The organism is Lysinibacillus louembei, from assembly GCF_033880585.1.
In the GTDB taxonomy this organism is placed as follows: domain Bacteria; phylum Bacillota; class Bacilli; order Bacillales_A; family Planococcaceae; genus Metasolibacillus; species Metasolibacillus louembei.
Window position 1 is genome coordinate 2,382,844 of record NZ_CP137624.1, and the last position, 57,671, is coordinate 2,440,514.

Annotated in this window: 60 protein-coding genes and 2 pseudogenes; 51 read left to right on the forward strand and 11 right to left on the reverse strand. The window is 38.8% G+C overall.

Translation table 11 applies throughout. The features are described from left to right. Positions 1 to 6 precede the first annotated feature (6 nt). Positions 7 to 1,278 carry a tyrosine--tRNA ligase gene (tyrS, locus tag R6U77_RS11885; RefSeq protein WP_319835795.1) on the forward strand — a complete coding sequence of 424 codons (1,272 nt, stop codon included), beginning with the start codon at positions 7 to 9 and terminating at the stop codon, positions 1,276 to 1,278. A 67-nt stretch (positions 1,279 to 1,345) separates the two neighbouring features. Here tyrS and R6U77_RS11890 read toward each other — a convergent pair whose 3' ends face one another. Beyond that, positions 1,346 to 1,489: an SAM-dependent methyltransferase gene (locus R6U77_RS11890; protein ID WP_319835796.1), complete on the reverse strand. Its 144-nt coding sequence runs from the start codon at positions 1,487 to 1,489 to the stop codon at positions 1,346 to 1,348. Positions 1,490 to 1,604: 115 nt separating this feature from the next. On the opposite strand from R6U77_RS11890, the gene R6U77_RS11895 reads away from it, so the two are divergent. Next, the gene (locus R6U77_RS11895) at positions 1,605 to 2,759 is read left to right on the forward strand and encodes a PstS family phosphate ABC transporter substrate-binding protein (RefSeq protein WP_319835797.1); all 1,155 of its coding nucleotides are present in this window, start codon (positions 1,605 to 1,607) and stop codon (positions 2,757 to 2,759) included. A gap of 61 nt (positions 2,760 to 2,820) precedes the next feature. On the opposite strand, the gene R6U77_RS11900 is transcribed toward R6U77_RS11895, so the two are convergent. Further along, positions 2,821 to 3,309 (reverse strand): ImmA/IrrE family metallo-endopeptidase, encoded by a 489-nt coding sequence (locus R6U77_RS11900; protein ID WP_319835798.1) that lies wholly within the window; start codon positions 3,307 to 3,309, stop codon positions 2,821 to 2,823. Between the two features lie 133 nt (positions 3,310 to 3,442). Beyond that, on the reverse strand, positions 3,443 to 3,808 hold the full coding sequence (locus R6U77_RS11905) for a helix-turn-helix domain-containing protein (protein WP_319835799.1): 366 nt from the start codon (positions 3,806 to 3,808) through the stop codon (positions 3,443 to 3,445). 180 nt (positions 3,809 to 3,988) lie between these two features. On the opposite strand from R6U77_RS11905, the gene R6U77_RS11910 reads away from it, so the two are divergent. From R6U77_RS11910 to R6U77_RS12030, 25 genes and pseudogenes are all read left to right on the forward strand, one after another. Further along, entirely contained in the window at positions 3,989 to 4,165 is a 177-nt protein-coding gene (locus R6U77_RS11910; RefSeq protein ID WP_293929042.1) for a DUF3954 domain-containing protein, read from the forward strand. Positions 4,166 to 4,301: 136 nt separating this feature from the next. After that, entirely contained in the window at positions 4,302 to 4,817 is a 516-nt protein-coding gene (locus R6U77_RS11915) for a sigma factor-like helix-turn-helix DNA-binding protein (protein WP_319835800.1), read from the forward strand. 169 nt (positions 4,818 to 4,986) lie between these two features. After that, positions 4,987 to 5,412 carry a phage tail terminator family protein gene (locus tag R6U77_RS11920; protein ID WP_319835801.1) on the forward strand — a complete coding sequence of 142 codons (426 nt, stop codon included), beginning with the start codon at positions 4,987 to 4,989 and terminating at the stop codon, positions 5,410 to 5,412. Further along, entirely contained in the window at positions 5,409 to 5,594 is a 186-nt protein-coding gene (locus tag R6U77_RS11925) for a hypothetical protein (protein WP_319835802.1), read from the forward strand. Before R6U77_RS11920 ends, R6U77_RS11925 begins: the two co-directional genes overlap by 4 nt. Position 5,595: 1 nt before the next feature. Then, the gene (locus tag R6U77_RS11930) at positions 5,596 to 6,912 is read left to right on the forward strand and encodes a phage tail sheath family protein (RefSeq protein WP_319835803.1); all 1,317 of its coding nucleotides are present in this window, start codon (positions 5,596 to 5,598) and stop codon (positions 6,910 to 6,912) included. 13 nt (positions 6,913 to 6,925) lie between these two features. Continuing rightward, positions 6,926 to 7,441 (forward strand): phage tail tube protein, encoded by a 516-nt coding sequence (locus tag R6U77_RS11935; protein ID WP_319835804.1) that lies wholly within the window; start codon positions 6,926 to 6,928, stop codon positions 7,439 to 7,441. Positions 7,442 to 7,478: 37 nt separating this feature from the next. Beyond that, positions 7,479 to 7,913: a phage tail assembly chaperone gene (locus R6U77_RS11940; RefSeq protein WP_319835805.1), complete on the forward strand. Its 435-nt coding sequence runs from the start codon at positions 7,479 to 7,481 to the stop codon at positions 7,911 to 7,913. A gap of 29 nt (positions 7,914 to 7,942) precedes the next feature. Beyond that, complete coding sequence (locus tag R6U77_RS11945; RefSeq protein ID WP_319835806.1) at positions 7,943 to 8,110, forward strand: hypothetical protein; 168 nt, start codon at positions 7,943 to 7,945, stop codon at positions 8,108 to 8,110. Positions 8,111 to 8,287: 177 nt separating this feature from the next. After that, positions 8,288 to 10,462, forward strand: coding sequence for a tape measure protein (locus R6U77_RS11950; protein WP_319835807.1), 2,175 nt, complete (start codon positions 8,288 to 8,290; stop codon positions 10,460 to 10,462). Further along, complete coding sequence (locus tag R6U77_RS11955) at positions 10,446 to 11,126, forward strand: LysM peptidoglycan-binding domain-containing protein (RefSeq protein ID WP_319838374.1); 681 nt, start codon at positions 10,446 to 10,448, stop codon at positions 11,124 to 11,126. Before R6U77_RS11950 ends, R6U77_RS11955 begins: the two co-directional genes overlap by 17 nt. Continuing rightward, the gene (locus R6U77_RS11960; RefSeq protein WP_319835808.1) at positions 11,119 to 12,081 is read left to right on the forward strand and encodes an XkdQ/YqbQ family protein; all 963 of its coding nucleotides are present in this window, start codon (positions 11,119 to 11,121) and stop codon (positions 12,079 to 12,081) included. The genes R6U77_RS11955 and R6U77_RS11960 overlap by 8 nt, the downstream gene beginning before the upstream one ends. 1 nt (position 12,082) lies before the next feature. Continuing rightward, a complete protein-coding gene (locus R6U77_RS11965; RefSeq protein WP_319838375.1) occupies positions 12,083 to 12,460 on the forward strand; it encodes a DUF2577 domain-containing protein in 378 nt (125 codons plus the stop codon). After that, the gene (locus tag R6U77_RS11970) at positions 12,460 to 12,873 is read left to right on the forward strand and encodes a DUF2634 domain-containing protein (protein ID WP_319835809.1); all 414 of its coding nucleotides are present in this window, start codon (positions 12,460 to 12,462) and stop codon (positions 12,871 to 12,873) included. The genes R6U77_RS11965 and R6U77_RS11970 overlap by 1 nt, the downstream gene beginning before the upstream one ends. Continuing rightward, complete coding sequence (locus R6U77_RS11975) at positions 12,873 to 13,931, forward strand: baseplate J/gp47 family protein (RefSeq protein ID WP_319835810.1); 1,059 nt, start codon at positions 12,873 to 12,875, stop codon at positions 13,929 to 13,931. The genes R6U77_RS11970 and R6U77_RS11975 overlap by 1 nt, the downstream gene beginning before the upstream one ends. Continuing rightward, positions 13,924 to 14,532: a putative phage tail protein gene (locus R6U77_RS11980; RefSeq protein ID WP_319835811.1), complete on the forward strand. Its 609-nt coding sequence runs from the start codon at positions 13,924 to 13,926 to the stop codon at positions 14,530 to 14,532. Before R6U77_RS11975 ends, R6U77_RS11980 begins: the two co-directional genes overlap by 8 nt. Before the next feature lie 16 nt (positions 14,533 to 14,548). Next, positions 14,549 to 16,021, forward strand: a complete 1,473-nt coding sequence (locus R6U77_RS11985) for a phage tail protein (RefSeq protein WP_319835812.1) — start codon at positions 14,549 to 14,551, stop codon at positions 16,019 to 16,021. Next, positions 16,018 to 16,410 (forward strand): hypothetical protein, encoded by a 393-nt coding sequence (locus tag R6U77_RS11990; RefSeq protein WP_319835813.1) that lies wholly within the window; start codon positions 16,018 to 16,020, stop codon positions 16,408 to 16,410. Before R6U77_RS11985 ends, R6U77_RS11990 begins: the two co-directional genes overlap by 4 nt. Before the next feature lie 6 nt (positions 16,411 to 16,416). Further along, a complete protein-coding gene (locus R6U77_RS11995; RefSeq protein ID WP_319835814.1) occupies positions 16,417 to 16,590 on the forward strand; it encodes a hypothetical protein in 174 nt (57 codons plus the stop codon). Positions 16,591 to 16,742: 152 nt separating this feature from the next. Then, positions 16,743 to 18,317, forward strand: coding sequence for a phage tail protein (locus tag R6U77_RS12000; protein ID WP_319835815.1), 1,575 nt, complete (start codon positions 16,743 to 16,745; stop codon positions 18,315 to 18,317). A gap of 11 nt (positions 18,318 to 18,328) precedes the next feature. Then, on the forward strand, positions 18,329 to 18,658 hold the full coding sequence (locus R6U77_RS12005; RefSeq protein WP_319835816.1) for a hypothetical protein: 330 nt from the start codon (positions 18,329 to 18,331) through the stop codon (positions 18,656 to 18,658). After that, a complete protein-coding gene (locus R6U77_RS12010) occupies positions 18,659 to 18,856 on the forward strand; it encodes a hypothetical protein (protein ID WP_319835817.1) in 198 nt (65 codons plus the stop codon). It begins immediately after the preceding gene. A gap of 52 nt (positions 18,857 to 18,908) precedes the next feature. Next, positions 18,909 to 19,061, forward strand: a complete 153-nt coding sequence (locus R6U77_RS12015) for a hypothetical protein (RefSeq protein WP_319835818.1) — start codon at positions 18,909 to 18,911, stop codon at positions 19,059 to 19,061. A 413-nt stretch (positions 19,062 to 19,474) separates the two neighbouring features. After that, the gene (locus R6U77_RS12020; RefSeq protein WP_319835819.1) at positions 19,475 to 19,879 is read left to right on the forward strand and encodes a phage holin family protein; all 405 of its coding nucleotides are present in this window, start codon (positions 19,475 to 19,477) and stop codon (positions 19,877 to 19,879) included. Continuing rightward, positions 19,876 to 20,358: pseudogene (locus R6U77_RS12025) on the forward strand (peptidoglycan recognition protein family protein); the annotation flags it as partial. The gene R6U77_RS12020 and the pseudogene R6U77_RS12025, both read left to right, overlap by 4 nt. Positions 20,359 to 20,708: 350 nt before the next feature. Then, on the forward strand, positions 20,709 to 20,933 hold the full coding sequence (locus R6U77_RS12030) for a transcriptional regulator (RefSeq protein ID WP_319835821.1): 225 nt from the start codon (positions 20,709 to 20,711) through the stop codon (positions 20,931 to 20,933). A 302-nt stretch (positions 20,934 to 21,235) separates the two neighbouring features. Here the strand turns inward: R6U77_RS12030 and rpsD are convergent, their stop codons facing one another. Continuing rightward, the gene (rpsD, locus tag R6U77_RS12035; RefSeq protein WP_293928640.1) at positions 21,236 to 21,838 is read right to left on the reverse strand and encodes a 30S ribosomal protein S4; all 603 of its coding nucleotides are present in this window, start codon (positions 21,836 to 21,838) and stop codon (positions 21,236 to 21,238) included. 499 nt (positions 21,839 to 22,337) lie between these two features. On the opposite strand from rpsD, the gene R6U77_RS12040 reads away from it, so the two are divergent. Further along, a complete protein-coding gene (locus tag R6U77_RS12040; RefSeq protein ID WP_319835822.1) occupies positions 22,338 to 24,218 on the forward strand; it encodes a sensor domain-containing diguanylate cyclase in 1,881 nt (626 codons plus the stop codon). A 166-nt stretch (positions 24,219 to 24,384) separates the two neighbouring features. On the opposite strand, the gene R6U77_RS12045 is transcribed toward R6U77_RS12040, so the two are convergent. Together R6U77_RS12045 and hisJ are read right to left on the reverse strand one after the other, a co-directional pair. Further along, positions 24,385 to 24,867, reverse strand: a complete 483-nt coding sequence (locus R6U77_RS12045) for a GAF domain-containing protein (RefSeq protein ID WP_293928643.1) — start codon at positions 24,865 to 24,867, stop codon at positions 24,385 to 24,387. Positions 24,868 to 24,889: 22 nt separating this feature from the next. Continuing rightward, positions 24,890 to 25,681: a histidinol-phosphatase HisJ gene (gene hisJ, locus R6U77_RS12050; RefSeq protein ID WP_293928657.1), complete on the reverse strand. Its 792-nt coding sequence runs from the start codon at positions 25,679 to 25,681 to the stop codon at positions 24,890 to 24,892. Positions 25,682 to 25,791: 110 nt separating this feature from the next. Here hisJ and ezrA point away from each other — a divergent pair, with 110 nt between their 5' ends. The 9 genes from ezrA (at position 25,792) to R6U77_RS12095 (ending at position 35,677) form a co-directional block, all read left to right on the forward strand. After that, entirely contained in the window at positions 25,792 to 27,492 is a 1,701-nt protein-coding gene (gene ezrA / locus R6U77_RS12055; RefSeq protein ID WP_319835823.1) for a septation ring formation regulator EzrA, read from the forward strand. A 212-nt stretch (positions 27,493 to 27,704) separates the two neighbouring features. Continuing rightward, positions 27,705 to 28,865, forward strand: coding sequence for a cysteine desulfurase family protein (locus R6U77_RS12060; protein WP_319835824.1), 1,161 nt, complete (start codon positions 27,705 to 27,707; stop codon positions 28,863 to 28,865). Continuing rightward, the gene (gene thiI / locus R6U77_RS12065; protein WP_319835825.1) at positions 28,862 to 30,070 is read left to right on the forward strand and encodes a tRNA uracil 4-sulfurtransferase ThiI; all 1,209 of its coding nucleotides are present in this window, start codon (positions 28,862 to 28,864) and stop codon (positions 30,068 to 30,070) included. Before R6U77_RS12060 ends, thiI begins: the two co-directional genes overlap by 4 nt. A 143-nt stretch (positions 30,071 to 30,213) precedes the next feature. Then, positions 30,214 to 30,423 carry an alpha/beta-type small acid-soluble spore protein gene (locus tag R6U77_RS12070; RefSeq protein WP_293928662.1) on the forward strand — a complete coding sequence of 70 codons (210 nt, stop codon included), beginning with the start codon at positions 30,214 to 30,216 and terminating at the stop codon, positions 30,421 to 30,423. Positions 30,424 to 30,656: 233 nt separating this feature from the next. Further along, positions 30,657 to 32,243 carry an acyl-CoA synthetase MbcS gene (gene mbcS, locus R6U77_RS12075; RefSeq protein WP_319835826.1) on the forward strand — a complete coding sequence of 529 codons (1,587 nt, stop codon included), beginning with the start codon at positions 30,657 to 30,659 and terminating at the stop codon, positions 32,241 to 32,243. 213 nt (positions 32,244 to 32,456) lie between these two features. Further along, positions 32,457 to 33,473, forward strand: a complete 1,017-nt coding sequence (gene sppA, locus R6U77_RS12080; protein ID WP_293928665.1) for a signal peptide peptidase SppA — start codon at positions 32,457 to 32,459, stop codon at positions 33,471 to 33,473. Between the two features lie 12 nt (positions 33,474 to 33,485). Continuing rightward, positions 33,486 to 34,010, forward strand: coding sequence for an RDD family protein (locus R6U77_RS12085; RefSeq protein ID WP_319835827.1), 525 nt, complete (start codon positions 33,486 to 33,488; stop codon positions 34,008 to 34,010). A gap of 155 nt (positions 34,011 to 34,165) precedes the next feature. Beyond that, positions 34,166 to 34,672: a thiol peroxidase gene (gene tpx, locus R6U77_RS12090; protein ID WP_293928669.1), complete on the forward strand. Its 507-nt coding sequence runs from the start codon at positions 34,166 to 34,168 to the stop codon at positions 34,670 to 34,672. A 75-nt stretch (positions 34,673 to 34,747) separates the two neighbouring features. Beyond that, positions 34,748 to 35,677, forward strand: coding sequence for a class I SAM-dependent methyltransferase (locus tag R6U77_RS12095; RefSeq protein ID WP_319835828.1), 930 nt, complete (start codon positions 34,748 to 34,750; stop codon positions 35,675 to 35,677). 43 nt (positions 35,678 to 35,720) lie between these two features. Here R6U77_RS12095 and R6U77_RS12100 read toward each other — a convergent pair whose 3' ends face one another. Then, the gene (locus R6U77_RS12100) at positions 35,721 to 36,167 is read right to left on the reverse strand and encodes a universal stress protein (RefSeq protein ID WP_293928671.1); all 447 of its coding nucleotides are present in this window, start codon (positions 36,165 to 36,167) and stop codon (positions 35,721 to 35,723) included. A 287-nt stretch (positions 36,168 to 36,454) separates the two neighbouring features. Between R6U77_RS12100 and ald the strand changes: the two genes are divergently transcribed. Together ald and R6U77_RS12110 are read left to right on the forward strand one after the other, a co-directional pair. Continuing rightward, on the forward strand, positions 36,455 to 37,579 hold the full coding sequence (ald, locus tag R6U77_RS12105; protein ID WP_319835829.1) for an alanine dehydrogenase: 1,125 nt from the start codon (positions 36,455 to 36,457) through the stop codon (positions 37,577 to 37,579). Then, on the forward strand, positions 37,579 to 38,346 hold the full coding sequence (locus tag R6U77_RS12110; protein ID WP_319835830.1) for an ABC transporter ATP-binding protein: 768 nt from the start codon (positions 37,579 to 37,581) through the stop codon (positions 38,344 to 38,346). The genes ald and R6U77_RS12110 overlap by 1 nt, the downstream gene beginning before the upstream one ends. Positions 38,347 to 38,519: 173 nt before the next feature. Here R6U77_RS12110 and R6U77_RS12115 read toward each other — a convergent pair whose 3' ends face one another. Next, the gene (locus tag R6U77_RS12115; RefSeq protein WP_319835831.1) at positions 38,520 to 39,608 is read right to left on the reverse strand and encodes a M24 family metallopeptidase; all 1,089 of its coding nucleotides are present in this window, start codon (positions 39,606 to 39,608) and stop codon (positions 38,520 to 38,522) included. 119 nt (positions 39,609 to 39,727) lie between these two features. Between R6U77_RS12115 and R6U77_RS12120 the strand changes: the two are divergent. Then, positions 39,728 to 40,407, forward strand: a pseudogene (locus R6U77_RS12120) (metal-dependent hydrolase). Between the two features lie 49 nt (positions 40,408 to 40,456). Here R6U77_RS12120 and R6U77_RS12125 read toward each other — a convergent pair. Further along, complete coding sequence (locus R6U77_RS12125; protein WP_319835832.1) at positions 40,457 to 41,593, reverse strand: amidohydrolase; 1,137 nt, start codon at positions 41,591 to 41,593, stop codon at positions 40,457 to 40,459. 210 nt (positions 41,594 to 41,803) lie between these two features. Between R6U77_RS12125 and R6U77_RS12130 the strand changes: the two genes are divergently transcribed. Then, entirely contained in the window at positions 41,804 to 43,111 is a 1,308-nt protein-coding gene (locus R6U77_RS12130; protein WP_319835833.1) for a DRTGG domain-containing protein, read from the forward strand. 261 nt (positions 43,112 to 43,372) lie between these two features. Here R6U77_RS12130 and R6U77_RS12135 read toward each other — a convergent pair whose 3' ends face one another. Beyond that, positions 43,373 to 43,681, reverse strand: a complete 309-nt coding sequence (locus tag R6U77_RS12135) for a YtpI family protein (protein ID WP_293928683.1) — start codon at positions 43,679 to 43,681, stop codon at positions 43,373 to 43,375. Between the two features lie 94 nt (positions 43,682 to 43,775). Here R6U77_RS12135 and R6U77_RS12140 point away from each other — a divergent pair, with 94 nt between their 5' ends. The 9 genes from R6U77_RS12140 to R6U77_RS12180 all read left to right on the forward strand — a co-directional run bounded on the left by R6U77_RS12140 (position 43,776) and on the right by R6U77_RS12180 (position 55,243). Further along, positions 43,776 to 44,717, forward strand: coding sequence for a DHH family phosphoesterase (locus tag R6U77_RS12140; protein ID WP_293928685.1), 942 nt, complete (start codon positions 43,776 to 43,778; stop codon positions 44,715 to 44,717). Between the two features lie 16 nt (positions 44,718 to 44,733). Further along, positions 44,734 to 47,766 carry a DNA polymerase III subunit alpha gene (dnaE, locus tag R6U77_RS12145; RefSeq protein ID WP_319835834.1) on the forward strand — a complete coding sequence of 1,011 codons (3,033 nt, stop codon included), beginning with the start codon at positions 44,734 to 44,736 and terminating at the stop codon, positions 47,764 to 47,766. Between the two features lie 439 nt (positions 47,767 to 48,205). Further along, the gene (locus R6U77_RS12150) at positions 48,206 to 48,841 is read left to right on the forward strand and encodes a FadR/GntR family transcriptional regulator (protein ID WP_319835835.1); all 636 of its coding nucleotides are present in this window, start codon (positions 48,206 to 48,208) and stop codon (positions 48,839 to 48,841) included. Positions 48,842 to 48,853: 12 nt separating this feature from the next. Beyond that, entirely contained in the window at positions 48,854 to 49,723 is an 870-nt protein-coding gene (gene accD / locus R6U77_RS12155) for an acetyl-CoA carboxylase, carboxyltransferase subunit beta (RefSeq protein WP_319835836.1), read from the forward strand. Then, positions 49,716 to 50,672 carry an acetyl-CoA carboxylase carboxyl transferase subunit alpha gene (gene accA, locus R6U77_RS12160; RefSeq protein ID WP_319835837.1) on the forward strand — a complete coding sequence of 319 codons (957 nt, stop codon included), beginning with the start codon at positions 49,716 to 49,718 and terminating at the stop codon, positions 50,670 to 50,672. The genes accD and accA overlap by 8 nt, the downstream gene beginning before the upstream one ends. An 89-nt stretch (positions 50,673 to 50,761) precedes the next feature. Then, positions 50,762 to 51,829, forward strand: coding sequence for a branched-chain amino acid aminotransferase (locus R6U77_RS12165; RefSeq protein WP_293928693.1), 1,068 nt, complete (start codon positions 50,762 to 50,764; stop codon positions 51,827 to 51,829). A 179-nt stretch (positions 51,830 to 52,008) separates the two neighbouring features. After that, the gene (gene pfkA / locus R6U77_RS12170; protein ID WP_319835838.1) at positions 52,009 to 52,968 is read left to right on the forward strand and encodes a 6-phosphofructokinase; all 960 of its coding nucleotides are present in this window, start codon (positions 52,009 to 52,011) and stop codon (positions 52,966 to 52,968) included. A 27-nt stretch (positions 52,969 to 52,995) separates the two neighbouring features. Next, positions 52,996 to 54,756, forward strand: a complete 1,761-nt coding sequence (gene pyk / locus R6U77_RS12175) for a pyruvate kinase (RefSeq protein WP_293928697.1) — start codon at positions 52,996 to 52,998, stop codon at positions 54,754 to 54,756. A gap of 97 nt (positions 54,757 to 54,853) precedes the next feature. After that, the gene (locus tag R6U77_RS12180) at positions 54,854 to 55,243 is read left to right on the forward strand and encodes an FxsA family protein (RefSeq protein ID WP_319835839.1); all 390 of its coding nucleotides are present in this window, start codon (positions 54,854 to 54,856) and stop codon (positions 55,241 to 55,243) included. Here R6U77_RS12180 and R6U77_RS12185 read toward each other — a convergent pair. Next, positions 55,227 to 56,195: an AI-2E family transporter gene (locus R6U77_RS12185; RefSeq protein ID WP_319835840.1), complete on the reverse strand. Its 969-nt coding sequence runs from the start codon at positions 56,193 to 56,195 to the stop codon at positions 55,227 to 55,229. The genes R6U77_RS12180 and R6U77_RS12185 overlap by 17 nt on opposite strands. Before the next feature lie 223 nt (positions 56,196 to 56,418). Here R6U77_RS12185 and citZ point away from each other — a divergent pair, with 223 nt between their 5' ends. Next, complete coding sequence (citZ, locus tag R6U77_RS12190) at positions 56,419 to 57,534, forward strand: citrate synthase (protein WP_293928703.1); 1,116 nt, start codon at positions 56,419 to 56,421, stop codon at positions 57,532 to 57,534. The last annotated feature ends 137 nt before the right edge of the window (positions 57,535 to 57,671 follow it).

Genomic DNA, 57,671 nt, shown 5'->3' on the forward strand with positions numbered 1-57,671 from the left:
TACAACATGACAAACAAACTAATTGAAGATTTAAATTGGCGCGGTTTGTTATACCAACAAACAGACGCAGAAGGTATGGAAAAACTGTTAAATGAGCAAACGGTATCATTGTACTGTGGCGTAGACCCAACAGCTGATTCAATGCATATCGGGCATATCGTGCCACTATTAACACTGCGCCGCTTCCAGCAAGCAGGGCATAAGCCAATCTTATTAGTTGGTGGAGCAACAGGGATGGTAGGTGACCCATCTGGACGTTCAGAGGAGCGTCAATTGCAAACGGTTGAGCAAATTGACCGCAACGTACAGGGCATTAAGAAGCAATTAGAGCGTATTTTTGATTTTAATTCAAGCGCAGATAACACAGCGAAACTTGTCAACAATCATGATTGGATTGGCAAAATGAGCACAATCGAATTTTTACGTGATTTTGGGAAGCTTATCAATGTCAACTACATGCTAGCAAAGGATACGATTGCCTCTCGTTTAGATACGGGTATTTCATTTACAGAATTTACGTACACAATTATTCAAGGTATTGACTTTAATCATTTATACGATAACCATAATGTGCGCATCCAAATTGGTGGCTCTGATCAATGGGGCAATATTACAACAGGTCTTGAAGTTATTCGTAAAACACATGATGATAATGCCAAAGCATTTGGTTTTACAATTCCGCTAGTAACGAAGGCAGATGGCACAAAATTTGGTAAAACAGCAGGTGGCGCTGTATGGCTAGATGCGGACAAAACGAGCCCATACGAGTTCTACCAATTTTGGATTAACACAGGCGATGCGGATGTTGTGAAATACTTAAAAATCTTCACATTCCTATCGCGTGAGGAAATTGAAGCATTGGAAGTAAGCGTGCAGGAAGAGCCACATTTACGCAAAGCACAAAAAACTTTAGCGGAAGAAATGACGCGTTTAGTTCATGGCCAAGAAGCATTAGAGGCAGCACAGCGCATTACAGTAGCCCTATTCTCAGGTGACTTAAAAGCGTTATCAGCAGTAGAAATGAAGGATGCATTTAAAGATGTCCCTTCTATTGAAATGCCAAAAGAAGATAAAAACATTGTGGAATTGCTTGTGGAAGCGGGCGTTTCACCATCAAAGCGTCAAGCGCGTGAAGATGTAACAAACGGTGCCATCAGCATCAACGGTGAAAAAGTAACAGACTTAGAATACACAGTAGATGCAAAGGATCGTTTAGAGGACGCCTTTGCGATTATCCGCCGTGGTAAAAAGAAATACCATATGGTGAAGTTTAACTAAAGATAGTAAAAAACGGGCATGTCTGAAAAGATAGTATCTTTTCGGGTAGCCCGTTTTTTACTATAACTTATTTTTTAACAGCATGAACAAAATGAAATGTTTCGAATGCTGATAAATAATCGGAGCAATTACTAAAAAATTGCTGATGAATAGCAGCAGGTGGTAAATGCTCATAAATAAGCAAACCAGCATTTTCTAACATTTTATCCATTTCATTTAAAAGTGCTAGAATTAAAAAATACTTGTAAGAACCACATTGGGTAATTTGATAAAATTTGGAACAAATTCTTGTTTACTATCGTTTATGTTAAAAGGGGGATGATTATATGATGGAGAAAATAGGGAGCATTATATTGTTAACCATTAGTTTTTTGTTTTTAGGAGCACCAGTGTTCTTTGTAGCACTGCTGTTTTTGCATCAAAACTACATATGGTTTTTTGGCGCTATTGTTTTTGTTATTTATATTTTACTTGTATTAAGGGTTTTACAATTTTTCACAACGAAAAGGCGTAAGCAATTGATAGCGCTTATTATGCTAGGAGTTATGACTATACCAACAGTGTTAGCAGGACAAGCATATTATGAAAGCAAGCTAGCTACAGTAGATAGCGAGATTGATATATGGACCTATCATCCTTTCACTGAAGACAATCAAGTTGTACAGCTAGGTGAGCAATCGACATTAACATTGAATGGTACAATGCCCAAAATCGATGGTGCAACGGCACTGTATCCATTATATGCAGCATTTGTAGAGGCTACCTATCCAGAAAATCCTGATTATTTTGGGGGGACAGTCATGGTCAATAAAACACCTGATGCTTATAGCAACGTCATAAATCGTAAAGTGAATGTGATTTTTGCTGCTGGGCCATCAGAGCGTCAATTAAAAATGGCAGAGCAGAAAAAAATTGATTTACAGATGACGCCAATTGGTAAAGAGGCATTCGTCTTCTTTGTTCATAAAAACAATCCAATTGATAGCTTAACATTAGAGCAGGTTCGGGGTATTTATGCAGGGGAGATTACAAATTGGTCACAAGTAGGTGGTGCAAATGCAAAAATTCGTGCCTTCCAGCGTCCAGAGGATAGTGGTTCTCAAACAGCATTGCAACGTTTAATGGAAGAGACAGCGATTATGGAGCCTGAAAAGGAGGACATCGTGTCTGGGATGGGTGGTATTATTCAGGAGGTCGCACAATATAAAAACTACAAAAATGCACTTGGCTATACATTCCGCTATTATTCAACGGAAATGGTGCAAAATGACCAAATTAAATTATTAGCAATCGAGGGAATTGAACCTACAAAGAACAATATTTGCAATAACACATATCCGATTACATCAGAATTTTATGCCATAACGGCGGGTGCACCAAATGACAATACTGAGAAGTTGATTGAGTGGATACTATCACCACAAGGGCAAGGGTTAGTTGAAAAAGTTGGCTATGTGCCTGTGGATGAAACGAATAAATGATTACCTTGATAAAATCCATAGAGCATGTCGAAAGCTATGTGGATTTTATCAAGGATTTGAATTAACGATGATAGCGGTATAATTGGTTTTGCTTATTATTTAAAAATTGTATAAGTCTATTTTTTGCAACTTCTGGCTCTACACAAAAATTTTGCTGGATTTTGACAATTTCTTTATTGGTGACGTCATACAGCTCCATTCGCTCTAATAAAAAAGTAGGAATACACGCATGGTACATAAAATTATTTGCTTTTGATTCCTGATATTTTTGAAAAAGCGGAGGCAAGTTAAATTGGTTGCCACTATGCAGCAGCACATGACATAGTTCATGACAAAAATCCTGCCATTCCTTTTCAGGTGATAGGTTTTCCTCAAGAAAAATATAAGCGCGCCCTTCGATAAATAAAGCCTGGCTACACTCTGACCAATAAAACACTTTTATGCCTAATCTTGTAGCGATTTCTTGAAAGCTTAATAAAGATAAATCTGTAATGCCCAACTGCTTATAAAAGTGCGTAATATAATCCTCAAGATGTGTATAATAGTACATTGAAACAACTCCTAAAATGCCTTTAAGAACATTTGTTCTATTTTATTTTATAATAAAACCTCACATTTTGCTAGTGAGGTTTGGCATATTATTGATAAATCAGCAGGAATCCCCACTGATTATTAGGGTCATTTTAAAGCTCTCCATGATCCTTTAAAATTTCCCACATTTTGCGTAGCTTTTCTAAATCCTCTTCCTTTGACTTCGGCAATTCCTTATACCATTTTTGCAGCGTCGGATTATTAGCGAATGCTTGAAATTCAGCTTCATCCTTTTCCTCTTGTGTCAATGTAGACGAACTAGAACGCCCGAGAAGATAGTCTGTGCTAACATCCAGTACGTTTGCTAATTGCAATAATTCATTATCTTTGACAGGTCGTTCATTTGCTTCAATTCTATTCATAACGCTAACATTAAGATTCACTCGGCTTGCTAGCTCTCTTTGTGTCCATCCTCGGCTTTCTCTTAATGAAACGATTCGCTTTCCGATATTCATCATCATTCACCGCTTTCAGAGATTTCATACTTCATTATAGCATGTTTCTATTTTAGAAACCATAAATTTCTTTAATAGAAATTTTTAGCTTGAATTTCTGTTTTAGCAATGATATAGTAGTGATAATAGTTGCTGAAATAGAAATTTTAATATCGGGTAATAGACAACGAAGGAGGATTAAGAATGAGCAAAGAAAATCAACAAATCAATGTATTTGAAAATGGTATTTATATTGTACAGGATGGATGTATTACACCATTAAAACCAAAAGATTTTGGACAAGATACAATCATTTGGAAAAATGGGCGCGTACTAGATGTAGAACGAGCAGAGCGAATCCGCATTCAACAAATTAAATAATCGTCCCTACGGAAAAACCGACGGACACTAATTGATTTTGGTTATGTAACCAAGTCGATTAGTGTCCTTTTTATTTTGATTTAGGAGATGACAACTACCAAAGGCGTAATTGATTTGAAAAGAAAGGAGCAAGCAGATGGTTAAATATTTTCCAGATTTAATTGAAGAATATAAGCAATCATTAAAAAAATTGCAGGAAATAGGCGGATGTTCAAGCATGGAGCGTGATGTAAAGGAGGCGATTCAATGGATGGAAACAGGCTATGATCCAGCTGAGTATCGAGCAGCCACTCGCAAGGATTGTTATGTAATGGACCATTATTTGATGCAGCAATTTCTTTTATCCGTTGATTGTGATTTCACTGCATCTGATAGTGATCAACAGCAGCTAAATAATGAGGAGAATCGAATAGATAGCATGCAAAGTATTATAAAGGAAGCGCTAGTAGGATTAACAGAAAATGAGCGTAAAGTATTCATACTCATCCGCGCTGAATATATGACGTTTGCGAAAGTAGCGGACATTTTAGAAATTACACGTAGCTCTGTGCAAAGCTATTTAAGAAGGGCTGAATTAAAAATAAAAAACAATATTAACTGCAAAAAACTAATCTGTCATGAAAGCGGCTTTATCATGAAAGATTCATTTTAAAGATTCGCCATACAAATGCCTATATAGTGAGGAATTCATTTTAGGTGTAGCAGCTTGCCATACAAACACCTATATAGTGAAAGATTCATTTTAAAAGCAATGTCTTAAAGGAGGGGATGAACATGAAAAGCAATGAAGCAATTTTCAAAGTACGAAAGGAGGAACGATGATGGAGGTCAGCCACATTATAGAAGCAATTTCTCAAAGGCTTCAAGAACAGTTTGGCGATGGCTACAAGCGATATCTTAATGAAATGCCACAGACGGTGGAAACTCCAGCTTTTTTGATTCAATTGCTGAAGCTAGAGCATACACCTCAAATGAGCAAGCGAGCTAAAATCACGCTATTTTTTAATGTGAAATATTTCCCGTTGCAAGGCCAATTAGAGGCGGCAAATCATGCATTGCGTATTCAGCATGCATTAAAGGAAATCACATTACAGGATGCCACCGTGCTCTTAGCAAAAGGAGCATATAGTGAGCTACATGAAGGTATTGCGCATAATTTCATGTATTTTGATTTCCTCTTACAAGATGAGGAAGAAAATGCATTGATGGAATCATTGCAGATAAAGGAAAGGGATGACAGCCGTTGACACGCATTAAAGCATCGTCTAATAAAAAGGCTATCCAACAATTTACGAAAAAACAATTGATGAATAGCCAAAAATATCTGCATCGACATGATGCACTTCAAGCATTATTAGATGCAAACACCATGTATTCATATGAACAGGTAGAAACCATTTTAAAGCAGTTTGATAAAGGAGGAAAATAGAATGGCATTAGGTGGAGGAACATTTTTAACACAAAATAAAGTATTACCAGGTACGTATCATAATTTTATGAGCGCAGCACGTGCCTTTGTCAATTTATCGGAGCGAGGCTATGTTGGCTTACCGATTGCACTAGATTGGGGCGTAGACGGTGAAGTATTTACCGTAACGCAGGAGGATTTACAAAAGGATAGCCGCAAAATTTTCGGCTATGACTACACAGACCCGAAATTAAAAGGGATTCGCGATATTTTTAAAAATGCGATTACGGTATTTTTCTACAAATTAGCAGTCGATGCTGTAGTAGCACAAAATGACTTTGCGCAAGCGAAATACAAAGGCGTACGCGGGAATGATATTACGATTGTGATTCAAGCAAATGTAGATGAGCCAACGAAATTTGATGTGCAAACATTGTTGAATGGCACGCTCGTTGATGAACAGCTTGCGGTCGCAACGGCTGCTGATTTACAAGCAAATGATTTTGTTACATTTAAAGCTGCTGCTACGTTAGAGCCTACAGCTGGTACACCGTTAACAGGTGGTTCGAATGGTTCAGCGATTACAGGTGGCGCACATCAAGAGGCATTAGATGCTTTGGAGGCATATGGCTTTAATACACTTGGCTGCTTATCAGCTGATAGCACAATTAAATCCCTTTATGTGGAATATACAAAGCGTTTACGTGACCAAGTAGGAGCGAAATTCCAATTAGTAGGGCATAAGCTTGGCACAACAGATCACGAAGGTGTCATTGATGTACAAAACGATGCAATTGGTGATGAGGTATTTGGCGCTGTTTATTGGGCGACAGGTGCACAAGCAGGTGTTGCTGTAAACCGTTCGAACACGAACAAACGCTATGACGGTGAATTTGTACTGGATATGGCTGAAACGAAAACACAATCCCAGCTGACAGCCTTATTAAAAGCAGGTAAATATGTGTTCCATCGTGTTGGAGACGAAGTACGTGTGCTTGAAGACGTTAACACATTTACATCGTTCACAGCAGATAAAAATGAAGACTTTAGCATGAACCAGGTGATTCGTGTGCTTGATCAAATTGCCATTGACACAGCGCAGCTCTTCAATGAGCGCTATCTCGGCAAAGTGCCGAATGATGCAGATGGACGCATTTCACTTTGGAATGATATCGGGGCACATCGTTTAGAGTTACAGCGCATTCGTGCGATTGAAAACTATAACAAAGACGAGTTGACTGTAGAGCAAGGCAATTCGAAAAAGGCTGTTGTTGTCAATGAAGTTGTGACGCCTACTGTAGCGATGTCACAGCTATATATTACAACAACAGTAGCATAAGGAGGAGCAGTAGATGATGAAAACTGAATTATTAATGGAGTTAGACCTACAATATTTCGCAGAACCAACAATGCATGCACGTAATGCCATTCATGGTGCACAAGGACGAGCGTTCGTCACAATCGAGGGCAATCGCTACTTATTTGCACAGCTAATCAATTTAGAGGCCAATATGGAAAAAACGAAAACACAGGTGCCAATTATGGGCCGTACAGGGAAGGGGAACAAGGCAACAGGCTGGGAAGGAACAGGCTCAGCTACATTCCACTTCAATACCTCGATTTTCCGCCAGCTGTTAAAGCGTTACAAAGATACAGGTGAAGATATTTATTTTGATATTCAAGTGACGAATGAGGATAAATCCTCTACTGTTGGTAGCCAAACAACAATTTTAATTGACTGTAATCTTGATGGAGGGCTTGTTGCATCACTTGACGCAGATGCGGAGTATCTAGAGGATTCAATTGAATTTACATTCGAGGATTGGGATATGCCAGTCCAATTTGCAACATTACCTGAAATGCTTTAATAAATCATTGAAATTAATAAAGGAATGGTGAAAATACATGAGTAACTTACAAGCGTTTTTTGCACACAATAAAAAGAAGCAGGACAATATTAAGCAGCCGATTTCCAAAAGCTTTATGGATGAAACAGGAAAAGTGATCGAATGGGAATTTGCACCGATTTCACCAGAGCGTGATACGGAATTAAAAGGACAATGCACAAAGCGTACCTTGATTACACAGGGCAAGCGCAAGGGGCAATATAACACAGATTTTGACCATTTTACTTATCAGCGTCTTTTAACGGTTGAATCAATTGTCTTCCCAAACTTACATGATCGCGATTTACAGGATTCCTATGGTGTCTATGGCGCTGATGAATTGCTCGGCAAAATGCTAACAATTGGTGAAATGGCGGATGCAGCAGCGGCAGCACAGGCAGCGAATGGCTACGAAGTAAATGTTGAAGAACTTGTTGAAGAAGTAAAAAACTAATTGAGGATGGCGATGGTGATGCCAATTTGATGTACTGGTGGGTACATAAATTCCGTCGCCTGCCATCCGAATATTTCGCACTATCCGTGGCAGACAAAGCCTGTATTATAGCAGCGATACAAGTAAAAATCGAAACAGATAAAAAAGCTGAACGCGAATCAAAGCGGGCAGGTAGAGGCAAGGGGAGAAGACGTTGATGAAGTTTCATCGTGTTAATTCGCCCGTGAGATGCCCATTTTCGCCCATTAAACATCGAAAATCGCCCGCAAGATCAGCAAATTCGCTCAATTAAACGAAAAACAGAGACGTATTTGAAAAGGCACAACCTTTTCGAATACGTCTTTTTAATCATGTAAAGAAAGGAGGAGCAAAGAATGGCTACAATTCAAAATGCTTTGCAGGTAAGTAATCACTTGCCTCAAGTAATTAATAATATGCCCCAAGTAATTAATAATGTACCTCAGGTAATTAATAATTCTCCTCAAGTATTGAATGCATTGCCTCCAGGTGATGGTGCTTTAACTCGAATAAGTAATAGTGCGATGCCAATGATTGATGCAAGAAGTATAACCATACAATTAACACAAATTAATACGCTATATACTCAGATGGAGCGGGAAATTGAAGAAGTGGATGCAGCACAGGAGAGGCTAAATGAGAGGCTAAATAAAGGCGGCGCTGTAGTCGGTGCTATGATGAATAAAGTTAAAGGTTTAGTAGCAAGTGTACTGAATTTTGAGAACTTCAAAGTAGTCATTGGTTTATCTGATGATATGGCAACTACACAAGGGCGTTTAGAGTTAATGAACGATGCATATCAAAAGCAAGCACAGGAAGCCGGTGTTGTAAATACAGCACTGACGTCAACCTCTGCATTACAAGATATGATATTTGATTCTGCCCAGCGTACATTTGGCTCCTATCAAACGACTGCTGATATGGTTAATCAACTTGGTACAGCAGCTTCAGGGGCCTTTAGTAGTCCAGCAGAAATTGTTGCATTTACTGAGCAAATGAACAAAACAATGGCAGTTGCAGGTGCCCCTCCTGAAGCGATGTCCAGCGTAACACAGGCAATGACCTCTGGCACGATGGATAGCGCAGGGCTTAATAATTTAGCAAAACAGGCACCAGCTGTTGTTGGAAATATTCAAAATTACCTTGAGGATGTCATGAATATAGATGCCTCTAACCTTAAACAATTAGCAACAGAGGGCGTCATTACAGCAGATGTTATCAAAAATGCGATGTTCTATGCAGCCGAGGACACCAATGCTGCTTTTGCGAGTATGCCTACTACGTGGGGGAATATATGGCAAAATATTAAAACAGGCGCCTTAGAAGCATTTTCTCCGATATTACTAAAAATTAATGAGCTCGCTAATAGTGAAAAAATACAGCAAGTAATAGCTGGAATTGGTATAGCATTTGGGTTAGTTGCTGGATGGGCAATGACCGTAATGGATTTATTTATTACAATTGGGAGCTTTATTTATGATAATTGGTCATTGATTGCACCTATTGTGCTAGGTTTAGCAGGTGTTTTACTCACACTAGCTACTTATTTAGGAATAGTAGAATTGGTCACAACATTAGTATCTGTGGCTACGTGGCTCTGGAATGCTGCCTTAACTGCTAATCCGATAGTATGGGTAATCATGGCGGTAATAGCTTTAGTAGCAATATTTTATTTGATAATCGCAGCCATCAATCATTTTGCGGGAACATCTATTAGTGCAACAGGAGCAATTATAGGGGCATTCGCAGTTTTAGGAGCCTTCATTTGGAATACTGTCGTTGGGGTACTTAATGCAGTGATTCAAGCCGTATGGTCTATTCTTGTTGATCCTTGGATTGCAATTATTGAATGGGTGTTAAATGTCTTTAATGGTGGATTTAATAGTTTTGGTGATGCAGTTGCAAACTTGATTGGGCAAATCATTTCATGGTTTTTGACACTTGGTAAAGTAGTAACTGAAATTATCGACGCTATATTTGGAACCAATTGGACAGCAGGGTTGTCGAAATTGCAAAAAAGTGTAGTTAAATGGGGTAAGAATGAAAATGCTATTACCTTAGATCGAGAGGCACCAACGTTTGATTCTAGGATAGAATATGGAGTTGCTTGGGATGGAGGATATGATTTTGGATCTGGTCTACTTGATTTTAACAAAGAAGAAAAGCCACCAGAAGAACCACCTCCGTACGTTCCAGTAGAGCTACCACCTATGCAAGGTCCAGTTGATCAATCCTTAGCATTTGGAGACCAATTAAACAAAGGCAATGAGCATAGTAAACAAATTGCAGATAATACAGGTGCCATGGCAAACGGCGTAGCGATGATGAATGAGGACTTGCAATATATGCGCGATATCGCGGAGCGCGAGGCAATTAATCGTTATACAACGGCGGAAGTAATCGTTGATGCCCGCAGTGAAAACCATATTAATAGCGAGCTAGACATTGATGGTGTTATTGATCGCTTTGGCCAAAAGGTAGAGGAAGTTGCTGTTGGCTTGGCAGAGAGTGGGGGTGTCAGCCTTGTATAATTTTTTTATTGACGGTGTACAGCTTCCTGTTGCACCTGCATCTATGTCCATGAAAATTAACAACAAAAACCAAACGATTGTTTTAATGAATGAAGGTGAGGTCAATATTCTCAAGAAGCCTGGTTTAACAGATATTGATTTTGAAATATTGCTCCCGAATGTTCCCTATCCGTTTGCGGTGTATCCGGACGGTTTTCAGCCCGCAGCATTTTATCTTGATAAATTAGAAGAATTAAAAGTATCGCAAGAGGCATTTTCATTCATCGTTAATCGTATGAGACCAGATGGCTCCTTACTATTTGATACAAATTTTAAGGACGGGGAACCTAAAAAATTTTCATTGGAGAGCTATGAGATTGAGGAAGATGCTGAAAACGGCTTTGATGTCAATGTCAAAATTAGCTTGAAGCAATGGAGACCATTTGGCACAGTGAAAATTAAAGAGGATAAAACATCTAAGAAAAAAGCTGTATCCATTGAAAAACAGCGTCCTGTCACAGGTAAAAAAACACCTAAAACCCATACAGTAAAGCAGGGGGATACGTTATGGGCTATTGCCAAAAAATATTTAGGTGATGGCTCAAAATATACACAGCTCGCTAAACTCAACAACATTAGCAACCCTAATATTATCAAGGTAGGGCAGGTGATTAAGCTTGGGTAAGGGACGGTTATACATTACGTCAAGAGGGCGGACTTTTGATTGTGCAGTGCTAGAGCCAGTTATTTGGGAAACACAACGAAAAGGATCACCTGGCAAGCTAGAATTTAGTGTTATTAAGGACAAGGTGCTCGGTTTTCATGAGGGCGATGAGGTGTACTTTGAATATGATGGAAAGCCAATTTTTAATGGCTTTGTTTTTACAAAAAAACGCTCAAATAATCGCATTATATCAGTTACAGCATTCGATCAGCTATGGTACTTCAAAAACAAAGACACTTACACATATAAAGCAAAAACAGCGTCACAGGTGCTACAAATGCTAATCAAGGATTTTAGATTGCAGGCAGGTGTGATTGCGGATACAAAATATGTGATTGCCTCACGTGTGGAGGATAATACGGATTTATATGGCATTATGGACAATGCGCTAAGCATGACAACCCAAAATACAGGTGTTCTTTATGTTTTATATGATGATTGTGGCAAATTAAGCTTGCGTGATGTAAAAATGCTGAAGCTTGACCTTTTAATCGATGCAGAAAGTGGCGAAACCTTTGATTATACAAGCTCTATCGCAGATAACACCTATAACAGAATTAAGCTATCACGAGAAAATAAAGAAACAGGTAAGCGTGAAATTTTTATTGTCCAGCATGGCGAAAATATTAATCAATGGGGCATGATTCAGTACACAGATAAAGTAGAGGATGGCGAAAATGGCGCAGCGAAAGCACATGCGCTGTTGTCATTATATAATCAAAAATCGCGTCAGCTTCATATAAACAGCGTGTTTGGTGATATAAGGGTGCGTGGTGGCTCATTAGTAGGTGTGCAAATGTATTTAGGTGACCTAACTGTATCGAATTATATGATGGTGGAAACAGTTAAGCATACATTTTCTGAGGGAGATTATCGCATGGATTTAAAGCTGATTGGAGGGGAATTTATTGCGTAATATGTCAGACATTATACAAACAATCCGCCAATTAGTATTAGATGCTGTAAATGCTCAAAAACTTGCCACAGTCGTCTATGGAACAGTGATTAGCACTGCACCATTAAAAGTACAGGTGGACCAAAAGCTTATTTTAGAGCAGGAGCATTTAAAGCTAACACGTGCAGTAAAGAATTATGAGGTAGAAATGACGGTAGACCACCTCACCGAAAGTCGCTCAGGAGGTAGTGGTGATGCAGCCTATGGGGAGCACAATCATGAATATAAGGGGCGTAAAAAGTTTCTGATTCATAATGGCTTAGTCGTTGGTGATAGCGTCACAATGCTTCGTACACATGGTGGTCAACAATATATAATTCTAGACAAAGGGGTGATGTAATGCTACCAACTGCATTTCAAGAAAACGATGGCTTAGAAATGATTTTCGAACAACAAACTCAAACCTCTAGAACGTACAAAATCGATTTTGAAAAAAAACGTATCATTGGCTATGTAGATGAACGCGAAGCTGTTAAACAATTTATTATTAAAGCGCTCAATACAGAGCGCTATGAATATTTAATTTATAGCTGGGATTATGGCACTGAAATGGCGCGTCTATTTGGTAAGCCAATTCCTTATATTTATTCAGAATTAAAAGGGCTAATTACAGAAGCATTGACGCAGGATGATCGTATCGAAAGCGTTGATGCTTTTTCCTTTAGCCATTACAAAAACAAAGTGCATGTGCAAATGACTGTGCACACTATTTTTGGGCCAATTGAAGCAGAAAGAGAGGTGACAGTAGCCTAATGTTTGAACGTGAAACCTTTGAAGCAATTATAGAGCGTATGCTAGAGCGCGTTAGTCACGATGTAGATAAACGAGAAGGCTCCATTATTTATGATGCAGGAGCGATGACAGCGAAAGAGCTACAAGAAATGTATATCGCGCTTGATGGCGTTATTTTAGAAACATTTCCTGAAACTGCCTCACGCCCTAATTTAATTCGACGAGCTGCCGAGTATGGCGTATACCCATACCCTGCGACACATGCCATTTTAAAAGGTGAGTTTAATCAAGATATACCAATCGGCTCACGCTTTTCACTTGATGAATTAAATTATATTGTCATTCAGCGAATAGGCGTTGGTGTTTATGAGATGCAATGCGAAGAAATTGGCAGTATAGGCAATACTCAATTTGGTCAGCTTATACCAATTGACTATATTGATGGCTTACAGCGTGCCGAGCTGACAGAGCTGCTAATACCTGGTGAGGAAGAGGAGCCGACAGAGGATTTTCGCGTGCGCTTTTTCTTAACGCGCAATCAAGTGCCTTATGGCGGAAATCGCGATGATTATAAACAAAAAGTGATGGAAATACCAGGTGTTGGTGGCGTCAAGCCATATCGTACACCATCTGGCGGAGGCACAGTTGGTCTTACGATTATCGATTCAAACTATGAGCCTCCTTCCCAAGCGGTCATCGATGAAGTACAAACATTCATCGATCCGATACCTAATAATGGTGAAGGATTAGGTATTGCCCCATACGGACATCGTGTAACGGTTCAAGCTGTAGAGACGGTAACTGTTGATTTATCAATGAAGCTTGTCTTAAATGGTGCAACGATTGGACAGGTACAGACTGACATTGAAGAAATTACTGAAGCTTATTTTTTAGAGCAGCGTAAAGCATGGGATAAGGAGGATTTTCTAATTGTCCGCCAATTGCAAATAGAATCTCGAATATTGGAAGTGGCAGGTGTTAATGATGTACTACAATCCACAATTAATCAGGTGAATAGTAATTTATTATTAACAGCTAGTCAAATTCCTGTATTAGGGACGGTGACACTGTATGAGTAATCGTATTATGAACAACCTCCCACCCATTTATGATGGCATTAAGGAAATGGAAAAGCTATCAAGTACGGTTGCTACAGAGATGGATGCATTAGAAGCAGCTAAAAAAAGAGTAGAAGATGAACAATTTATTATGACCGCTAGTGAAAAGGCAATTCGTACAAGAGAGCACGCTTATAATATTAGGGCTGATGCAACAACGGAATCTTTAGATTTTCGTCGCAGACGCTTAATTGTTCGGCAATCTACTCGTTTGCCAATGACTCAGCGAAAAGTACATGAAATTATTAATGAGCTAGTAGGGGAAGGCAATTGGGAGGAGCAATTAAGCGTAGAAATGTGTGAAGCATTGTTTGTATTTGATGCTTCCAGTAACTCTGTTGATAAAGAAATCGACTATACACTTGATCGTATCATCCCGCTCAACATTGCTTTAAAAATTGCAAGGCGACTCACAACAAAACTGCATGTACCAAGCTTTATGATGAGTGGCTCTGAAATTACTTTGCATCCGATGAATATTGAAGATATTAAGCAGCAAACAACAACCAATAACCTAACAGCGATGAAAACCGCTGCCAAAATAACATTAACACCAATGTAATGAAAGGAGTGATACTGTGACACAATATGGCACAATCATAACAAATGTTGGCTTAGCTCAAATCGCCAACGCCCAAGTGACACAGCAAAAGGTCGGCTTACAATATATCGCGCTTGGAGATGGAAATGGCTCCTACTACGTACCAACAGCCAATCAAAGTGCATTAGTCAATGAAGTATGGCGAGGCCCTGTATCGAATGTAATCATTGACCCAGCAAACGACAATCGCATTATTATCGAGGGTCTCATCCCCCCAACAGTAGGCGGCTTCACAATCCGTGAAATCGCTGTATTTGATGACCAAAACCAGTTAATTGCAGTAGGACAATACCCAGAAAAATATAAACCTCAGCTAAGCGAAGGTGTCTCAGAAGAAACACTTATCCACTTCGTTATTGAAACGAATAATGTAGATGCTGTAGAGCTAGCCATTGATCCAACGATTATTATTGCTAGTCGTGAATATGTGGATGAGAAGGTTGCGGCTGTTAGTTCGGATTTGATGCGGATGGAAGAGGAGTTTGTTGCGCACTTGGACAATGAGACTGTACATCTTAAAGAGGGTGAGCGTGATAAGATTGCAAATTCATGGCAAAAAGGTGTTTATAATGATGTCTCTGTTACAAATCTTGGTACAAGGATAGCTACAAGGTTAATGACATTCAATGATTGGGATGTTAATAACTCAAAATTGGATGCCACTTACATTAATATTCCTACTAATAATTTTTCAGGAATAATTAAGCTAACTCTATTTAGTGGTTATAATGTTACAAACGCAATGGGCGGTGCAGAAGTGCTCTATCATATTGGTAAAGTTAACGAAACTACTTATGCCAATGAAAAAAAAATAATTTCTATGTCTAGCCATTTTACAGCTAGATTTTATGTAGGAGACGCGGTATATCTAGCAAATAGATTATACATTCCTATTACGAAAGCGCCGAATTCAAGAAATCTACTCTGTGTGAAAATAGAATTGATTGCGGCAGATGATGGGCAAGCGTATAATCTGATAAATAATATTACGATGTCTCGTGACCCACTTATAGCAGAACCGCACCCTTGGACACCACAAACATCTAGTTTTGTGCAAAAAACAGGAGAAAATACAATCACCGGTTTACTTACGACAAAAGAAGATGTAGTGATAGAAGGGAATGTAAGGAGTCTTGTTTTTCGCACACCTAATAAAACTCATCAAGCATCATTACGTCTGAATGCTTCTGATGAAAACGATTTTGGTCTAGATATTTGGAGAAACGGCACCGTGGGCCTGCGTATTGATAGGTTTGGTAAAACTTTTGTGCAAGACCGTGAGGGGAGCTTGTTCAATTTAGCCGATTTACCTTTTTTCTTGCGTTGGGGTTATCCGAATCCTGAAGGAACTGTGACCGCAGTTCCAGGAACTCTCTATTTAGAAGCTACGAACGGAAGGCTGTATGTTAAGCAATCCGGATATGGAAATACAGGGTGGGTGATGAAATGATAAAAGAGCTTAAAACTGTAGTTATCTTAGACAATGAAATCATCAACGTTGGTGAATGGGATTATCAAGAGCAACGAGTTGTGTCAAATCAAGCAAAAATTGATGCAGCTATTGAACACAATGTAGCTGTAGACGAAGAAAATTATATTGAAATGCCTGCCCCAATTATTGAAACAATTCAGCGAAATCCGTTACCAGCTGGTGCAATAGTAGAAGAAAGAGAAATGCACTACACAGATGAGCATGGTTGGCGTGAAGTTAGCTGGACACCTCTAATGACAGCGGATGAAAAGATAGCTAACTTAGAGCAAGAAAAAGAGCAATTGGCTCAAACATTAGATATGGTTTTAATTGATTTAATTCCAGCGTTATTCACCAGAGGAGAGTGATTTTAAATGGTTACATTTATAGCAGGGCGCATTATGTTAGAGGCAGATAAATCAATGCAACAGGGGCAAGACAAGTACAAAGCTTACTTTGTTAATACATCAATCTATCATAAGCATAAAGATGTTGTAGACACAATTTTACGAACAGACGGATATACAGATGTTATTGTAACGACTTAATAGTTCCCAAATGTGTATCAATGAAAACACTGTGGATTAAGCATAACGAAAGATAATCATTTAAACGATTATCTTTCGTATTTTTATTTTAAATAATCATTAAAACTACTTGAGCAATACGAAAAATACTTATAGATGAAAGGAATGATATTGTGACACAATACGGCACACTTATAACGAATATTGGTTTAGCCAAGATTGCCAATGCACAAGTGACACAACAAAAGGTCGGCTTACAATATATCGCACTTGGAGATGGAAATGGCTCACATTACGTTCCAACACAAAGCCAGAGTGCGTTAGTCAATGAAGTATGGCGTGGCCCCGTTGCAAATGTAACAATTGATTCAATGAATGACAATCGAATTATTATTGATAGTGTTATCCCATCTGATGTAGGTGGCTTTACAATTCGAGAGATTGGTATATTTGATGAAGAGAATCAACTAATTGCATTAGGGCAGTATCCAGAGAAATATAAACCACAGTTAAATGAAGGAATAACAGAAGAAACGCTAATTCATTTTGTTATTGAAACAAATAATGCAGATGCTGTTGAACTATCAATTGACCCTACAATTATTGTTGCTAGTCGTAAATATGTGGATGAACGAGTTGCAACTGTTAGTACTAATTTGATGGAGTTGGAAGAGGATTTTACTGCGCATAAGGGCAATTTTAATAAGGAAATTTTGATGCAACATAAATTTTATGTAGATGGGGCAACGGGTTCAGATGCAATAGGCGATGGTACAGAAGATAAACCTTTTAAAACTCTTAAAAAGGCTATGGATGTTTTACAAAATAAAACGTCAGCAAAAGGTGTGGAAATTCGTATTAAGCCAGGTGTATATCGTGAAAATATATTTCTTGAGGCTGACGTATCTCTTCGATTAACTGCTTGTGATGGGGAAGTTTTCATAATACATGAATCTACAAGTGTTAATGACAATAATAACGTTACTATGATGTTTTGGAGATTACGATCATTGTATTTTCACCAAGAGAATGGCGGCTCTTTTCAAATTCTAATTGATCCAAAAGGTATGAATTCAAGAGCGTTAGATATTCGTTATGTACCTGAAGTTGCTGTTGGTTCGCTAGCTACAGTAGGGGGAGTAGTTGGGGCAGATATTAGCAAGGTAGTAGCTTTAAAAACTGATAATTCAACTGCAAATATATCAATAAAATTTGTTAATTCTGATATAGTTATTTCTAATGGATTTGGTTCTACCTTAGTCAATAGTGGCATTACGTTTACTAATTGTAATCGAATAATTAATGAGAGGGGCGCTATATTTTCGAATGCATTAGGCGATGCGTATATAGGTGTACCTGTATATAACATGAATAACGCAGGGATGTATCTTAACTATGTTAACAATGGAATTATCATAGAAAGTGGCGAAAATGCAAATGGCAGGTATATCAAATTTGCAGACGGTACATTGATTTGTATAACAAACAATCTACAGTGCCCTTCTGTGAATACTCAAATACCTAACTCTGGTCTTTATCGTAGTGATTCTTTGAGTTGGACATTTCCGGCAGTTTTTATTAATGTGGCTTCAATAGCAATGCGAGTTACAATGGGGGCAAGTAGTAGTTGGGCAACTATAGGTGGACAAGCTACAACTGCATATAGTGCCAGTTATCAAATATATTCATCGATTCCTTATCCAGCAAATTCACAGGTATCAGGAATTGCCATTGGACGATGGAAATAAGGAGGATAAATATGAAACGTAAATTTTCACCTGTACGAAGTGATAACAAAATAAATTATGAATTTGAGGGGGAACTTGTAAAAGTAACTCATACAACTTTTTCGACAGAAGAAGTTGATGGAATGCCTATAGTAATGGTAGATACAGAAACAACAGATATCTTCAATTTTATTGATTTTCCAGATGGACAAGCAGTTGTTTCAGAAATCGAAACAACTTTACCTATTAATCCATTCATATCTGTAAAAAAAGTAGCTGGTATTTTAGAGCTAGAATTAATCAATTTTATTGGGGCTGATGCTACCAAAGAAGAAAAATATCCTGAGTGGGAGGAGATTTAATTGGGAAAAATTAAATGGAAAACGCAAGTTGAAATTGATGAGGAGAAAAATGCTCCTAAACCTCTAACTCAGGAGGAACGTATTCACGAATTAGAACAAGAAAATAAACTTTTAAAAGCGCAAAACACTGCATTAGTACAACAAACGGAATTTCATGAAGAGGTTTTGACAGAAATCATTCTGGCACTTAACTCATGATATTCTGTTTTTTATTACAGAAAACTTTAATAAATTAAGAGGAGATGATTTTATGATGGCATTGTTATTAGCACAGCGAGTTATTCTTATGAAATTGGAGTTCGAGGCAGTTCCAACAAGCTTAAAGCCACAGGTATATGAGCATTTAGTTGATAATGGTATTGAATTTTTAGCTGGTAATTATCAGTCACCTACAAAGAAGTGATAACTGTTTACAGTAGTATATAATATAATCATCAAATAAAGAAAAGATGTGTTTTTGATGGGGAAGCTCACAAGTCCTTTAATTAATGGTAAATCATATGAAGTCTTAATTATCAAAAGAAAATATTCTAATGAGCACACTATTATAGTGAAAGATGGAAGTCAAGTCTTGACCTTAAGAGATATTAGCAATTTACCTCAATTGAAGGAGTGGTATGACACTTTACCTGTATTAATCAAATTAATAGAGTAGCATACTTGAATGAATTAATCATCAAGTATCCCCTTATACGTAAAAACTACTGATTAAATTAATCAGCAGTTTTTTATCACATCAAAACCCCAATCATTAAAAATATTAAAGGACACGTCAAAAGGCGTGTCCTTTTTTCAACATAAAAAGGAGGTGGTCAAATGGAAAAATATATAGCTGTAGTGAGCGGCACTGTTGGAGCAATTGTATCTTATTTAGTCGGCGGCTTAGGTATGGCTGTTACAGTGTTGATTGCACTAATGGCATTAGATTATGTGACGGGGCTTTTGCAGGCGATGACGAATCGTTCGCTCAATTCTCGTGTAGGATTCAATGGCATTATTCGTAAAATTTATTATTTAATGTTGGTAGCAGCCGTTTATTTAATTGCACTTGTCATACCTGGTATTGAGTATGCAGGCGATGGTGCGGCCATCGCTTTTTGTGTGCTCGAATTTATCAGTATCACCGAAAATGGCACAAAGATGGGCTTATGGATGCCAAGCTTTATCAAAAATTTATTGGCGATTGTGAAAGATAGAACGGGAGAGGGTGATGCAAAATGAGCTACTTGTTTAAGCAAAGCCTATTACCTGCAAGTAAATATGTGATGAAAGCTCCCTTCACGATGGTTGCTGAATATATTACAGTGCATAATACTGCCAATGATGCTTCGGCAGCTAACGAGGTAGCTTATCACAATCGCAATGACAATCAAATCAGCTTTCATATTGCTATAGATGATAAAGAAGTGATACAGTGCATTCCATTTCATCGTAATGCGTGGCATTGTGGAGATGGTCAAGGTGCAGGAAATCGTAAGTCTATTGGTGTCGAAATTTGCTACAGCAAAAGTGGCGGAGCACGTTATGAAGCGGCGGAGGAAAATGCTGTACAATATATTGCTTCACTATTGCAGCAATTTGGCTGGGGCGTTGATCGTATTAAAAAGCATCAGGATTGGAGTGGCAAATATTGCCCACATCGCATTTTAGAGGAAAAACGCTGGGATAGCTTTAAGGAGCGCATACAAAAAGCATTGGATAAGGAGAAAAAAATGGATTTGTTAACACCTAATGGTCGTGCTGAAATTCGCGCATTGCTTAAAAAAGCACGAGAAAAAAATATTATTAATAAAGCGATACACACAGACAAAGCAATTGAGCAATATGATGATATTCAATTATTGAGCTATCAAGCAGCTGTTATGAATCGGGTATTTTAAAAATATAAAGTGTCTGAAAAGTGGTTTAGCATACCACTTTTCAGGCACTTTTTTTGTTTTATAAAAAAGGCTGAAAACATTAGCTTTAACAAATATTACATATTGCAAAAATGGAATAAATGTTCTATTATAAATACAAACAAACGTTCTTATTGGGGGAGTGAAATGAAATGCGTAATCAGCTTATAAAAGCGCTGCAGCATCAGTTATTATTGGATATTATCTATATAGCGAAGGATGGAAAAATGTCGAAACGACGTGTGAAATTGATTAAAATAGCTAGTGAGACGGTGCAGGCATATTGCTTTACGAAACAGGCGAAGCGCACTTTTATCATTGAAAACATACTGGCCATTGCTCCAAGCAAACAAAAAGGACATCAAAATATCGTATAGCAGTCTAAGTCTTTCTAGAAAGAGAATCGAGGGCACAAAATCCCTTTACGGTTACACCATAGATGGAAAACCCATATACGGATTTTCCATAAACGAAAAAGCCGCAACTACTAAGTACTTATATAACTAATTACTTACTATATAAAATACTAATTTAAAATAATGATGATGTCCCTTTTCTTATTGTTACTTGCTATTTAAAGTGTAAGGGAATCAAGAGAGGCTGTTTGGGTGGCGATCATTTCATAAAAAAACCGCCAAATGCTTGATATACAAGCATTGGCGGTTTGAAATTCGGAAAATTAACGAGAATAGAACTCTACGATTAATTGTTCGTTGATTTCAGCTGATAATTCAGAGCGCTCTGGGAAGCGTACGAATGTACCTACTTTGCTATCTGCGTCAAATGAAAGGTATTCTGGTACGAAGTTGTTTACTTCGATTGCTTCATTAACAACAGATAAGTTTTGTGAACGTTCACGTAAAGAAATAGTTTGACCTGGTTTTACGCTGTATGATGGGATATCAACGCGTTTGCCATCAACTGAAACGTGACCGTGGTTTACTAATTGGCGAGCAGCACGACGAGTGCGAGCTAAACCTAAACGGTAAACTAGGTTGTCAAGGCGAGTTTCAAGAAGGATCATGAAGTTTTCACCGTGTAGACCTTGTAATTTACCAGCTTTGTTGTAAGTGTTTTTGAATTGACGTTCAGTCATACCATACATATGGCGTAATTTTTGTTTTTCTTGTAATTGTAAACCATACTCAGATAATTTTTTGCGTTGGTTTGGGCCGTGTTGACCTGGTGCGTATGGGCGTTTTTCGATTTCTTTACCTGTGCCGCTTAGAGAAATACCAAGACGACGAGAAAGTTTCCAAGATGGACCTGTATAACGAGACATAATTGTGTCTCCTCCTTTAAATTTGGTTTTTTGTTGTAAAACAAAACCAGTTGTCTCCGAACTTATTTTGCATTTTATTATTTCATATCTTCGCCCTTGCAGCCATAGGGTTACACAATACACCGTTCACAGTTTTGTGAAGGAATAAAATACAGAAAAAAGCTACACAACTGCTGCATTTATTTTACACTCTGACAATTCTATCTTGTTTTAGCTTGTTAGTCAAGAGAAAATAGTTGTCATGATAAATATGAATACGGCATAAACTATATGGGTAGTTCAAATCGTATCTAACCTTTAATTATGTTATATTGGAAATTTTAAATATAAAAACGAATAAATAAGTATTTTTATATATTTTTTTATGTTACATTGAATTTAGTGTAGTTTTTATGAAAAAAATGTGAATATTTTCATAGTTAAATAGGCTAAAAGTAAGGTATAATGAAAAGCATGTGCAATATAATCCTTTTGACAGTAAAGGAGAAAAGGTGATTTCATGATTTTTGACCATCAACAAAAACTTATTGAAATTAAATCTGATTTAATGGACTTCCATATTAACTCTAACAATGAGCTTGATGATTTGAATGAATTTGTTCTTTTAATAAGCAAATTATTAGAAAGACATTTTCTTATAACAAACTGTATATTTTTCAAGTGGACAGACGATTTATTTAAGCCGGTGAACCATAGTGATCGGAATATGAACTTATATAATATATCCTCGATTGCCCTTGAGTCTTATTTTAAACAACAGTCACTCATACCGATTCCTCCAGCTTTGAAAAAAGAAAAAGGCTTGGAACAGATGACGCATATGCTGTTGTTGAAAATAGAAGATCAAGACCCAAGCGGTGTATTTGTTTTTAAGGAATCATTGCCATGTCCGTTTTTCGATAATTTAGAATTCATGGAAAAAATTGTTCTTTTGCTTTCGGAAGTTGTACAGACAAAAATGAAAAATATAAATATGCGACAAAATGAAATTCAGTATCGCAAACTATACGATATCGCTAATCTTTTCCACTCAACGATGGATGTGGATACGATTTTACAAAATGTGCTCGCGATTATTAAAGATAATTTCCCGAATTTAAAAATAGAATTAATCTTGTCCAACAACCAAGATCAAAAAACAAAAGTAAACATAAAACAATTTGATTATTTATCTGAACGAGCAACAACAATTGAAGCCTTTTTATCTGGGGAAATGACAGCTGAGCATATTCCAGAATTCAATTGCTATTTGTTGAATGCACCAATTAAAGGGCAGCAGGCAACCTATGGAATTTTACAAGTAACTGTGCAAAGTGACTACACGATTACTGTATCGCAAAGAGAGTTCATTCAAGTATTAGCTCAAGCATCAGGGAATGCATTAGAAAATGCTAAATTATATCATCAATCCTCCCGCTTAATAAGTGATTTGCAATTGATTAATGAAACATCGCATCGCTTAAATATGCGCCTTGATATTGATGAGATGCTGTTGTTTTTACAAAAACAGTTAATGAAATCCTTTCATCCAATGGAGCTCTGCTTCATATTTAAAGAGGATGAGCAGTTTGAAATGACATCTGCATGTACAGGTTTATTTAAAACAGCGCAAGGTGATATGTATATTCAACATGTAGAAAAGCATTTTTCACATTCACAGGACCCTTTATTTATCGCAGACTTTAGACGAATTATAGAGGATGAACATATAGAATTCAGATCCATTATGGCGATTCCGATGATTGTGGAGGAGCGAATTAATGGTTTTAGTATTGTTATGCATAGCGAGCCTTATTTCTTCTCATTTGATAGCTTTAAGCTAATGCAATCGCTTATTCATCATTCCTCTTTAGCAATTGCCAATTCGAAATTGCGTCATCAATTACAGGAAATGGTTGATAAAGATCATTTGACAGGCTTGTACGCAAGAAGCTATTTAGATCATTTTGTAGAAAAATCATTGCATGAAGATGATGCTGGGATGTTTTTATTAATTGATATTGATAATTTTAAGCATATTAACGACACATTTGGCCATCAAATGGGCGATACTATTTTAAAGCAAATTGGTATGCAATTGCAGCGTATCGTAAGCAAACAAGGTATTTGTGCGCGCTGGGGCGGAGAGGAAATGTCTGTCTACATCCCGAATGTCTCGGATAAAGAAGCATTCATGGTAGCCAAAACATTAGTGGACAGCATCCCGAAAGTAACGGAGCCAAGCGTAACGATTTCTGCCGGTTTAATTACATGGGATAAAGAGGAGAGACCGGAATTCCAAGCGTTATTTTTACATGCGGATACAGCGCTCTATAATGCGAAGAATAATGGGAAAAATCAAGTGTGCATCTTCCATCATTCGATGCAATTACAGCATTAAAAAGCTGCCTGAAAGGATAGTTCTTTTCAGGCAGCTTTTCATTATCAATTACGCCCTGACATCCAGGGGCTTTATTATGATTCAGTGGGTGTTTGGACACCCATTAAATGAAAGAGAATTTAAGTATTCATCGCACCACCTATAGAGGGGGGCGTTTTCTACTGAATCATGATAAATGCTTTAACAATGTTTGAACAAATAATGTTAAACCTTGCTCGTCCTCTGCAGAAAAGCGATTTTTTATAGGACTATCAATATCTAATACCCCAATCACTTCATCCTCTTTTAACAATGGGATGACAATTTCTGAATTGGAAGCGGCATCGCATGCGATATGTCCTGGAAATGCGTGCACATCTTCCACAACGAAAGTTTTCTTCTGTTCCACAGCAGAACCGCATACACCACGGCCAACTGGGATGCGTACACAAGCAGGTAGCCCTTGGAATGGTCCAAGTACAAGCTCGCCATCCTTCATTAAATAAAAGCCTACCCAGTTAATTTCCTGTAAAAATTGATTTAGTAACGCGGAAGCATTGCTTAAATTCGCAATTACATCCTTTTCTCCTGTAAGAAGTGCGTCAAGCTGTTTTGAAAGCATGGCATATTGGCTTTCAAGCGTGCCTTCATATTGTGTTTGAGCAAACATATTTTTACCTCCAGTTAATACTTTATGAAAATAATAAATCATAGTGCTGGTGCAAATCTTGCACAGTGTGTGCATCTGAGCCGAAAGTATAGCGAAGCCCAATTGAATGTGCGTACTCCAGCGTGGCTAGCGGCGGATAAGGCTCTAAGCAAAGCGGTTTGCTTAAACCTGCACTGTTAAAATCCATTTCATAGCCTGCGCTTTGCATATGTAGCATTAATTTCTTAATTTGTGCTATATCATCAATTTGTTCACCGTGTGCATGCTGAAATTTGTGAATCAATGTCGGATGTCCGATTCGCTTCGGCTTATATTTACCTAAATCGCTATCAATTGATTGGTGAACTGTTTCATAATATAATTGATACAGTCGTTGCACAGAGCCTAATTGTTCGGCGTATTGTAAATATACTTCTTTCGAAAAATCAATACAAGTATAACGGTTTTGCCATTTTAAAAAATGGACAGAAAGAATCGAATCATCAAGCAATGGACCATATTCATTGAGAAATTGACGCGTTTCATGCTCAAAACCAGCAATAAAATCGACTTCAAGTCCAATATTAATACGGATTTGTGAAGAATAGTATTTTTTTATCTGTTGCAATTGTGTAAAATAGGATGGGAGCAATGCTAAATCCATCCCACCATCCTTATCAGGTGTAGGTTCATCAAATGATGGCGGCAGCGGTGCGTGCTCCGTAAAAGTAATTTCGGAAAAATGACAGGCAATTGCTTTTTCAACATAATGTTCTAATGCATCTTTTGAGCCGTGTGGACAAAAGGGTGTGTGAATGTGACCATCTTTTTTCATAAAAAGACAACTCCTTTCATTTACTTTGATAAAAACTAAAACAAATCATATAAAACATGGTATTATTATAAATAACTAGCCATTAGCAATTTTGGAACAGGGGGCTTACAGTGGAGTATATCATCATTGTTGTCGTCCTACTATTAGCATTATTAATTTTTGGTTTAATGATCAGGCGAAAACATAATGCTGAAATAGAGCGACTAGAAAAAGAAAAAATGCAAGTACAGCATTATCCTATATATGAAGAATTAACAAAAGTAAAAGCGCTGAATATGAACGGCCAAACAGAGGAAATGTTTGAAAACTGGCGCAATATGTGGTCAGAGGTAATCGATGTTCATGTTGTCAAAATGGATTCCATGTTATTCGATGCAGAAGAATATGTTGACCGTTTTAAATTTAAAAAAGCTTCCCAAATCGAACGTGAAATCGAAGAATATATTGTGAAATGTGAAACGATTAAGGTGAAAATTATTAAAGAGCTGGAAGAGTTGATTGGTAGCGAAGAGAAAAATCGTATTGAGGTGGAGCAACTAAAGGAATATCACCGCTCAGCACGCAAAACGATTTTAGCGCATCAATATTCCTTTGGTCCTGCATTAGAACAGCTTGAAAAACGATTGGAGCAATTTGTTCCAAAGTTTGAAGAGTTTGACCAATTGACAGCGGAAGGCAATTATTTGCAGGCTCGCGAAATTATTTTGACGTTAAACGGAGAAGCGCAGTCTATTTTTGCTTTATTAAGTGACATTCCAACATTGCTAACAGAAATTCAAACGAAAATTCCGACAGCTATTCAAGAATTACGCAACGGTCAGAAGGAGATGGAGGAGCAAAAGTATTATTTACGCCATCTTGAACTGACGGATTATTTAAATAAGCTTGAAGAGGAGCTTGTCACATTAAAGCAAGCTGTTGCTGATTTAAATTTAACAGAGGTCGCACCTCGCATTGACGAAATTAACGATGAAATTGATAATTTCTATGACTTGCTTGAAAAGGAAGTAGTCGCGAAAAAATTCGTTGACCGCCATTGCAATGCGATGAATGATACGATTCATGAAGTCGTGAAAGCAACGAAGGAAGTACATGACGAGGCGGCATACGTACAGCATAGCTATCGCTTACCAGATAAAGAGGCGGAAGTGCCAAAGCAATGCTTAAAGCAGCTTGAGGTTTTACAAAAGCGCTACGAGTTATTAGCGATTCGTGTAGAAGAGGAAAAATCGGCCTATTCTAGCTTACAGGAAGAATTGCAAGAAATTACAAATGAAATGGAACGCATTCAAGAGGAGCAAGAAAAATTCTCAAATATGTTGAAAAATTTACGTATTGATGAAAATAATGCACGTAAAGAGTTAGATGCGTTAAAAAAATTATTGCAAAATACAGAGCGAATGCTACATAAAGCGAATATTCCAGGGGTTCCTGAGGAAATGGATGCGCGCTTAGAAGAAGCAGAAGAGCACATTTTTATTGTGGTGCAAAGCTTGCAAGAAATTCCACTGAATATGGAAGCAGTACATAGCCATTTATTAAATGCGAAAAAATGTATTGAAGATGTACATGAACGTGCGGAAGAAATGATTACAAATGTCATGTTGATTGAACGAATGATTCAATATGGCAATCGCTACAGAGCGACGAATGCAACGGTGAATGCACGTTTAGCTGAAGCGGAGGAAGCATTCCATCAATTCCGCTATGTCAAGGCTTTAGAGGATGCTGCACATGCGGTAGAATCCATTGAACCTGGAGCAATTAAACGTATCGAGGCGCTAGTACAAGAAGAATTATTAATGAAATAGAGAGCTAATGAGAAATGTGAGCAATTGCATTTCTTATTAGCCTTTTTGTATTCTAATGGAAGCATTCCTTCTTAAGAAGTAAGGGTAGTCATTTATAGAAGTTTGCGTTATGATAAGTAACGGTAATTTTATTTGGTTGAATTAATATAAAGCTTAACAACTTAGCAAGTTAACCAAAGCGCAATTGATAATGAGAAAGTGTGTGACAAGTAATGAATTCCAATATAATTTATTTAGATAACAGCGCAACGACAAAGCCACATCCAGAGGTGCTGCAAACATTTTTACAAGTAAATGAGCAGTATTATGCTAATCCTGCATCCATTCATGAAGCAGGTGTTGAGGCGAATGCTTTATTAATGCGTGCACGTGAGCAAATTGCGGGTATTGTTGGAACAGAGGCGAAGCACGTTATTTTTACGGCTGGAGGTACAGAGTCGAATAATTTTGCGATTTTTGGTACAGCACAGGCAAATACGCATAAAGGTAAACATATTTTAACGACAAAAATTGAACATCCTTCCGTATTAGAGGCGGTCAAGCGTTTAGCGCAGGAGGGCTTTGAGGTCGAATATTTAGCGGTCAATGAGGTCGGGATTATTTCGCTTGATAAGCTACGTGAAAAAGTAAGACCAGACACGATTTTAGTAAGCATTATGCATGTGAATAATGAAATGGGGGCAATTCAGCCGATTGCAGAGGCTGCTGCGATTATTCATGCACAAAGCCGCGCACTGTTTCATGTAGATGCAGTACAAAGCTTTGGCAAAATCCCTGTGCGTTTTCATGATGAGCATGGTCCTGATTTAATTACGATTTCAGGTCATAAAATTCATGCACTAAAAGGATCAGGTGCATTGCTTCTTCGTAAAAAGCTAACAGTTGCCCCGTTTCTAGTTGGTGGTGGACAGGAATTTGGTCTGCGTAGCGGTACGGTCGCTGTGCCACAGGCGGTAGCCTTAGCGAAAGCAGCGCGTATGGCGATTGAGGCAATGCCTGAAAAACAGCTGCAATTTGAGAAATGGTCAAACGATTTACATGCCTTTTTACGCAAGTTTGGTCGAGATATCCATCTGTTATCATCAGAAGCTGGCGCGGCACATATCGTATCGTTTAGTGTCAACGGCTTAAAGGGAGAAGTATTGATTAATGCGCTGCAACAGCATGGAATTATCGTGTCGACATCGAGTGCTTGTTCATCAAAGCAAACGACGACAAGCCATGTTGTAGAGGCATTAAATGTGATACCGAGCTTTAAAAAAGGTGTGCTACGTGTAAGCTTTGGCGCACATACAACAGATGCACATATTGAGCAGTTTAAAAAAGTATTCACTGTTATTATGCGCGATTTAAAAGGAGAAAATAAAGAATGATTTTTAAAGAAATATTAATTCGTTATGGTGAGCTATCGACAAAAGGGCGCAATAAAAATGACTTTATTCGTCGTTTACGTGAAAATATTCGCTATTCTTTTACAGATATCTGGCCATTAAAAATTCGTGCTGAGCGCGATCGTATGTTTATTGAAATAGAAAATGATGAAAAGTATGAAGTGTTAATGCAGCGTTTGCCAGAGGTGTTTGGTATTCAATCATTTAGCCCTGTTGCGGCATGTGAAAAAGATATCGATGCAATGAAGCAATTAGCGATTGACATTATGGCACAGTATGGTGATAAACCGCTAACATTTAAAGTAGAAGTGCGCCGTACAGATAAGCATTTCCCATTTGATACGTATATGATTCAACGTGAACTAGGCGGCGCTGTACTGAGCAATCATCAAAATATTTCAGTGCAAGTGAAAAAGCCAGATGTAGAATTGCGTGTAGAGGTTCGCTATGATGCCATTTATATGATGGGACAAATTATTCCAGGTGCAGCAGGCATGCCTGTTGGCTCAAATGGCAAATCGCTATTAATGCTGTCAGGTGGTATTGATAGCCCTGTAGCAGGCTATTTAATGATGAAACGTGGTGTGCGTTTAGAGGCAATTCATTTTTATAGTCCGCCGTACACAAGTGAGCATTCTTTACAAAAAGTAAAGGATTTGGCCAATGAGCTAACGAAATTTGGAGCAAAAATTCGCTTGCATGTTATTCCATTCACAGAAATTCAAGTGTTGATTAAGGACCGTGTGCCTGAAAATATGACAATGACCGTTACGCGTCGTATGATGCTTCGCATTGCAGATAAAGTGCGCGAGGAAATTGGTGCATTAGCGATTGTAACAGGTGAAAGCCTAGGACAAGTTGCATCACAAACGCTAGAAAGCTTAACGGCAATTAATGCTGTAACGACAACGCCAATTTTACGTCCCTTGATTGCGATGGATAAGCTGGATATTATCCAAATTGCAGAGCGTATTAACACATATGAAACATCTGTGCAGCCTTATGAGGATTGCTGTACGATTTTCACACCAGCAAGACCGAAAACGAAGCCAAAAGCAGAGAAGGTTGCTTATTTTGAAAGCTTTACGGAGTTCGATGAGTTAATTGAGCGTGCTGTGAAAAATCGTGAGATGCATTTGTTACCAGCGAAAAAAGAAACCGTTGATAAATTCGCGGATTTATTATAATTAAGTATGGCGAGTGTGGACATTTTCACGCTCGCCATTATCTTTGGAAAAAGGTCATCGCTAGAAGAATATATTTCCTCTTTTTTGTGTGTATGAAAAATGTATCTTGGCACATTCTAATCTCACAAGGAGGTGACATCGAGATGACTTCAAACAACAACCGTAACTCAAACAAGCTTTACGTGCCAGGCGCACAACAAGCGATTGACCAAATGAAGTACGAAATCGCACAAGAATTTGGTGTACAACTTGGGCCTGAAGCTTCTTCACGCGCAAACGGTTCAGTAGGTGGCGAGATCACAAAACGTCTTGTTGCTATGGCTGAACAACAATTAAAAGGTACAAACCAATAACCTTTTAGAGCTACTTGCGTAAGTTATACTTGCGCAGTAGCTTTTTTAGTTTGTGTAAATGTAAATCAATTATGCTTTGACATAATTGTGTCCACATTTTTTGAAGTATGCTCGAAAAAATTGCCTAAGTCACGATAAATTATTAGATTTTTTTGAATAATCAAGCTCTTATTTGTATAATAAATGTAAGTGGGATATTTTCTCGCTACAGTATAGGAATAGGAGTGGATTCTGTGAAACGAGAAGATTTAATTGCGCCGCATGCTTATAATATTGTGGATGAAATTGAGAGACATGCAGTAGGGGATAAAAAGGCGTTAATTATTCAGCAAGAGGATGGACAGCAAGAGGAAATTACATATGTGGAACTAATCGCAAGAGCAAATCAGGTCGCCAATGTTTTTTATACACATGGCTTGCAAAAAGGTGATGTCATTCTTGTGATGCTACCTCGTTCAGTAGAAGCTTACATAACATATATAGGAGCATTAAAAGCAGGATTAGTCATTATACCAAGCTCAGAGCTATTGCGTGCAAAGGATATTGATTATCGTATTGAGCATGCGGAAGCAAAGGCGATTGTAGCAAACGAAAATTATATTGCTGAGCTTGATGAGGTGCAGCATTTAGATGGGTTAAAGCTTTTTGTTGTCGGTGAGGGGCAGGAGCCTTGGATTTCTTTTGTGAAAGAAATAGAGGCTGCTTCCAGTCAATTTGATGCACCAACTATTTTCTCAACGGATACCGCTTTTTTAGCCTATACAAGCGGCACAACAGGCAATCCGAAAGGCGCTGTTCATCAGCATAGCTGGGGCTATGCCCATTTGCGCACAACGGCAAGCAGCTGGTTAGGTGTGCGTGAAGGAGATATTGTATGGGCAACGGCAGCACCAGGCTGGCAAAAATGGATTTGGAGCCCGTTCTTAGCGGTGCTTGGAAGCGGCGCTACAGCCTTTGTTTATACAGGGAAATTTGACACTGCAAAATATTTAACATTGCTACAAAATATCGGCGTGAATGTTTTATGCTGTACACCGACAGAATATCGTATGATGGCAAAGGCAGAAAATTTAAGCAGCTATCATTTAGAAAAATTGCGCAGTGCAGTTTCGGCTGGCGAGCCATTAAATCGAGAAGTAATCGAAACATTTAAACGGGAATTTAATGTGGAAGTGCGAGATGGTTATGGTCAAACAGAAAATACATTGCTTGTAGGCACATTATTTGGCATGGAAGCACGTCCTGGTTCAATGGGGAAACCAACGCCAGGCAATATGGTAGAAATAGTAGATGAGTATGGTGAAATTGTAGAGCATGGTGTAGTAGGTGATATTGCTGTGCATAATTCTACGCCTGCATTGTTTAAAGGCTATTATAAAGATATAGAGCGCACACAAATGCAATTTCGTGGGGAATGGTTTATTACAGGAGATCAAGCGTATAAAGATGAAGATGGCTATCTTTGGTTCCAAGGGCGCAATGACGATATTATCGTGTCATCAGGCTATACAATTGGCCCATTTGAAGTAGAGGATGCGTTAGTGAAGCATCCAGCAGTGCGCGAATGTGCAGTAGTCGCAAGCCCAGACCCAGTGCGTGGAAATATTGTAAAAGCCTTTATCGTATTGCGTGATGAACAAATGAAGCATAGTCCAATGATTGTGTCAGAATTACAGGAGCATGTAAAAGCGTTAACAGCACCTTACAAATATCCACGAGCAATCGAATTTTTAGATGAACTACCAAAAACAGCATCAGGTAAAATTCGTCGTGTTGCATTGCGTAATAATGAGCAAAAAAAATCATTAGAACAACAATAACTATTGCTCAGGAAATAATGAATAGTAGATGATAGGAGCGATTTCCTGTCATCTTTTTATATGGATAAATTTGAAACCTTTCATAAGCACACACGTATAAAATAATATACATAACATCACAGTATTTCACATCCAAAGTGAAATAATATTGGCATAAAATACAAAAAAAGTTTATGCTATAAAGTGATGAAAAACATAAGAAGGAGTAAGAGAATGAATACAAAAAGATGGGTAGCTTTAATAGCTGCGGTGGTATTAATTGTATTTTCAATCGGTTTAAATGCAATGATGGCCATATTCAAAACAAATTTTTTCAATTCATTTGATGCTGTACTGCCAATGCCTGGAGATATAGTAATGAATGAAAGCGTAGTAGAGCCAGGCGATTTGGAGAAACGAATTGCACTTTTAACAGTGAATGGAACAATTCAAGATGTAGGCTCAGGTGATGTATGGACAAAAGTAGAATACGATCATCAAATGTTTATGAATCAATTGGATATCATTTTAGCGGATGAATCTGTGCAGGCAGTCGTGTTAGCTGTTAATTCACCAGGTGGTGGTGTTATTGAATCAGCAGCAATTCATGAGAAGCTACTGGAAATTAAAGAGCAACGACAAATTCCAATTTATGTATCAATGGGCACAATGGCCGCATCAGGTGGCTATTATATTGCTGCACCGAGCGATAAAATATTTGCGTTAAAAGAAACGATTACAGGGTCGATTGGTGTCATTATGCAAGGCATTAATTACTCAGAGCTAGCAGAAAAATTAGGTGTGAAATTTGAAACGATTAAATCAGGGCCACATAAAGATATGTTCGGGGGCTCCCGTGAAACTTCACCAGAGGAACGTGCAATGCTGCAAGAAATGATTGACGAAATGTATGAGGAATTCGTGGATGTTGTAGAGGCAGGCCGCGGCATGTCAGAGGCGGATGTTAAAAAAGTAGCGGATGGTCGTATTTTAGGTGGAACACAAGCGTTGAAAGCAGGCTTAGTAGACGAAATTGGGACATTAAATGATACAATTGCCGCTATTCGCGCCGATTATGATTTGCAAGATGCTGAGCTATTTGAATATACAAAAGAAGATGAAAGCCTTGCTGCAATATTTGGTATGAAAGTAGGCTCAATGTTTGGACCATCTGTTGAAGAACGCTTTTTAACACGTATTTTAACAACGCATAATGCACCGCGTGCAATGTACTTATATGGTGATTTTTAAGGAGGGGTAAAAATGCAATACGAACATACAGCTATCCCACCAACAACACAATATGTGCAGAAAACGGCAGGTTTTTGGCTGCGCTTATGGGCATTCATGATTGATGGGCTAATTATCAGCGCTGCTATCGGTATTTTAATTAACCCAATTTTTTATTTCATGGATTGGAGCTTAATGAAAACGCCGTGGTATGCACCGTTAGCCATTATTTCAACAGTCGTATATTTTAGCTATTTTGCGATTATGACGAGATTTTGGCAGCAAACAGTTGGCAAGATGATTTTTGGCTTGCGTGTTGTAAAGGTTGATGGTCAGCAGCTTGATTGGTTGACAGTTTTATTCCGTGAGGTGATTGGGCGCTTTATTAGCAATACGATTTTTTACTTACCGTATTTAGCGGTTGCTTTCTCACCAAAAAATCAAGGCTTGCTCGATTATATTGCAGATACAATTGTTGTACATGAACGCCTTTATACAGAGCAACAAACACAGCAAGCAGCGCCTGTACAACAGCCTGAAATTGAATATATGATTTAAGCTTTCATAATTCTAAGCTGTCCAAGTTGCAAAGCTTGCTACATATTTAGTAAAATGAAGGCATGATGAAGTGAACCTGCAAGCAATAGAGCTATACTGCTTGCAGGTTCACAAAAGGCTATGGCCTGTTCATACAGGATAAAGGAGGCGTTTTTGTGGCACAAGTAACATTTAAAAATGGTCCAGTAACATTATTAGGGAATGAAGTAAAAGTTGGGGATAAAGCACCTGATTTTACAGTGTTAGCAAACGATTTATCAGCGGTAACATTGAAGGATTCAGAAGGGAAAGTTCGATTATTTTCAGTCGTTCCTTCACTTGACACAGGTGTATGTGATGCACAAACGCGTAAATTTAACGAAGCGGCAGCAGAGCTAGGCGATAATGTTGTAATTTACACAGTGTCAATGGATTTACCATTTGCACAAAAACGCTGGTGTGGTGCAGCAGGTATTGATGCAGTACAAACAGTATCTGACCACCGTGATGCATCATTTGGTGAAGCGTATGGCGTACATATTAAAGAATTACGCCTATTAACACGTGCTGTATTCGTAGTAGATGCAGAAGGTACTGTAACGTATGTAGAATATGTACCAGAAGCGACGGACCACCCAAATTATGAAGCAGCAGTTGAAGCTGTAAAAGCATTAACAAAATAATTAATTGAACAAAACAGCCCACTCATTTTGCTGAGTGGGTTGTTTCCTTCATTATGGTTGTAGAAAGGGTTACTTATGGAAATGTTTGAACAAATTTTTATGCATATCAATGGTGAGGCAGAGAAGCGTGAAAAGGAGCAAGAGCAAACCTATTTAGATGCGCTACTTAGCACGCTAGAGGATACGCTTGATGGCGTGTTTTCTTGGCAAGTAGAAGGTGCGACAAAAGAGGAAATGCGTAAGGCGATTCAAATTGCCATTTTAAAAGGAATGCGCAAAGGCTCACAGCCCAATCACCAAATGACACCCGATACATTAGGGCTCTTAGTTAGCTATTTTGTTGAGCAATTTTTTGAAAAAGAATTAGAGAACGGAACAATTTCTGTACTTGATTTAGCTGTTGGTACAGGTAATTTATTATATACGATGATGAATGCGCAAGATGGCAAAATTCAAGCAACGGGCATCGAAGTGGATGAGCTTTTAATTCAATTAGCTGCAGCAACAGGCGATTTAATTGAGCAGCAAGTAACTTTATATCGTCAAGATGCACTTGATAACTTGTTAGTTGATCCAGTAGACGCAGTTGTTTGTGATTTACCTGTTGGCTATTATCCGAATGAAGAGGTTGCACTTGATTACGAGCTTTGTGCAGCGGAAGGGATGAGCTTTGCTCATTATTTATTTATAGAGCAGGCACTCCGTTATACGAAGGATGGCGGCTATTTATTTTTCTTAATTCCAGCGAATCTTTTTGAGGGAGAAGAAGCGAAAAAGCTGCATCATTATTTAAAGGCAAATGCTTGGATACAGGCCGTTATCCAATTACCAGAAACTTTATTTTCTGCAAAGGCACACGAAAAAAGCATCTTAATCTTGCAAAAGCAGCAAAAAGAATTGCGCGCACCTCGTGAAGTGCTGTTAGCAAAAGTACCGAATATGTCCAACAAACAAGCGTTAGCAATGTTTTTTGAAAAAGTGCAAATGTGGAAGGAAGGCAAATAGCTATAAAAAGCTGACGGAAAATATCTTTCCGTCAGCTTTTTCATCATTCTGGCGTACGAATTACTAGTACGTCACAGTTTGCAGAGCGAACGATTGCCTCAGATACAGAGCCAATTAGGAAGCGTTCTACTGCATTTAAACCTGTAGCACCACAAATGATTAAGTCTGCAGTGACAAGCTTCGATAATTCTTTTGTAATAATTGATTTTGGTGAGCCGTATTCGATTAACGTTTTTACGTTTTCAACGCCTGCCTCAAGCGCTTGCTGTTTATAACCATTTAATAGTTCTTCAGAAAATTTTTGAGCTCGTTCAGCGATTGAGCGATCGTATGCTTCTACAGCTGCAAATGAACGAGTGTCAATTACATTTACTAAGTGAAGTGTCGAACCGACATTACGTTTGGCAACATCTAGAGACTTGCGAAAAGCATATTCCGCTTCTTTTGAACCGTCTACTGCTACTACGATATTTTGGTAATGATTTGCCATAAATAACTCCCCTTTACATTGTGTATACTACTATTATAGCAAAAGTTTTAATTATGAGAATACTTATCGTATAAAATAGGTAAATAAAAGGATTTTTTGTGTCTAAAACAGCTTTTTTATCTACAATTCAGAAAATACATAAAAATTGGATGATTTGAAATTATGACTTTGATAGCTTTTTTGAAAAATTTCAGTTTGTTTTTCGAAAAAAAATTGATAGAATGAATGTGGATTTATGAGTAATTGTCAGCAATTACTTTGCCATATTGAAGAGGAGGAGAAAGTTTATGAAAATCGGGGTACCTAAGGAAATAAAAAACAATGAAAATCGCGTTGCAATGACACCAGCAGGCGTTGTTACACTAGTTCAAGCAGGACATGAAGTAATGATCGAGACAGGTGCTGGGGTAGGCTCTTCTTTCACAGATGCTGATTACGTAGCAGCTGGGGCTACAATTGTAGCAACAGCCGCTGAAGCGTGGAAAGCTGAAATGGTCATGAAGGTAAAAGAACCAATCGCAAGCGAATATGGTTATTTTTATGAAGGATTAATTTTATTCACATATTTACATTTAGCACCAGAGCCAGCTTTAACAGCTGCACTACTTGAAAAGAAAGTAGTAGGTATTGCTTACGAAACAGTACAATTACCGAACCGTTCTTTACCATTATTAACACCGATGAGTGAAGTAGCTGGTAAAATGGCGACACAAATTGGTGCACAATACTTAGAAAAAACAAACGGCGGTAAAGGTATTTTATTAGGCGGCGTTTCAGGCGTACAACGTGGTAAAGTAACTGTTATCGGTGGCGGTATCGCAGGTACAAATGCAGCGAAAATCGCAGTAGGCATGGGTGCAGATGTAACAGTAATCGATTTAAGCCCAGAGCGTCTACGTCAAGTAGAGGATATTTTTGGTCGCGATGTGCAAACATTAATTTCAAATCCATTTAACATTGCAGAATCAGTGAAAAACTCTGATTTAGTTATTGGGGCGGTATTAATTCCAGGAGCAAAAGCACCGAAGCTTGTGTCAGAGGAAATGATTAAATCAATGCAGCCTGGCTCAGTTGTAGTGGATATTGCGATTGACCAAGGTGGTATTTTTGCTACGAGCGACCGCGTAACGACACATGATGAGCCAACTTATGAGAAGCATGGTATCGTTCACTATGCTGTAGCAAATATGCCTGGTGCTGTACCACGTACATCAACAGTTGCATTAACAAACAACACGGTGCCATACGCATTACAAATTGCAAATAAAGGCTATGTACGCGCATGTAATGAAAATCCTGCTCTAAAATTAGGCATTAATACGATCGATGGTAAAATCGTGTATGAGGCAGTAGCTTTAGACCAAGGCTTAGCATACACACCTGTTGATGAAGTATTAAATTCATTAGCTTAATGATTCAACTTGAAAACGTTCTGTTGTATCGCAACGGCAAAACGATTTTGCAGGATATTAATTGGAAAGTACAGCGTGGAGAGCATTGGGCAATTTTAGGGCTAAATGGTAGTGGTAAAACAACGCTGCTAAAGGTCATCAATGGCTATCTTTGGTCAAATGAAGGCACTGTTCAAGTTTTAGGTGAAACTTATGGTAAAACGGATATGCGTGAAATACGTAAATCAATTGGCTGGGTAAGTGCCGCTATGATTGAGGAGTTTAACCGTTTAGACCCTGTAATTGAAATTGTGTTATCAGGTAAATTCGGTGCCATTCGTTTGTTTGAATCGGTGACAGAGGAGGAAATTCAAGAAGGTGCTAGCTTACTTGAACAATTCGGAATCCGTCATTTAGCGAATACATCGTTTGAGTTTTTATCACAAGGAGAGCGTCAACGTGTGCAAATTGCGCGTGCTTTAATGGCAAAGCCAAAGCTGTTAATTTTAGACGAGCCTTGTACAGGCTTAGATTTAATTGAACGTGAAAATTTGTTACATATCATTGCGCAAATTGCACAGCAAGAAGACGTAACATTAATTTATGTGACACACCATGTAGAGGAAATTCTGCCTTGCTTTAGCCATACTTTGCTAATGCGTGGTGGGCAAGTGTTTGCACAAGGCGAGCGAGTAAATCTTTTAACAGAACAATGCTTGAGTGACTTTTTCCAACATCCAGTCGCTGTCCAATTTGAAAAGCAGCGTGCATGGGTGGCTGTGAAATAAAGTGAGGCTACAGGAAAGGGGACTTTCCTGTAGCCTTTTCTAGTTCAAAAGTAATGATTCGCACATAAGAAGGCAGAATTCGCACGTAAGAACATGAAATTCGCCCGTAAGATACTCGCATTCATCAAAAGCTAAGGGACAACTCAAATTTTCGAGTTGTCCCTTGTTTTATCTTATAAAATTACAAGCTCTTTTGTAAATTTCGTTAATACTTCGACACCATTCTCTGTTACAACAACATCGTCCTCGATGCGTACACCTGTTACATCTGCTTTATAAACGCCCGGCTCGATTGTGAATACCATGCCTGGCTGTAAAGCAAGTGTGTTTGTGCCTGTTACAGAAGGGTACTCATGGACAGAGATACCTAAGCCGTGTCCTAAGCGGTGCGTGAAGTATTCGCCATAGCCAGCCTCTGTAATCGTGTCACGTGAAATTTTATCTAAATCACATGCGCGTACACCTGGTTTTACAGCTGCAACTGCACGCTCATTTGCTGCACGGACAGTGTTGTAAATATCCTTTTGCGCATCGCTTACTTCCCCGAAAGCTACTGTGCGGGTAATATCTGAGCAGTAGCCCTCATAAATAACACCTAAGTCAAATAAAATCATATCGCCGCGCTTAATTTTGCGGTCACCTGGTGTGCCATGCGGAGAAGCTGATTTTTCACCTGCTAATACCATCGTATCAAAGCTCATTGCATAGCCTTTTGCTTTAATTGCCGATTCAATGGCATTTAAAATTTCCATTTCTGTTTTACCTTCTTCAATTTCCTTACAGCCGACCTCTACTGCATAATCAGCTAATTTTGCTGCTTCACGCAATTTCACAAGCTCTGCTTCGTCTTTAATAACGCGCATTGCATTAATTTGGTCATCAAGACGCTCGAATGATGCAGTTGGGTAAATGCGTGAAAGTGCCTCTAAACGCTCTACTGTTAAGTGAGATTTTTCGATTGCTAACTTTGTAATTGCTGTGCCACTTTCTGCAATTTTCTTTGCTAAAACGTCCCAAGCATTGTCTGTATCCAAATGGCCAATCACATCATATGTCCAGCCAGCTGCCTTCGCATCAGGTACTTCCATTTGTGGACAAATTAAAAACGGCGCTGCCTCTTTAAAAACAACGACACCTAGTAAACGCTCATGCGGGTTGCTTTTGAAGTTTGAAAAATAAAAAACGTTGTCAGGTGTTGTAATAAAGGCTGCATCGATATTATGTTGCTGTAAATAATTTTGTAATTGTTGAATTTTGCTCATTTAATAGAACCTCCACGGTGTTGAATGTATTTACTTTAATAGCATATCAAAAAAGAGGGAATTTTGCAGATATAGAGAATATATTTTATGTAATGATTTTTTTGAAGGAGGCATTTACAATGCAAATTTCTTACCACGGACATTCTGTAGTAAAAATTATAACAAATGATACGACGATTTTAATTGATCCATTCATTCGAGGAAATGCTTCAACGGATTTGAAGGTGGAGGAGCAAAAGCCTGAGGTGATTTTGTTGACACATGGACATAATGACCATGTGGCGATACCGTCGAAATTGCCAAAGCAAACAATTCGTTAGTTGTTGCACCAAATGAATTAGCAGACTTTATTGGCTGGCAAGGTGTCAATGTCCATAATATGCATATTGGTGGTGCAAAGCAATTTGATTTTGGGAAAGTGAAGTTTACGCAAGCTTTCCATGGTTCATCCTATGTAACGGAAAACAATGAAATTATTTATACAGGTATGCCAAGCGGTATTTTATTTATGGCGGAAGGGCTGACGCTTTATCATGCGGGGGATACAGCGCTGTTCGGCGATATGAAATTAATCGGTGAGCGCCATCCAATCGATGTAGCCTTTTTACCAATTGGTGATAATTTTACGATGGGTCCAGAGGATGCAGCCTATGCGGTATCTTTATTGAAGCCTAAAATTGTCGTGCCGATTCATTACAATACATTTCCGCCGATTGCCCAAGACCCGCAAGTGTTTGCGGATTTAGTAGAAGGAGCAGAGGTGCAAATTTTACAGGCTGGGGATTATGTAAAGCTATAACGAGGGGGCTGTCTGAAAAGTTGGGGCCTTTTCAGACATGACCTATATTTTACTCGTATACGACAGCGCCATTCACATATGTTTGGTAAATCGTTGTGCGCAAATCGAATGGATCGCCATTCCAAATGACAAAATCGGCATCTTTGCCAGCTTCGATGGAGCCAACCTGTGATTCGATGCCTAAATGCTTTGCTGAATTAATCGTAATTGCTGCAAGTGCCTCGTCCTCTGTTAGCCCATGTTTAATAGCAAGAATGGCGCTTGTTAATAAATGCGTAATGCCGACAACTGGATGATCTGTCGTAATGGAAAATGGTACACCCGCCTCGCGTAATGCAATTAGCGTATGCCAGCCTTTATTGGCATTTTCATTTTTCGAGCGAGCTGACATTGTTGGTCCAACAGATACGCGAATATCGTGCTGTGCGATAAAATCAGCCATAAGGTGTCCCTCTGTACAATGCTCAATCGTCATATCGATATCGAATTCGCGTTTAATGCGTAGTGCTGTTGCAATATCATCTGCACGGTGCGCATGAATGCGAAGAGGTATTTCCTTTTTTAATACTTTCCCGATATTTTCTAACCCTAAATTTCGATCACAAGCACCTTGTTCATGCTTTTCTAAATAGTTTTGACCTGCGATGAGCATTTCACGTAGGCGTCCGGCAACGCCCATACGTGTTGTCGGCATTTTACCTTTTCCACCGTGCGTATTTTTAGGGTTTTCACCAGTTGCTGCTTTTAGACCAGAGGGGTTTTTGACAATCATTTCATCAACAACTGCTTTGGCAGCTGTTTTCACAATAACCATCTCACCACCGAGGACGTTTGCGCTTCCAGGCATAATTTGAACGGTTGTAACACCATTGCGTCTCGCATCTTCAAAGCCGATATCCTGCGGCTGGATGCCATCTAATGAACTAACCTCAGGTGTTGATTCAGAGCTAATTTCATTAAAGTCATGTCCCGCCTTACCAACACCCTCTGCATGAACCCCTAAATGTGTATGAACATCGATTAAGCCGGGCGTAATGATTTTGCCTTGTGCATCAATTGTTGAAGCATTGGCAGGTATTGAAGTGATTGTACCGATTTCTTTAAATTTCCCATTTTCAATGAGTAAATCTCCATGGATTGTTTCACCAGTACCTGTGCGAATTTGTGCATTTTTAATATGTAACATAAAAAATCCCTCCTATTTTTCAAGTATACTAAATATAAAAAGTGACGGGTATATAGTTGGCGAAATTATTTTTATTTTCGAAATTTTTTTAAGGTGAAAGCCTTTTGCTAAAACGGTTTCATTCAAGTAAAATACACTTTTTGTTTTGTATGCATTACTAAGAAATATGATACACTAGCTAGGAAGGAAGATAGGGAAATAGGTGATTGTATGTCAACGAAACATGAGAAGATTTTACAGTATATCGAATCATTGCCTGTAGGAGATAAAATTTCAGTTCGCCAAATTGCTAAGGAAATGCAGGTCAGTGAAGGAACTGCCTATCGTGCAATTAAAGAGGCGGAAAACCGACGACTTGTGAGCTCGATTGAGCGTGTTGGCACAATTCGTATTGAAAAAAAGAAAAAAGAAAACATTGAGCGTCTAACATTTGCAGAAATTGTCAACATTGTTGACGGGCAAGTGCTTGGTGGCAAAACAGGCTTACATAAAACATTGACGAAATTCGTTATTGGTGCAATGAAGCTAGATGACATGATGCGTTATACAGATGCAGGGAGCTTGCTTATTGTTGGGAATCGAACACAGGCGCATGAGCATGCTTTAAATGCAGGTGCAGCCGTATTAATTACGGGTGGCTTTGATACGACAGATGCTAATAAACAATTGGCAAACGAGCTAGAGCTACCAATTATTTCAACGAGCTACGATACATTTACCGTTGCTACGATGATTAATCGAGCAATTTACGACCAGCTGATTAAAAAGGATATTTTGCTGATTGAAGATATTTACGTACCGATTGAAGAAACAGCCGTTTTACAAAATGATCAAACATTGGCAGATTTTAGAGAGCAAAATCGCCGCACTTCACACGGGGCATTCCCTGTTGTGACAAGCCAGCAAAAGCTCGTTGGGATGATTACTGTAAAGGATGTCATCGGAAAAGAGGATACGGAGCTTATTGAAAAGGTGATGACGAAAAATCCGATTGCTGGCTCGATGAAAACGAGTGTGGCATCTGCTGGGCATCGCATGATTTGGGAAGGCATTGATTTATTACCGGTGATTAATGATGACGGCACATTACAAGGGGTCATTAGTCGTCAGGACGTTTTAAAGGCATTGCAGCTTGCACAGCGTCAGCCACATCAAGGTGAAACAATTGATGATTTAGTGAAAAATGAAATGAAGATGATTGATGATGAAGAGGTTGCGATAGAATTTACTGTAACACCTCAGATGACCAATCAATTCGGTGGTATTTCTTATGGTGCATTTACGACATTGCTTGCTGAAGCAGGTGCATTTGCCTTGAAAAAACGCAAGCGCGGTGAGGCGGTTACAGAAAATATGACCATTTATTTCATTAAGCCTGTACAGATGGAAAGCGTATTAACAGTGAAGCCGAGAATTTTAGATATGAGTAGGAAATTTGTGAAGATGGATTTTGAAGTATTTAGTGAAACGGTGTTAGTAGGAAAAGCGATGATGACATTCCAGCTACTAGAGCGTTAAAAATCAATTACGCCTTGGCGTAATTGCGTCGGGATTTTGATTGTGCTTGCATTTAGTAGAAGTTAACCTAAAAGCGTCACACACGCGCCAACGGTTTTGGGGCAACATGATGTTGCCAAAGGACGTGGCGCTCTTAGACTGAGTTCCTCTTTCTAAGTGAGTTTTTGGATGCCCACGCACTATCTATAGCGAAGGATGTTTTCTACTGAATCATAATAAAAGGCTATCGAAAGAAAGTTGCTTTTCCGATAGCCTCCTAAACTACTTATTGAGCTCATATTCTTCCTGTATATACTGACCTTCATGGCGAGCGCGTTTATAATTATTATACGCTAAGCCTGCGCCAACAAGGATAAATACGACAGCGACAATATAGCCAACAGTTGTTGGGTAGATGATGGTTGCATTTAATCCGAATGCAATAACAAAAACGCCAAGTGCAACACCCGCTTTAGCTGTATACCATTTTTTACGTATTGGCAGTGTTGAGCGGAATTGCTTTGTTTTATAATAAAAATAAAACACAAATGATACAACAATAAAGAAAACAAAAATAAAGTTTAATAACATTAGTGAACCTCCCGTAAAGCAAAGCTGTTATTATTGTACAAACTTTTGACGGAAAATGCGAACGGATTTCACTTGAATTGAGGAGGAAAACTATTTGAAACGTCAAATCATCGACACAATTGAGCAATATGAGACAATTATTATCCACCGCCATGTGCGACCAGACCCTGATGCTTATGGCTCACAGTTTGGTTTAAAGGAATTAATCAAGGCAAATTATCCTGAAAAAGAAGTATACGCTGTAGGAGAGCATGATCCATCGCTTACTTTTTTAGCGATGCCTGATGATATACAGGACGAGCTATTTAATGGTGCACTAGTCATTGTGACAGATACAGCAAATACCGAGCGTATAGACGATCAGCGTTATGCAAATGGAGAAAGACTTATCAAAATTGATCACCATCCAAATGATGATGCATATGGCGATTTATTATGGGTAGATACAAATGCAAGCTCTGTTAGTGAAATGATTTATGCGTTTTATGAGGAAGGGAAGGCTTATAAAAATTGGCTTCTTCCTGATGCAGCAGCTCGTTTATTGTTTGCTGGTATTGTAGGGGACACAGGTAGATTTTTATTTTCAAGCTCAACGGTTAAAACATTCGAAACAGCTGCACAGCTAATCCAGTATGACTTTGATCGCAACGAAGTGTTTGATGGCATGTACGAAATGGAGCCGCATTTATTGCAGCTACAAGGCTATTTTTATCAATATTTTGAAATGGATGAAAATGGAGCCGCATCGCTAAAGATTACAAAGGATATATTGCAGCAATATGGTGTAACAGCGTCTGAAACCTCTCTATTAGTAGGCTCGTTAGGAAATGTGAAAGGCATTTGCGCATGGGTAATCTTTATTGAGGAAGGTGACACAATTCGTGTGCGCTTACGATCAAAAGGACCTGTTATTAATAAGCTAGCTAAAAAATATAATGGTGGAGGCCATCCGTTAGCATCCGGTGCTTCTGCAGCCTCATGGGAGGAAGCAGAGCAAGTTGTAGCGGATTTACAGGAGCTTTGTAAGAATTATTAATGTAGGAGGGAGCGAAATGGTCGTTTATCCACAAATCAGAACGAGCGCGGATTTATTGAAAAGTACGATACGGATTGAAGCGCTTATCCCTTTTTTACAGCAGCAAAAGGCAGAGGCATGCGCCATCGTGAATTCGAGGCTATATGGTCTTCTGCCTTTTTGGCACGAGATGAGGAAAGCGGGCATTCGTCCTGTTATAGGGCTGACAGTGAATGTACAATTTGCAGAGGAAATCCATCTGCCGATTATTTTATATGCTCAAAATAATGTTGGCTATCGTCATTTATTGAAAATTAGTAGCAGTGTGGCAATTCGCAAGGATGAGACGCTGCCATTACGCTGGCTAGCAGGTTATGCAGAAGGCTGTATTGCGGTGATTCCTGTATTAGCTAACAAGGCAATATGGCTAGAGCAGCGCCAGTTTATAGAGCAGCTTCAGCAATTATTTACAGCGCGTTTATTGCTAGGCATTGAAAGGCTGGCAGTTTCAGCTGAGCGTGAGCCAGAAGCCATCCAGCTGAGCGAGCATTTGAGGCTGCCGATTATGGCGATACATGAAAGCACATTTCTGGCGAAGGATGATCATTTTGCTTATGAAGTAGCACGCGCAATTGATACAGGTGTGAAAGAACGTTTAACCGCGCATTTGAAATTAAAGCACCGCTATGTATTGACGCAATACGAGTGGCAGCAATTTTTCGCAGATCGCCCCGACTGGCTGAAGCAAACAGAGCAAGTTTTAATGAGCTGTCATGTCACGTTGGAGCAGCATGAAACATTGATGCCAAAATTCCCAGTAAGCAATGGACAAACAGCAGAGCAGCTATTATATGCACAGGTGTTAAAAGGTTTGCAGCAACGCTTGCAAAGTACCCAAATTCCTGCCTCCTATGAGCAGCGCATGCGACATGAATTACATGTCATTTGTACGATGGGCTATGCCGATTATTTTTTAATTGTGGAAGACTTTATGCGCTTTGCAAGAGAGCAGCAAATTTTAACGGGTCCAGGAAGGGGCTCCTCAGCTAGCTCACTCGTTGCTTATGCCTTGCATATTACACAAGTAGATCCATTGCAATATGATTTATTATTTGAGCGTTTTTTAAACCCGGAGCGTATTACATTGCCTGATATCGATATCGATTTTGTTGATACGAAAAGGCAGGAAGTCATTCAATATGTAGCAAATAAATATGGGCAGCAGCATGTGGCGCAAATTATTACATTTGGGACATTGTCAGCAAAGGCGGTCGCAAGAGATGTAGCGAGAATGCTGGAGTTTGAACAAGCAGAGCTTGAGCAAATTTCGAAAATGCTACCGAATAAGCCTGGCACGATGCTGCAAGATGTTTATAATGAATCTTCAAGCTTGCGTCAATGGATACAGCAAAAGCCTGAGCGTGAGCGTTGGTTTGCCGCGGCTAAAAAGCTTGAAGGCTTGCCACGTAATGCCTCTACACACGCGGCTGGTGTTGTTTTAAGTCCTATACCTCTTGTAGAAGTTGTGCCGATTGAAGAAGGGCATGACCAAATTTTTTTAACGCAATGGCCAATGCAGGAAGTAGAGCAAGCGGGCTTATTAAAAATGGACTTTTTAGGCTTGCGCAATTTAACAATTTTAGAGCAAATTCGTCGTTCTGTGTATTATACGCATGGACAGGATATTCAATTTGAAAATATTCCATTGCAGGATATGCAAACGTTTGAATTGCTACAAGCAGGAGATACAGCGGGTATTTTCCAATTGGAATCGGAGGGGATGCGCCAAGCGTTAAGAGAAATCAAGCCAACGCATTTTTTAGATATTGTAGCGGTCAATGCCCTATATCGTCCAGGACCGATGGACTTTATTGCAACATATGCGCGCAGAAAGCATGGGCAGGAACAAGTAACATCGCTGCATCCAGCGCTTGAGCCGATACTGCGAGAAACATACGGTGTTTTAATTTATCAGGAGCAAATTATGCGCATTGCGCACGTCATGGCAGGGTTTTCAATTGGAGAAGCCGATGTTTTGCGTCGTGCTGTTAGTAAAAAAAAGCGTGAGGAGCTAGAGCATCAGCGTGAACGTTTTATTCAAGGTGCGCAGCAAAAAGGCTACGACCCACAAGTGGCGAATGAGGTGTATGCGTTAATTGTACGCTTTGCCGATTATGGTTTCCCAAAAAGTCATGCGGTTGCATATAGCTTAATTTCATATCAAATGGCGTATTTAAAGGCACACTATCCTGTGAATTTTTATGCAGCATTACTAACAAATGCGACAGGTAATACAGATAAGCTAGTGCAAATTTTAATGGAGGCAAAGGCGAAAGGAATAACGATTTTACCACCGTCTATTCAAAAAAGTGAGCGCCATTTTAAAGTGGAAAATGGACAAATTCGCTATAGCCTATCAGCGATAAAAGGCGTGCCACAGCCTTTTTTAAAAAGCCTATTGGACGCTAGAAAAAACAGAGAAGCACCGTTTAAAGATTTATTTGATTTAGCTAGCTCACTTTCAACCGCTGTCTTTCAAGAAAAGACAATTGAACCGTTGATTAAAGCAGGTGCGTTAGATGATTTTAATTTGGATCGAGCTGTGTTGCTCGCTTCCATCGAGGCTGCGAGAAAGCATGTAGATTTTAACGTAGGTAAACCGAAATTAGGCGCAGCGGAGCCTTTATCACAGCAGCAAAAGCTACAATATGAAAAAGAAGTGCTTGGCTTGTATTTGTCAGAGCATCCATTAACTAAATGGCGCACAACGGTTCAAACAACGGCAACGGTATATAATTTGAAGCAGCAGCGTGATGGACAATATGTAAAAATGCTTGGAGTCACGGCAGAAATTAAGCAAATTCGCACGAAAAAGGGCGAGCTCATGGCATTTGTCGAGCTACAAGATGAATATGGTAGCATTTCCGCTACGCTGTTTCCGAAGGAGTTTACTGCTGTACAGCAGCAGCTTATGTTAGATCATATCGCTTATGTGGAAGGTATTTTAGAGTTTCGCTTTGGAAAACCACAATTGAAAGTGAAAAATATGCGGATACAAGTGATGCAATAAAAGATGAAAACTGTGCTAAGTGTAATTTTTTGTACTTGGCACAGTTTTTTCTTTACTTTTGATGAAATCTTTTGTATATTGTAAATGTGCAAAAAGTGGTCAGACCACTTTTGCGCCTTAAAAATCGCACCTATAAGTAAAAAGCATAGAGGGTATGTAGATGACTGCTACATGCTCTCTATCATTTGCACGGCTGATTTACATAATAAAATCAATTGCACTATGGTGTAATTGCGTCCAGATTTTACAAGTATGCTCGCAGTAGAAGTTAACCTAAAACCGTCACACACATGCCAACGGTTAACTGACCTGCATCGTGCAGACCTCTTCTTCAAAATCTGTGACATCTGCCAGATGCTTTATCGTGATTCAGCGGGTGTCTTAACACCCGTTGAATCATGATAAATAGTGACGATATGAAGGGAAAATATCGACATTTATGAATGAAAACAAAAAAATGTTTATGCAAATTGTCAAAGAGCTTCGAACGTTGATTCGCGAGCAGCATATTGAGCCGGGCGATAAATTGCCATCAGAGCGCGTTTTATCAGAGCAGCTAGGTGTAGGTAGGTCTTCGGTACGTGAAGCTTTGCGCAGCTTGGAGCTGCTTGGGTTAATCGAAACAAGACACGGCGGTGGAACGTTTTTAGCATCTGTTCATCATCATCAATTAATTGAAATATTATCTTCTTTTATTTTGCAGGAAACAAAATCGATTGAGGATGTTCATGCAACGCGAGAGATGCACGAGCGCGAAGCAATTCGCATTATTTGTAGGAGCAAAGCTTTGCGCAATTTGCCAGTATGGGAAAGCCTATTTATTAAAGTGGAGCTACAGCAGGAGCTTGTACGAGAGGATATTTTGCGAGAATGCATAATTGCCTCCAATAATCGACTTTCATTAAAAATATGGCTACAGCTATTAGCTTATAGTGCACAAACGTTTAAGCAATTTGTCACAGCGCAAGAAAAAAAGGCGCTGCAAATGTTTATAAAATCATTGCAGATGGGCTACATAAAAGAAGCCATCATCGCATACGAAGAATGGATAGAAATTATTCAGGATGGAAGATAAGGAGGACATCAAGTGGCAATACGAGATATATTTTCAGTAAACAGAAAGAAACAAAAAGGTAGCTTTAGTGCAACAAAGGAAAAGGATTTTCCAGAGGATTTAATGACGAAATGTCCAGAGTGTCGAAAAATTCATGTGACAAAAGCGGTGGAGCAAAATTTAAAAGTTTGTCCGAATTGTCAGCATCATTTAAAGCTAACAGCACAGGAGCGTGTTGCCATCTTTTTAGATGAAGGTAGCTTCACATCTTTTGATGACCATTTACAAACGACAAATCCCTTAGGCTTCCCAGCGTATGTGGAGAAAATTGAAGTAGATAAAAAGAAAACGGGCTTGAATGAGGCAGTTTTAACAGGTGTTGGTACGCTAAAGGGCGAGCAAGTCGTTGTCGCAATCATGGATTCTCATTTCCGCATGGGCTCTATGGGCTCTGTGGTAGGAGAAAAAATTACACGCGCAATTGAAAAGGCAACAGAGCTAAAAGTGCCATTTATTATTTTCACAGCAAGCGGTGGCGCACGTATGCAAGAAGGTGTGCTATCTCTTATGCAAATGGCCAAAACGAGCGTTGCTTTAAGCCGTCATAGTGAAATGGGCTTGTTATACATTTCGATTTTGACACATCCAACAACTGGTGGTGTATCTGCAAGCTTTGCGTCAGTTGGAGATTTCAATATTGCAGAGCCACAAGCACTTATCGGCTTTGCTGGTCGTCGTGTTATTGAGCAGACGGTACGTGAAAAGCTACCTGATGACTTCCAAACAGCGGAATTTTTATTAGCACATGGACAATTGGATGCTATTTTCCATCGCCATGAAATGCGTGATAAAGTAGCGACGATTGTCAAGTTACATCGCAAGGAGGAAGCAGCAAATGTCTAAAACTATGCCATTTGAAGAACCTGTTATTAAATTACGTGAAAAAATAGATGAATTAAAAAGTATTGCACAAGATGCTGATGTAGATATGAGCGGTGAAATTGCCACACTTGAAGCGCGTCTTTCACAGCTAGAAACGTCTATCTACTCAAATATGGCGCCATGGGACCGCGTACAAGTAGCTCGCCATCCAGAGCGTCCGACAACATTAGCTTATATTGAAGCGATCTTTGAGGATTTCATCGAATTACACGGTGACCGCTTATATGGAGATGATGAGGCCATTGTTGGAGGTATTGCCTCATTTGATGGACAGCCGATAACGATTATCGGTCATCAGCGTGGAAAAACGACGAAGGAAAATATTCGTCGCAATTTCGGTATGCCACATCCAGAGGGGTATCGTAAAGCACTACGCTTAATGAAGCAGGCGGAAAAATTTAAGCGTCCTATTATCTGCTTTATTGATACGAAGGGGGCTTACCCAGGAAAGGCTGCTGAGGAGCGTGGGCAAAGCGAAGCGATTGCACGTAACTTAATTGAAATGGCAGGCTTAAAAGTACCTGTTATTAGCGTTGTTATCGGTGAAGGAGGAAGTGGTGGTGCGTTAGCATTAGGTGTGGCAAATCGCATTTTAATGCTTGAAAACTCCACATACTCTGTTATTTCTCCAGAGGGTGCGGCATCTATTTTATGGAAGGATGCAAGCTTGGCGAAGCAAGCAGCAGAGGCAATGAAAATTACGGCACCAGATTTAATGGATATGAAGATTATCGATGCCATTATTCCAGAAGTAGCAGGTGGTGCACATCGTGATATTGAAAAGCAGGCAGGCACAATGAAGGAGCATTTAACATCAACACTTGCAGAGCTAGCGTTATTAAATGAAGAAGAGCTTGTGCAAGATCGCTATGAAAAATTTAAGGCAATTGGTCAATTTGTTGAAAATTAAAAAATAATCAGAATTTATAGCATACAATGTTAGAAAAGCGTGTTAGGATAGACATATACTTATTTTTTTAGTGAACAGGGGATAGCAATATGTCATCAATTATCACAACACAACTTACAACAACGCCAAAGCAAAAGCCTGCTACCGAGCAGCTAGGCTTTGGCAAACATTTTACAGACCATATGTTTATCATGGATTATACGGAGGGGCAAGGCTGGCATGATGCACGCATTATTCCATATCAGCCGCTAGCACTAGATCCGTCAGCGATGATTTTCCATTATGGGCAATCTGTTTTTGAAGGAATGAAAGCTTATAAAACAGCTGCTGGTGATGTGCAATTATTCAGACCAGAGCGTAACTTCAAGCGTTTAAATGCCTCTAATGAGCGCTTATGTATTCCAGCAGTTGATGAGCAATTTGCACTTGATGCATTAAAGCAGCTTTTAGCGATTGATAGAGAGTGGGTTCCAAGCGAGCCTGGCACATCGCTCTATATTCGACCATTTATTTTCGCAACAGAGCCATTTTTAGGCGTTGCACCATCAAAAAACTATCACTTCATTATTATTATGTCTCCTGTAGGTGCATATTATAGTGAGGGGATTAATCCAGTTAAAATTTTAGTAGAAAAGCAATATGTGCGTGCTGTTATTGGCGGAACGGGTGAAGCAAAAACAGGTGGTAACTATGCAAATGGTTTAAAGGCACAGGAAATTGCAAGCAAGGAAGGCTACTCGCAAATTTTATGGCTGGATGGTAAGGAAAATCGCTATATTGAAGAAGTGGGAAGCATGAATATTTTCTTCAAAATTAATGGCAAAGTGATTACACCTGCTTTAAATGGTAGTATTTTGCCAGGCATTACGCGCGATTCAATGCTACATTTATTAAAAGCAAAAAATATTGATGTAGAAGAGCGTCGCATTACAATTGATGAAGTAGTGCAAGCATTTGAGGAAGGAACGTTGGAAGAAGCCTTCGGTGCTGGAACAGCTGCAGTTATCTCACCTATTGGGGAGCTAAAATGGCAAAATAGGAAGTTGACAGTAAATGATGGTCAAATTGGCGCAGTAACACAAATGCTCTATGATACATTAACAGGCATTCAGAACGGTACGATGGAAGACCCATTCGGTTGGATTGTTAAACTATAATAGCAAAAAATGTTTAAAGCCAAGGCTGTTCAGAAATAATATATTCTGAACAGCTATTTTAAATGAACAACGTATTATATTATTTTTTTGTAAAATAGCAAATGGAATCGCATTGAATGCTTACATAAAACGTACATTCGTGATAATGTGATAGTAGCGTTATTTTAGGAGGGACTTTTATGAAAAAAATAGCTGTTTTAACAAGTGGTGGAGATGCACCAGGTATGAATGCGGCAATTCGTGCGGTTGTTCGTAAAGCGCATTATCATAAAATAGATGTTGTAGGTGTTTACTACGGCTATGAAGGGCTTTATAATGGTAAGTTCGAGCCGCTTGATTTAGGTTCGGTAGGTGGCATTATTCAACGCGGTGGTACAATGCTTTACTCGGCACGTTTCCCTGAATTTAAAGAGGAGGAAATACAAAATAAAGCAATTGAAAACTTGCGCAATCAAGGAATTGATGGCTTAGTTGTTATTGGTGGGGACGGCTCATACCGAGGTGCGATGGCATTAACGGAAAAAGGCTTCCCATGTGTAGGAATTCCAGGAACGATTGATAATGATATTCCAGGTACAGAGTACACAATTGGCTTTGATACAGCGCTTAATACAGCAGTAGAAGCAATCGATAAAATTCGTGATACAGCGACAAGCCACGAAAATACATTTATTGTAGAGGTAATGGGGCGTAATGCAGGCGATATCGCACTTTGGACAGGGCTAGCAGCAGGTGCAGAGACGGTCTTGATTCCGGAAGAGGAATTCGAAATTGAAGATATTGTAGCACGCCTTGAGCGCAGTGCTGCGCGTGGTAAACGTCATAGTATTATTATCGTTGCAGAAGGAGTAATGCCTGGACATAAGCTCGGGAAAATTTTAGAAGAGCGAACAGGTGTCCAAATTCGCGTCTCTGTATTAGGGCATATGCAAAGAGGTGGTGCACCATCAGCACGCGATCGTGTATTAGCGGGAAGATTAGGTGCGAAGGCAGTAGAGCTTTTACTTGAAGGAAAAGGTGGACGCGCTGTAGGTATTCATAATCATGCCGTTGTGGACTATGATTTAAAAGAGGCTTATGAAAATAAACATAAAGCAGATGTCAGCCTATACACATTATCAAAAGAATTATCAATTTAATTTGAAGCAAATGGAGAGAGTGAACTTATGAGAAAAACGAAAATAGTATGTACAATTGGACCGGCAAGTGAATCTCCAGAAATGTTGGAAAGCCTAATTAAAGCAGGTATGAACGTAGCGCGATTAAATTTCTCGCATGGTTCGCATGAAGAGCATGCAGTACGTATTGCAGCAATTCGTGAAGCTGCTAAAAATGTAGGTCAGCCTGTAGGGATTTTACTGGATACAAAAGGGCCAGAAATTCGTACACATACAATGGAAAATGGTGAGCTACATTTAGTAACAGGCCAAGTAATTGATATTTCAATGACAGAAGTTGTTGGAACATCCACTAGCTTCTCTGTTACATATTCAGAATTAATCAATGATGTTGACCAAAACGATATCATTTTATTAGACGATGGTTTAATTGAATTACGCGTATTAGCCAAAGATATTGAAAAGGGCTTAATCCATACAATCGTTGAAAATGCAGGCGTATTAAAAAATAAAAAAGGTGTGAATGTTCCTGGCGTATCCATCAAATTACCAGGGATTACAGAAAAAGATGCACAGGACATCTTATTCGGTATCGAGCAAGAGATTGATTTTATTGCAGCATCCTTTGTACGTACAGCAAGCGATGTTTTAGAAATTCGCGAGCTATTAGAGCAAAATAACGGTAGCCATATTCAAATCATTCCAAAAATCGAAAACCAAGAAGGGGTGGATAATATTGATGAAATTATCCAAGTATCTGATGGTTTAATGGTTGCACGTGGAGATTTAGGTGTGGAAATCCCAGCAGAAGAAGTACCGCTTGTACAAAAATCGCTTATTTCAAAATGTAATCATGCAGCAAAACCGGTTATTACAGCAACACAAATGCTAGACTCAATGCAACGCAATCCACGTCCAACACGCGCTGAAGCGAGCGATGTAGCGAATGCCATTATCGATGGAACAGATGCAATTATGCTATCTGGTGAAACAGCAGCAGGTCTTTACCCATTAGAATCTGTACAAACTATGAATAAAATCGCAGAGCGCACTGAGCAATCATTGGATTATCGCTCAATTGTTTCGAAGCATAGCCGTGGAAAAGAAGCGAATATGACAGAGGCCATTTCACAAGCGGTTGCTTATACATCGCTTAATTTAGGTATTAAAGCTGTATTAGCACCAACAGAAAGTGGTAACACGGCAAAAATGATTGCAAAATATCGTCCAGGAGTGCATATTGTAGCAGTAACAGGCTCTAAAAATACGGCACAGCTTTTAACATTAGTGTGGGGCGTCAAACCAATTTTATGTCAACGTGCTAAAACAACGGATGAAATTTTAGAGCTATCTGTTGATGAATCATTAAAGCATGGCTTTGTTGACCACGGTGATGTTGTTGTTATTACAGCAGGTGTTCCTGTTGGTGAAGCAGGTACAACAAACTTGATGAAAGTACACGTTATTGGTGATTTACTTGCACGTGGACAAGGTGTCGGCAAAGCATCAGTAGTCGGCAAAGCATTAGTTGCAAACAATGCAGCAGAGGCATTAGCGTATGATGCAGAAGGTGCAATTTTAGTAACGATTGGTACAGATCGCGAAATGATGCCAGCTATTGAGAAATGTGCAGGTATTATTACGGAGGAAGGCGGCTTAACGAGCCATGCAGCAGTTGTCGGCTTAAGCCTTGGCATTCCTGTTATCGTAGGGGTAAAGGATGCACTTGAGCTTATCCGTCAAGGACAAGAAATTACAATGGATGCCGAAACAGGCGTTATTTATAAAGGACACGCAAGCGTTCTATAAAGAAAAAATGTCTGAAAAGATAACCTCTTTTCAGACATTTTTTGTATGTGAAACTTTTTTGCTAATAGTTCGTAATACATAAGTAGGAGGTGCTCGTATGCCAAAAATATTACTTATTTTTATTATCGCTAGCTTCGCAGAAATCGCTACATTTATTATTGTAGGCAAATGGCTAGGTGTCTTTGCGACATTGCTGCTAGTTATTGCGACAAGCCTTATCGGTGCCTTTATTTTGAAAAATAAAGGATTAAAATCATTCCAATCACTTCAGCAAAGCATCGCTCAAGGAAAAGCACCAGGCGTTGCTGTTATAGAGACCTTTGCCTTATTCATTAGTGGTGTGCTGTTACTATTACCAGGCTTTTTAACGGATTTAATCGGCTTGTTATTGTTAATGCCAATTACTCGTAAACTATGTCAGCCACTTATTTTTAGCTGGGTAAGAAGAAGAATGAAAAATAGTCAAATTATTATCGAGCAAAAATAGATTTTTCACTTATTTTAACTGCAATCAAGAGGAAAAATGGGCTTAGTAAAATGCCATATACACCAAATAAAAGGATGGAGGCAGCGCTAATTACGAAGGAATGAACCATGCGTAATTGAAAGGTAGATGCCCAAACGATAGATTCTACAAGCTGTCTCGATAGTTGGATAAAAAGATAAAGCGCAATCAATGCAATGGCCAGCCCTTTTTGACCGACAATAAAAAAGTAAATCATTAATGGAATAAGAAAAATGCCAATTCCGAAAAACGGTAATGCATCTGCAAAGGATATTAAAAGTGCCTTACTAATTGGACTTTCAAAGCCCAATAAATAAAAGCCAATGCTTAATAACACAAAGGTCATAATAAATAATTGCAGCGTCACGAATAAAAAATAAGAAAAAATATGTAAAGCGCGCTTGAAGTAATGTTGCCATTCAGCGCGATATTTTTTCGGTACATAAACGAAAAACCATAGGCGATTTTTTCTTGATTCGAACAACGAAAAATAGAAAACGATTAAGAAAATAAAAAACTCAAATAAATAGCCAAAAGTATGCTGTGCAATGCTGACGAGAGACATCATGATAGAGTCGATAAAGGAAAATGACTTTTCGAGCAAAAGTGGAAAAAATACCACATCGGCATATTCTGTAGAAAATGTATCTAAGTGCATTTTAAAATATGGAATGAGCGTTAATAAGCTTTGAAAAAGGATGGCAGATAGTTGATAAATAATAAAGAAACATAGGGCAGTCGTTAAAGTGATGCTGATTAAAATAGGTAGATGAAATTTCTTATAAAAAAATTGTACAACTGGGTACAGTAGGTATGCACAAAGTAAAGCTAAGGAAATCGGTAGTAAAAGAAATGCTAGTAATAAATAACTAGCGACGACTAAATACTTTATCATGTTATCAACTGTTAAAAATTTTAAATGAGCATTATGCAACCATTTTCACCCCTCTAAAGTTTATGTTATTTTTTTCTCTTTTAATGATTGTTTTTTATACCTCATGCATTTTTTTCTTAAAATAGTTTCTTTTCATTCACAAAGCCGTCAAAATTGATTATAATGGTTTATGTAAGCGATTTACTTATAGGTTCATATAGTTAATGAAATTTAGTGTGTACAAACACTAATACAGTCAACAAAAATGAGGGAGCGATTATTTATGACAGCAACACGTGGTTTAGAAGGTATCGTAGCAGCGGAGTCTAAAATTAGTTCAATTATTGATGATACACTTACATATGTAGGGTACAATATTGATGATTTAGCAGACAATGCAAGCTTTGAAGAAGTAGTTTATTTATTATGGCATACTCGTTTACCAAAAGCGGACGAGCTTGCTGAATTAAAACAACAATTAGCTGATAACATGGCAGTACCACAAGCTATTCTTGATCAGTTTAAAACATACCCATTAAATACAGTACACCCAATGGCAGCTTTACGTACAGCTGTATCATTATTAGGTGTATTCGATGAAGAAGCAGATGTAATGGAGCCAGAAGCAAACTACCGTAAAGCAATTCGTCTACAAGCGAAAATTGCAACTGTAGTAACAGCATTCTCTCGTATTCGTAAAGGCTTAGAGCCAGTAGCACCAAAAGCTGGTCTTAGCTATGCAGCGAACTTCTTGTACATGTTAAAAGGTGAAGAGCCAGCAGAAATCGAAATCGAAGCATTTGACAAAGCGTTAGTATTACATGCTGACCATGAATTAAATGCATCTACATTTACTGCACGTGTATGTGTAGCGACACTTTCTGATGTATATTCAGGTGTAACGGCTGCAATCGGCGCATTAAAAGGTCCTTTACATGGTGGCGCAAACGAGCAAGTAATGAAAATGTTATCTGAAATTGGTTCACTTGATAATGTTGAAGCATGGGTACAAAACAAATTAGATAACAAAGAAAAAATCATGGGCTTCGGTCACCGCGTATACCGCAAAGGCGACCCACGTGCACCGCATTTACGCGTTATGTCTGAAAAATTAACAAAGCTAACAGGCAAACCAGAATTATACGACATGTCTGTTAAAATCCATGACATGATCGTAGAGCAAAAGAAATTACCAGCAAACGTAGATTTCTTCTCTGCATCAGTATATGATTCATTAGGTATTGAGCATGACTTATTCACACCAATCTTTGCTGTGTCACGTACATCTGGTTGGGTAGCACATATTTTAGAGCAATATGCAAACAACCGTTTAATCCGTCCACGTGCAGAGTATGTTGGACCAGGCATGCAAAAATATGTTCCAATTGAAGAGCGTTAATTTTTCATAAATAAGTTAAAAATGTGTGTTTCACACTCGTACAGGTTGCGACTTATCGCAATTTTACGACAGCAAATGCGCAATATTAAAAAATATGCTAAACTTATCTAGGACTGGGGCGAGTGCACAGTCCTAGA

What these genes read in the sequence shown, in the direction of transcription:
- sppA (WP_293928665.1), top strand. Translation starts at nt 32,457, where the DNA reads ATGAATACAAAAAGATGGGTAGCTTTAATAGCTGCGGTGGTATTAATT.
- R6U77_RS11910 (WP_293929042.1), top strand. Translation starts at nt 3,989, where the DNA reads ATGAGCAAAGAAAATCAACAAATCAATGTATTTGAAAATGGTATTTAT.
- R6U77_RS11890 (WP_319835796.1), bottom strand. Translation starts at nt 1,489, where the DNA reads ATGGATAAAATGTTAGAAAATGCTGGTTTGCTTATTTATGAGCATTTA.
- R6U77_RS11975 (WP_319835810.1), top strand. Translation starts at nt 12,873, where the DNA reads ATGTTTGAACGTGAAACCTTTGAAGCAATTATAGAGCGTATGCTAGAG.
- accA (WP_319835837.1), top strand. Translation starts at nt 49,716, where the DNA reads ATGTCTAAAACTATGCCATTTGAAGAACCTGTTATTAAATTACGTGAA.
- dnaE (WP_319835834.1), top strand. Translation starts at nt 44,734, where the DNA reads ATGGTCGTTTATCCACAAATCAGAACGAGCGCGGATTTATTGAAAAGT.
- R6U77_RS11920 (WP_319835801.1), top strand. Translation starts at nt 4,987, where the DNA reads ATGGAGGTCAGCCACATTATAGAAGCAATTTCTCAAAGGCTTCAAGAA.
- R6U77_RS12040 (WP_319835822.1), top strand. Translation starts at nt 22,338, where the DNA reads ATGATTTTTGACCATCAACAAAAACTTATTGAAATTAAATCTGATTTA.
- R6U77_RS11990 (WP_319835813.1), top strand. Translation starts at nt 16,018, where the DNA reads ATGATAAAAGAGCTTAAAACTGTAGTTATCTTAGACAATGAAATCATC.
- R6U77_RS11950 (WP_319835807.1), top strand. Translation starts at nt 8,288, where the DNA reads ATGGCTACAATTCAAAATGCTTTGCAGGTAAGTAATCACTTGCCTCAA.
- R6U77_RS11905 (WP_319835799.1), bottom strand. Translation starts at nt 3,808, where the DNA reads ATGATGAATATCGGAAAGCGAATCGTTTCATTAAGAGAAAGCCGAGGA.
- R6U77_RS12180 (WP_319835839.1), top strand. Translation starts at nt 54,854, where the DNA reads ATGCCAAAAATATTACTTATTTTTATTATCGCTAGCTTCGCAGAAATC.
- R6U77_RS11915 (WP_319835800.1), top strand. Translation starts at nt 4,302, where the DNA reads ATGGTTAAATATTTTCCAGATTTAATTGAAGAATATAAGCAATCATTA.
- R6U77_RS11935 (WP_319835804.1), top strand. Translation starts at nt 6,926, where the DNA reads ATGATGAAAACTGAATTATTAATGGAGTTAGACCTACAATATTTCGCA.
- tyrS (WP_319835795.1), top strand. Translation starts at nt 7, where the DNA reads ATGACAAACAAACTAATTGAAGATTTAAATTGGCGCGGTTTGTTATAC.
- R6U77_RS12045 (WP_293928643.1), bottom strand. Translation starts at nt 24,867, where the DNA reads ATGTTTGCTCAAACACAATATGAAGGCACGCTTGAAAGCCAATATGCC.
- R6U77_RS12110 (WP_319835830.1), top strand. Translation starts at nt 37,579, where the DNA reads ATGATTCAACTTGAAAACGTTCTGTTGTATCGCAACGGCAAAACGATT.
- R6U77_RS12005 (WP_319835816.1), top strand. Translation starts at nt 18,329, where the DNA reads ATGAAACGTAAATTTTCACCTGTACGAAGTGATAACAAAATAAATTAT.
- R6U77_RS11900 (WP_319835798.1), bottom strand. Translation starts at nt 3,309, where the DNA reads ATGTACTATTATACACATCTTGAGGATTATATTACGCACTTTTATAAG.
- R6U77_RS11945 (WP_319835806.1), top strand. Translation starts at nt 7,943, where the DNA reads ATGTACTGGTGGGTACATAAATTCCGTCGCCTGCCATCCGAATATTTC.
- citZ (WP_293928703.1), top strand. Translation starts at nt 56,419, where the DNA reads ATGACAGCAACACGTGGTTTAGAAGGTATCGTAGCAGCGGAGTCTAAA.
- R6U77_RS12095 (WP_319835828.1), top strand. Translation starts at nt 34,748, where the DNA reads ATGGAAATGTTTGAACAAATTTTTATGCATATCAATGGTGAGGCAGAG.
- R6U77_RS12115 (WP_319835831.1), bottom strand. Translation starts at nt 39,608, where the DNA reads ATGAGCAAAATTCAACAATTACAAAATTATTTACAGCAACATAATATC.
- R6U77_RS12060 (WP_319835824.1), top strand. Translation starts at nt 27,705, where the DNA reads ATGAATTCCAATATAATTTATTTAGATAACAGCGCAACGACAAAGCCA.
- R6U77_RS12030 (WP_319835821.1), top strand. Translation starts at nt 20,709, where the DNA reads ATGCGTAATCAGCTTATAAAAGCGCTGCAGCATCAGTTATTATTGGAT.
- R6U77_RS12015 (WP_319835818.1), top strand. Translation starts at nt 18,909, where the DNA reads ATGATGGCATTGTTATTAGCACAGCGAGTTATTCTTATGAAATTGGAG.
- R6U77_RS12070 (WP_293928662.1), top strand. Translation starts at nt 30,214, where the DNA reads ATGACTTCAAACAACAACCGTAACTCAAACAAGCTTTACGTGCCAGGC.
- R6U77_RS12100 (WP_293928671.1), bottom strand. Translation starts at nt 36,167, where the DNA reads ATGGCAAATCATTACCAAAATATCGTAGTAGCAGTAGACGGTTCAAAA.
- R6U77_RS11940 (WP_319835805.1), top strand. Translation starts at nt 7,479, where the DNA reads ATGAGTAACTTACAAGCGTTTTTTGCACACAATAAAAAGAAGCAGGAC.
- rpsD (WP_293928640.1), bottom strand. Translation starts at nt 21,838, where the DNA reads ATGTCTCGTTATACAGGTCCATCTTGGAAACTTTCTCGTCGTCTTGGT.
- R6U77_RS12085 (WP_319835827.1), top strand. Translation starts at nt 33,486, where the DNA reads ATGCAATACGAACATACAGCTATCCCACCAACAACACAATATGTGCAG.
- R6U77_RS12135 (WP_293928683.1), bottom strand. Translation starts at nt 43,681, where the DNA reads ATGTTATTAAACTTTATTTTTGTTTTCTTTATTGTTGTATCATTTGTG.
- R6U77_RS11995 (WP_319835814.1), top strand. Translation starts at nt 16,417, where the DNA reads ATGGTTACATTTATAGCAGGGCGCATTATGTTAGAGGCAGATAAATCA.
- R6U77_RS12125 (WP_319835832.1), bottom strand. Translation starts at nt 41,593, where the DNA reads ATGTTACATATTAAAAATGCACAAATTCGCACAGGTACTGGTGAAACA.
- ald (WP_319835829.1), top strand. Translation starts at nt 36,455, where the DNA reads ATGAAAATCGGGGTACCTAAGGAAATAAAAAACAATGAAAATCGCGTT.
- R6U77_RS12165 (WP_293928693.1), top strand. Translation starts at nt 50,762, where the DNA reads ATGTCATCAATTATCACAACACAACTTACAACAACGCCAAAGCAAAAG.
- R6U77_RS11965 (WP_319838375.1), top strand. Translation starts at nt 12,083, where the DNA reads ATGTCAGACATTATACAAACAATCCGCCAATTAGTATTAGATGCTGTA.
- R6U77_RS11980 (WP_319835811.1), top strand. Translation starts at nt 13,924, where the DNA reads ATGAGTAATCGTATTATGAACAACCTCCCACCCATTTATGATGGCATT.
- pyk (WP_293928697.1), top strand. Translation starts at nt 52,996, where the DNA reads ATGAGAAAAACGAAAATAGTATGTACAATTGGACCGGCAAGTGAATCT.
- R6U77_RS11895 (WP_319835797.1), top strand. Translation starts at nt 1,605, where the DNA reads ATGATGGAGAAAATAGGGAGCATTATATTGTTAACCATTAGTTTTTTG.
- hisJ (WP_293928657.1), bottom strand. Translation starts at nt 25,681, where the DNA reads ATGAAAAAAGATGGTCACATTCACACACCCTTTTGTCCACACGGCTCA.
- R6U77_RS12020 (WP_319835819.1), top strand. Translation starts at nt 19,475, where the DNA reads ATGGAAAAATATATAGCTGTAGTGAGCGGCACTGTTGGAGCAATTGTA.
- R6U77_RS12130 (WP_319835833.1), top strand. Translation starts at nt 41,804, where the DNA reads ATGTCAACGAAACATGAGAAGATTTTACAGTATATCGAATCATTGCCT.
- thiI (WP_319835825.1), top strand. Translation starts at nt 28,862, where the DNA reads ATGATTTTTAAAGAAATATTAATTCGTTATGGTGAGCTATCGACAAAA.
- R6U77_RS11970 (WP_319835809.1), top strand. Translation starts at nt 12,460, where the DNA reads ATGCTACCAACTGCATTTCAAGAAAACGATGGCTTAGAAATGATTTTC.
- R6U77_RS12150 (WP_319835835.1), top strand. Translation starts at nt 48,206, where the DNA reads ATGAATGAAAACAAAAAAATGTTTATGCAAATTGTCAAAGAGCTTCGA.
- pfkA (WP_319835838.1), top strand. Translation starts at nt 52,009, where the DNA reads ATGAAAAAAATAGCTGTTTTAACAAGTGGTGGAGATGCACCAGGTATG.
- R6U77_RS11930 (WP_319835803.1), top strand. Translation starts at nt 5,596, where the DNA reads ATGGCATTAGGTGGAGGAACATTTTTAACACAAAATAAAGTATTACCA.